Source organism: Reichenbachiella sp. MSK19-1, from assembly GCF_003590315.1.
GTDB lineage: Bacteria > Bacteroidota > Bacteroidia > Cytophagales > Cyclobacteriaceae > Reichenbachiella > Reichenbachiella agariperforans.
Genome location: NZ_MIER01000015.1, coordinates 576,716 through 634,386, shown reverse-complemented (window position 1 = coordinate 634,386; position 57,671 = coordinate 576,716). Strand labels below are relative to the sequence as shown.

Annotated in this window: 50 protein-coding genes, 1 tRNA gene and 1 pseudogene (2 of these 52 running past the window's edge); 44 read left to right on the top strand and 8 right to left on the bottom strand. The window is 42.7% G+C overall.

Annotated features, from left to right (window positions below; translation table 11 throughout):
- The 3 genes from BGP76_RS10725 to BGP76_RS10715 form a co-directional block, all read right to left on the bottom strand.
- On the bottom strand, positions 1–268 hold the 5' portion of the coding sequence (locus BGP76_RS10725) for a cell wall metabolism sensor histidine kinase WalK (protein WP_119844659.1). The gene continues 1,307 nt to the left of window position 1, outside the view; 268 of the gene's 1,575 nt are visible here — the first part of the coding sequence; its start codon is at positions 266–268; its stop codon lies off the left edge, out of view.
- A 16-nt stretch (positions 269–284) separates the two neighbouring features.
- On the bottom strand, positions 285–1,049 hold the full coding sequence (gene map / locus BGP76_RS10720; protein ID WP_119844658.1) for a type I methionyl aminopeptidase: 765 nt from the start codon (positions 1,047–1,049) through the stop codon (positions 285–287).
- A gap of 149 nt (positions 1,050–1,198) precedes the next feature.
- Positions 1,199–1,774, bottom strand: a complete 576-nt coding sequence (locus BGP76_RS10715) for an alkylphosphonate utilization protein (RefSeq protein WP_119844657.1) — start codon at positions 1,772–1,774, stop codon at positions 1,199–1,201.
- Positions 1,775–1,807: 33 nt separating this feature from the next.
- Here BGP76_RS10715 and BGP76_RS10710 point away from each other — a divergent pair, with 33 nt between their 5' ends.
- From BGP76_RS10710 to BGP76_RS10655, 10 genes and pseudogenes are all read left to right on the top strand, one after another.
- Positions 1,808–2,023, top strand: a complete 216-nt coding sequence (locus BGP76_RS10710) for a hypothetical protein (protein ID WP_119844656.1) — start codon at positions 1,808–1,810, stop codon at positions 2,021–2,023.
- 872 nt (positions 2,024–2,895) lie between these two features.
- Positions 2,896–3,531 carry a hypothetical protein gene (locus tag BGP76_RS10700; RefSeq protein ID WP_119844654.1) on the top strand — a complete coding sequence of 212 codons (636 nt, stop codon included), beginning with the start codon at positions 2,896–2,898 and terminating at the stop codon, positions 3,529–3,531.
- On the top strand, positions 3,518–4,618 hold the full coding sequence (locus BGP76_RS10695; protein WP_119844653.1) for a phosphoadenosine phosphosulfate reductase family protein: 1,101 nt from the start codon (positions 3,518–3,520) through the stop codon (positions 4,616–4,618). The genes BGP76_RS10700 and BGP76_RS10695 overlap by 14 nt, the downstream gene beginning before the upstream one ends.
- Positions 4,619–4,713: 95 nt before the next feature.
- Positions 4,714–5,007, top strand: coding sequence for a hypothetical protein (locus BGP76_RS10690; RefSeq protein WP_119844652.1), 294 nt, complete (start codon positions 4,714–4,716; stop codon positions 5,005–5,007).
- A gap of 372 nt (positions 5,008–5,379) precedes the next feature.
- Complete coding sequence (locus BGP76_RS10680) at positions 5,380–5,628, top strand: type II toxin-antitoxin system ParD family antitoxin (RefSeq protein WP_119844650.1); 249 nt, start codon at positions 5,380–5,382, stop codon at positions 5,626–5,628.
- Positions 5,621–5,916, top strand: a pseudogene (locus BGP76_RS20630) (type II toxin-antitoxin system RelE/ParE family toxin). The gene BGP76_RS10680 and the pseudogene BGP76_RS20630 overlap by 8 nt, the downstream one beginning before the upstream one ends.
- A gap of 267 nt (positions 5,917–6,183) precedes the next feature.
- Entirely contained in the window at positions 6,184–7,587 is a 1,404-nt protein-coding gene (locus BGP76_RS10670; RefSeq protein ID WP_119844649.1) for a serine hydrolase, read from the top strand.
- Positions 7,584–8,063: an RNA polymerase sigma factor gene (locus BGP76_RS10665; RefSeq protein ID WP_119844648.1), complete on the top strand. Its 480-nt coding sequence runs from the start codon at positions 7,584–7,586 to the stop codon at positions 8,061–8,063. The genes BGP76_RS10670 and BGP76_RS10665 overlap by 4 nt, the downstream gene beginning before the upstream one ends.
- Before the next feature lie 3 nt (positions 8,064–8,066).
- Complete coding sequence (locus BGP76_RS10660) at positions 8,067–8,621, top strand: hypothetical protein (RefSeq protein ID WP_119844647.1); 555 nt, start codon at positions 8,067–8,069, stop codon at positions 8,619–8,621.
- Positions 8,622–8,775: 154 nt separating this feature from the next.
- The gene (locus BGP76_RS10655) at positions 8,776–9,003 is read left to right on the top strand and encodes a hypothetical protein (RefSeq protein ID WP_119844646.1); all 228 of its coding nucleotides are present in this window, start codon (positions 8,776–8,778) and stop codon (positions 9,001–9,003) included.
- Positions 9,004–9,091: 88 nt separating this feature from the next.
- On the opposite strand, the gene BGP76_RS10650 is transcribed toward BGP76_RS10655, so the two are convergent.
- On the bottom strand, positions 9,092–9,658 hold the full coding sequence (locus tag BGP76_RS10650; RefSeq protein ID WP_073124692.1) for a helix-turn-helix domain-containing protein: 567 nt from the start codon (positions 9,656–9,658) through the stop codon (positions 9,092–9,094).
- Positions 9,659–9,906: 248 nt separating this feature from the next.
- On the opposite strand from BGP76_RS10650, the gene BGP76_RS10645 reads away from it, so the two are divergent.
- The 14 genes from BGP76_RS10645 to BGP76_RS10580 all read left to right on the top strand — a co-directional run bounded on the left by BGP76_RS10645 (position 9,907) and on the right by BGP76_RS10580 (position 28,826).
- Entirely contained in the window at positions 9,907–13,149 is a 3,243-nt protein-coding gene (locus BGP76_RS10645) for a SusC/RagA family TonB-linked outer membrane protein (RefSeq protein WP_119844645.1), read from the top strand.
- A gap of 38 nt (positions 13,150–13,187) precedes the next feature.
- Entirely contained in the window at positions 13,188–14,732 is a 1,545-nt protein-coding gene (locus BGP76_RS10640; protein ID WP_119844644.1) for a SusD/RagB family nutrient-binding outer membrane lipoprotein, read from the top strand.
- Positions 14,733–14,857: 125 nt separating this feature from the next.
- The gene (locus tag BGP76_RS10635; RefSeq protein WP_119844643.1) at positions 14,858–15,934 is read left to right on the top strand and encodes a sulfatase-like hydrolase/transferase; all 1,077 of its coding nucleotides are present in this window, start codon (positions 14,858–14,860) and stop codon (positions 15,932–15,934) included.
- A 9-nt stretch (positions 15,935–15,943) separates the two neighbouring features.
- Positions 15,944–17,611, top strand: coding sequence for a metallophosphoesterase (locus BGP76_RS10630; RefSeq protein WP_119844642.1), 1,668 nt, complete (start codon positions 15,944–15,946; stop codon positions 17,609–17,611).
- 44 nt (positions 17,612–17,655) lie between these two features.
- Complete coding sequence (locus tag BGP76_RS10625) at positions 17,656–18,750, top strand: phosphatidylinositol-specific phospholipase C1-like protein (RefSeq protein WP_119844641.1); 1,095 nt, start codon at positions 17,656–17,658, stop codon at positions 18,748–18,750.
- Positions 18,747–20,102 carry an alkaline phosphatase PhoX gene (locus BGP76_RS10620; RefSeq protein WP_119844640.1) on the top strand — a complete coding sequence of 452 codons (1,356 nt, stop codon included), beginning with the start codon at positions 18,747–18,749 and terminating at the stop codon, positions 20,100–20,102. The genes BGP76_RS10625 and BGP76_RS10620 overlap by 4 nt, the downstream gene beginning before the upstream one ends.
- Entirely contained in the window at positions 20,099–21,982 is a 1,884-nt protein-coding gene (locus BGP76_RS10615; RefSeq protein WP_158584235.1) for a metallophosphoesterase, read from the top strand. The genes BGP76_RS10620 and BGP76_RS10615 overlap by 4 nt, the downstream gene beginning before the upstream one ends.
- A complete protein-coding gene (locus tag BGP76_RS10610; RefSeq protein ID WP_221409879.1) occupies positions 21,975–23,342 on the top strand; it encodes an aspartate aminotransferase family protein in 1,368 nt (455 codons plus the stop codon). The genes BGP76_RS10615 and BGP76_RS10610 overlap by 8 nt, the downstream gene beginning before the upstream one ends.
- 31 nt (positions 23,343–23,373) lie before the next feature.
- The gene (locus BGP76_RS10605) at positions 23,374–24,063 is read left to right on the top strand and encodes an HAD-IA family hydrolase (RefSeq protein WP_119844638.1); all 690 of its coding nucleotides are present in this window, start codon (positions 23,374–23,376) and stop codon (positions 24,061–24,063) included.
- A gap of 3 nt (positions 24,064–24,066) precedes the next feature.
- Positions 24,067–25,350, top strand: a complete 1,284-nt coding sequence (locus BGP76_RS10600; RefSeq protein ID WP_084190633.1) for a DUF5690 family protein — start codon at positions 24,067–24,069, stop codon at positions 25,348–25,350.
- A gap of 1 nt (position 25,351) precedes the next feature.
- A complete protein-coding gene (locus BGP76_RS10595; RefSeq protein WP_119844637.1) occupies positions 25,352–26,512 on the top strand; it encodes a TIGR03364 family FAD-dependent oxidoreductase in 1,161 nt (386 codons plus the stop codon).
- A 439-nt stretch (positions 26,513–26,951) separates the two neighbouring features.
- Positions 26,952–27,218: a tyrosine-type recombinase/integrase gene (locus BGP76_RS10590; protein ID WP_119844636.1), complete on the top strand. Its 267-nt coding sequence runs from the start codon at positions 26,952–26,954 to the stop codon at positions 27,216–27,218.
- A gap of 64 nt (positions 27,219–27,282) precedes the next feature.
- A complete protein-coding gene (locus BGP76_RS10585; RefSeq protein ID WP_119844635.1) occupies positions 27,283–27,861 on the top strand; it encodes a hypothetical protein in 579 nt (192 codons plus the stop codon).
- A 206-nt stretch (positions 27,862–28,067) separates the two neighbouring features.
- Positions 28,068–28,826 carry a hypothetical protein gene (locus BGP76_RS10580; RefSeq protein WP_119844634.1) on the top strand — a complete coding sequence of 253 codons (759 nt, stop codon included), beginning with the start codon at positions 28,068–28,070 and terminating at the stop codon, positions 28,824–28,826.
- A gap of 535 nt (positions 28,827–29,361) precedes the next feature.
- On the opposite strand, the gene BGP76_RS10575 is transcribed toward BGP76_RS10580, so the two are convergent.
- Entirely contained in the window at positions 29,362–29,994 is a 633-nt protein-coding gene (locus BGP76_RS10575) for a hypothetical protein (protein WP_147407451.1), read from the bottom strand.
- Between the two features lie 612 nt (positions 29,995–30,606).
- Between BGP76_RS10575 and BGP76_RS10570 the strand changes: the two genes are divergently transcribed.
- The 5 genes from BGP76_RS10570 (at position 30,607) to BGP76_RS20625 (ending at position 32,949) form a co-directional block, all read left to right on the top strand.
- Positions 30,607–31,173 (top strand): Crp/Fnr family transcriptional regulator, encoded by a 567-nt coding sequence (locus tag BGP76_RS10570; protein WP_099597827.1) that lies wholly within the window; start codon positions 30,607–30,609, stop codon positions 31,171–31,173.
- Positions 31,174–31,265: 92 nt separating this feature from the next.
- Positions 31,266–32,006, top strand: a complete 741-nt coding sequence (locus BGP76_RS10565; RefSeq protein ID WP_255416117.1) for an aldo/keto reductase — start codon at positions 31,266–31,268, stop codon at positions 32,004–32,006.
- A 52-nt stretch (positions 32,007–32,058) separates the two neighbouring features.
- On the top strand, positions 32,059–32,265 hold the full coding sequence (locus BGP76_RS20545; RefSeq protein ID WP_255416116.1) for an aldo/keto reductase: 207 nt from the start codon (positions 32,059–32,061) through the stop codon (positions 32,263–32,265).
- A 178-nt stretch (positions 32,266–32,443) separates the two neighbouring features.
- Positions 32,444–32,671 (top strand): hypothetical protein, encoded by a 228-nt coding sequence (locus tag BGP76_RS10560; RefSeq protein WP_147407450.1) that lies wholly within the window; start codon positions 32,444–32,446, stop codon positions 32,669–32,671.
- Positions 32,656–32,949 carry a type II toxin-antitoxin system RelE/ParE family toxin gene (locus tag BGP76_RS20625; RefSeq protein WP_119844631.1) on the top strand — a complete coding sequence of 98 codons (294 nt, stop codon included), beginning with the start codon at positions 32,656–32,658 and terminating at the stop codon, positions 32,947–32,949. Before BGP76_RS10560 ends, BGP76_RS20625 begins: the two co-directional genes overlap by 16 nt.
- 678 nt (positions 32,950–33,627) lie before the next feature.
- Here the strand turns inward: BGP76_RS20625 and BGP76_RS10550 are convergent.
- Both BGP76_RS10550 and BGP76_RS10545 read right to left on the bottom strand, forming a co-directional pair.
- Positions 33,628–34,068 (bottom strand): hypothetical protein, encoded by a 441-nt coding sequence (locus BGP76_RS10550; protein ID WP_119844630.1) that lies wholly within the window; start codon positions 34,066–34,068, stop codon positions 33,628–33,630.
- Complete coding sequence (locus BGP76_RS10545) at positions 34,061–35,275, bottom strand: ATP/GTP-binding protein (RefSeq protein ID WP_119844629.1); 1,215 nt, start codon at positions 35,273–35,275, stop codon at positions 34,061–34,063. The genes BGP76_RS10550 and BGP76_RS10545 overlap by 8 nt, the downstream gene beginning before the upstream one ends.
- Before the next feature lie 667 nt (positions 35,276–35,942).
- Between BGP76_RS10545 and BGP76_RS10540 the strand changes: the two genes are divergently transcribed.
- The 3 genes from BGP76_RS10540 (at position 35,943) to BGP76_RS10530 (ending at position 39,022) form a co-directional block, all read left to right on the top strand.
- Positions 35,943–36,527, top strand: a complete 585-nt coding sequence (locus tag BGP76_RS10540; protein ID WP_119844628.1) for a toxin-antitoxin system YwqK family antitoxin — start codon at positions 35,943–35,945, stop codon at positions 36,525–36,527.
- A 335-nt stretch (positions 36,528–36,862) separates the two neighbouring features.
- Positions 36,863–38,821, top strand: coding sequence for a 30S ribosomal protein S1 (gene rpsA, locus BGP76_RS10535; protein ID WP_084190631.1), 1,959 nt, complete (start codon positions 36,863–36,865; stop codon positions 38,819–38,821).
- A gap of 127 nt (positions 38,822–38,948) precedes the next feature.
- Positions 38,949–39,022, top strand: a tRNA-Cys gene (locus tag BGP76_RS10530).
- A 321-nt stretch (positions 39,023–39,343) separates the two neighbouring features.
- On the opposite strand, the gene BGP76_RS10525 is transcribed toward BGP76_RS10530, so the two are convergent.
- Positions 39,344–40,642 (bottom strand): deoxyribodipyrimidine photo-lyase, encoded by a 1,299-nt coding sequence (locus tag BGP76_RS10525; RefSeq protein ID WP_119844627.1) that lies wholly within the window; start codon positions 40,640–40,642, stop codon positions 39,344–39,346.
- 274 nt (positions 40,643–40,916) lie between these two features.
- Between BGP76_RS10525 and BGP76_RS10520 the strand changes: the two genes are divergently transcribed.
- From BGP76_RS10520 to BGP76_RS10465, 12 genes are all read left to right on the top strand, one after another.
- Positions 40,917–41,918: a glycoside hydrolase family 11 protein gene (locus tag BGP76_RS10520; RefSeq protein ID WP_158584233.1), complete on the top strand. Its 1,002-nt coding sequence runs from the start codon at positions 40,917–40,919 to the stop codon at positions 41,916–41,918.
- A gap of 718 nt (positions 41,919–42,636) precedes the next feature.
- Positions 42,637–45,753, top strand: coding sequence for a TonB-dependent receptor (locus BGP76_RS10515; RefSeq protein WP_119844625.1), 3,117 nt, complete (start codon positions 42,637–42,639; stop codon positions 45,751–45,753).
- Positions 45,754–45,764: 11 nt separating this feature from the next.
- Positions 45,765–47,405 (top strand): RagB/SusD family nutrient uptake outer membrane protein, encoded by a 1,641-nt coding sequence (locus BGP76_RS10510; RefSeq protein ID WP_073124666.1) that lies wholly within the window; start codon positions 45,765–45,767, stop codon positions 47,403–47,405.
- A 25-nt stretch (positions 47,406–47,430) separates the two neighbouring features.
- A complete protein-coding gene (locus BGP76_RS10505) occupies positions 47,431–48,699 on the top strand; it encodes a hypothetical protein (RefSeq protein WP_119844624.1) in 1,269 nt (422 codons plus the stop codon).
- 77 nt (positions 48,700–48,776) lie between these two features.
- The gene (locus BGP76_RS10500) at positions 48,777–49,541 is read left to right on the top strand and encodes a rhamnogalacturonan acetylesterase (protein ID WP_073124663.1); all 765 of its coding nucleotides are present in this window, start codon (positions 48,777–48,779) and stop codon (positions 49,539–49,541) included.
- The gene (locus BGP76_RS10495; RefSeq protein WP_119844623.1) at positions 49,541–50,905 is read left to right on the top strand and encodes a polysaccharide lyase family 1 protein; all 1,365 of its coding nucleotides are present in this window, start codon (positions 49,541–49,543) and stop codon (positions 50,903–50,905) included. The genes BGP76_RS10500 and BGP76_RS10495 overlap by 1 nt, the downstream gene beginning before the upstream one ends.
- On the top strand, positions 50,902–52,116 hold the full coding sequence (locus BGP76_RS10490) for a glycoside hydrolase family 105 protein (RefSeq protein WP_119844622.1): 1,215 nt from the start codon (positions 50,902–50,904) through the stop codon (positions 52,114–52,116). Before BGP76_RS10495 ends, BGP76_RS10490 begins: the two co-directional genes overlap by 4 nt.
- Position 52,117: 1 nt before the next feature.
- Positions 52,118–53,098, top strand: a complete 981-nt coding sequence (locus tag BGP76_RS10485) for a pectinesterase family protein (RefSeq protein ID WP_119844621.1) — start codon at positions 52,118–52,120, stop codon at positions 53,096–53,098.
- Positions 53,099–53,133: 35 nt separating this feature from the next.
- Positions 53,134–54,822: a glycoside hydrolase family 28 protein gene (locus BGP76_RS10480; protein ID WP_119844978.1), complete on the top strand. Its 1,689-nt coding sequence runs from the start codon at positions 53,134–53,136 to the stop codon at positions 54,820–54,822.
- Positions 54,823–54,860: 38 nt separating this feature from the next.
- Positions 54,861–56,330 carry a right-handed parallel beta-helix repeat-containing protein gene (locus BGP76_RS10475; protein WP_147407449.1) on the top strand — a complete coding sequence of 490 codons (1,470 nt, stop codon included), beginning with the start codon at positions 54,861–54,863 and terminating at the stop codon, positions 56,328–56,330.
- A gap of 6 nt (positions 56,331–56,336) precedes the next feature.
- On the top strand, positions 56,337–57,305 hold the full coding sequence (locus BGP76_RS10470) for an alpha/beta hydrolase (RefSeq protein ID WP_255416114.1): 969 nt from the start codon (positions 56,337–56,339) through the stop codon (positions 57,303–57,305).
- Positions 57,306–57,425: 120 nt separating this feature from the next.
- A protein-coding gene (locus tag BGP76_RS10465) for a DUF4861 family protein (RefSeq protein WP_119844619.1) crosses the window boundary here: on the top strand, positions 57,426–57,671 show its 5' end (the start). It continues 1,014 nt past the right edge of the window; 246 of the gene's 1,260 nt are visible here — the first part of the coding sequence; its start codon is at positions 57,426–57,428; its stop codon lies off the right edge, out of view.

The window sequence follows — 57,671 nt, the reverse complement described above, 5'->3', positions numbered from 1 at the left end:
TTTGGATGGACTCGTTGGCGAGTAGCAGATCAGATGCATTTTTGGATAGGGGATGTTTTTCGTTGGTGAGTTTTCGTACCCAACTATCCATCATATCATCTGCATACTGGTTGAGCGAAAACATGATGGTCTCTAACTGCTTTTGGTAGATTTGGTTTGCAGTCTCTTCGTCTTCTTCGAGTGATTTGACCTGAAGTAGCGCATAGAGCAGGAGAGGGGTTAGGATCACCGCCGCGAGTAGTAAAACCGTCCGGATGTTTTTGGTCATCGTCGAGGGTCTAGGTTTACTTCCATATCTCGTTGGCTTCTGTCAAGATAATCGGCTGCTCATCAGTCACCACGATGGTGTGTTCGTGCTGTGCGACGAACCCTCCTCGGTTGCCTACCAAAGTCCATCCATCTTTCAGTTCTACAGCTTGGGTAGATTTGGTAGAGATGAAAGTTTCTATCGCCACGACAGAGTTTTTTTCGAACCTTTGGTGATCATGTTTGTCTCGGTAGTTGAGGATGTTTTCGGGTTTTTCGTGGAGGCTTCTGCCTACTCCGTGACCTGCTAGATTTTTGATTACTTTGAATCCACTTCGATTAGCCTCTGACTCGATGATGTGTCCTATGTCGGATATTTTGATGCCATCTTGGATTTTGTTGATCGCATTGAAGAGGGCTTTTTTGGATGCTTCGATGAGTGGTTGATGTACATGTATATCCTCGCCTAGCACGAATGATCCGCCATTGTCTGCCCAAAAACCGTTACGCTCTCCAGACACGTCTATGTTGATGAGGTCACCATTTTTGAGGATTTTTTGTTCTGAGGGAATACCATGCGCGATCTCTTTGTTGACACTGATGCATGTCCATCCAGGAAATCCGTAGGTTTCGAATGGGGCAGATTTTGCTCCATGCTTTTTGAGTATTTCATAGCCATACTCGTCGAGTTCTTTGGTGGGCATGCCTTCCTTGGCATATTCACGCATTTTTTTCAAGGTAAGCCCCACGATGGTGCTAATTTCTCGCATTCCTGCCATTTCAGCGTCAGTACTTATGGACATAGTTGTCGGGTTTATGTTTTTAAGTCTAAGGCACAATTTAACCTGAATTATTCAATTTGATAATCCCTCTGAATCAGATAATAGGTTTTGTCTCTTAGAAAAATAGCATTTGTGATTGGCTGGAGAATCTGTAGGAAGCTACATTTGAACTAGCTTTTCTTGACGAACTGGGTGAGGATGACGATGTGTTGTCCGTTGACCTTGCCTTCGATATGTTCGGCATTGTCATGGGTGAGGGTGATGTTGCGGACTGCCGTGCCACGTTTGGCAGTGAAGTTGGCACCTTTGACGTTGAGGTCTTTGATGAGAACAACCGAATCCCCCGCAGATAGCTGTACGCCGTTGCTATCGATATGCTTAATGGCCTTTTGCTCATCAGCGACCATTCCCTCTTTGGCCCATGCAAGGGTGTCATCGTCGAGGTAGAGCATTTCTAGGAGGTTTTGTGCCCAGCCTTCAGCGATCAAGTCGTTGAGCATTCTCCATGCGAGTACTTGTACGGCAGGTACTTCGCTCCACATGCTGTCGTTGAGGCAGTGCCAGTGGTTGGGGTTGATTTTATCTTTGTCGTCTATTTGTTCCAAACAAGAGCCACAGATCATTGCATTTTCGGAGAGGTCCTGCCCAGATTTTGGAGAGACGGTGTGCACGTTGAGTGTTTCTGTCGCGCCGCATAGTTCACATTTGGATTCACTTCTTTTAAGTAGTTCTTGTTCTATATTCATCTGTGATTTGATTTTCGATCCTGATTAAATGTCATGAGCATTGATTTCGCACAAAGATACTACAGTAGCTATGGAAACAAGAAATATGTGGCCAGTAGCTGTACATCTTCTTTGGTAAGCTTGTGGCAGTATGAGAGAGGGCAGGGACTAGAAATAGGCTTAGGAGCATCACAGAGCATCACTGGACTAGCGGCTATCATGAGACCCACGGGTCAAAGGGCACCGTCATGTAAGTTTGTTTTTGAATGATTATTACTTTTTGAATCACTTCCTGTCCAGTATTTTTTTCTCCTCTATTGGACAAAAACCATCTTCATAAGAGAAGTAGTATCGTCTGTCTTTGACAGGGTAGATCGAGCAAAATATTGAAATGAAAACTCTAAATCCTGTAGCACCTGCGACTGGGAACACTCCAAGCGCCGATCTGGCCTTGCGCAAGGTCGGCCTTCCCCTTGCGCAAGGGGGAGCCTGTACTTGGGCAAGCGCAACGGTCTGCTTGCCCAAGGTGCGCCTTCTGCTTGCGCAAGCAGAAACCCGAACCTTTATTACTCTCCTCAAAGCGATCTGAAAGGTGAAAGCTTTTGACCCGCTACCTAGATATGGGTATATATAGGCTGTACTTTGATCTTAAAGACCGGCTTGCTTGTCGCTACGCTGGGAAAAGGGTATTCTTGAGAAAATCAATGATTGACGAGGTGTCGGTAGCCGTGGTTTTTAAGTGTGTAAAATGAATAGTGTACAGCTTGGCTGTCTGTTGTTTTAGGCCTTCCGCAGAGTGACTTAAAACCGTTGAAACGAAAAGCAGTATCCCGACACGGTAGGCACTAGGGAGCTTTATACACATGTTGCTCATAACGCTATGAAAAAGATTAAAAACCCACTAGATTAGCTCGACACCAATAATATATATACGCAATTGCGTATAGCGAAATGTTGGGAGGCATTGGGGAGATTTGGAGCTGAAATTGAACTCGTAAAATTTCTCAATTTCGACTTTTCCAAATTGATTTCAGAAGCTAACGTCAAATTGAAAATGTTTGAATATGATGAAAATGAACTCGAAAAAGCACTTTTGTAACTATCTGATAATCAATAATTAATTTGGCGTTAGTCAGTATATCATGGAAAGAAAGACACTGAAATTTTTGAGACTATTGATTCCTGGATTGACTTTGATCTTGGCGTTTCTGCCACTTCTTCATCAAACAGGCTTTGAAATCAAAATGGGTGAAGGTTGGTTGGCTTATAGTCTTTTAATAATTCCTTCTCTTGTAATTGGAGCAATGTATCACATGTTGAACATTCGATTCTTTATTACTAATTACTCTCACCGTCAGATTGACCTTTATATTACTAGCTCATTACTTAAGGTTTACAATAAAGAAGTAAGTCAAGAACAACTTAATACTCTTAAGGATAAACACATTAAGCACATCTTCTACAATTTGGTAGATAATGACAATTCATTAACAGCAAAAGGACAATTAGTTTATTTTAATGGTCTACTGTGGACATCTACAGCTGACATTTTTTTAATGTCCATTTTCTCCAGTTTAATCTACATAGTGACAGGACTTTATTTGGACACAATGGCAATATGGTTGACAGGAATTCTTCTTGTGGGAGCCGGACTTTTATCATTTGCATTTCACATTTTAACTGTTTTTAGACACATCAACCTTTCAAATGATCAGATAGAATATATCGAAACCAATTGCAGACAAGACCTAATTGATAAAATAGATGGGGTTTTGTAGCAGCTGTCTTATACCAATCCCTGAAAAGGATAAAGTTGCAATTCAGATTATCCAAAACGAATATTTGAAGAATAATGACCCTTGGTTCCTTGGATATAGTGGTGGAAAAGATTCCTCTGCAATGCTTAAATTGACAATTATAGCACTGTCACAATTAGAAGACAGACATAAAAAGGTTAAGGTTGTTTATTGTGATACAGGTGTTGAAAATCCGATAATTACTCAATACGTATATGCCACGTTCGACAAACTGCGTGATGAATGTGAAGAGAATAATCTTCCTTTCAATTTTGAGATTGCTGAGCCGAAGTTGGAGGATAGATTTTTTGTTAAAGTAATTGGAAGAGGATATCCCACTCCAACAAATATCTTTCGATGGTGTACTGATAAACTTCGAATAGATCCAGTTAAACAGATAATTGATAACAACCCAAAAGCAGTTGTTTTGCTTGGTATTCGGAATGGAGAAAGTGAACAACGAGATCGGACAATGAAGAAACATTCTACTAGCTCAGATCATTACTTCAATCAATCTGGATCATCCAGTAAAAAAATATTCAGCCCTATTGTACACCATAACATTAAAGATGTTTGGGCAGCTCTGAAATTCAACAGTTTTCCAGAGAGTATTGATTCTCAGAAATTAGGTGAATTGTATAAAGACGCAGGTTCTGAATGTCCGGTATATAGAGAATTGCCTGGGAAATCCTGCGGAAGTAGTCGATTTGGCTGTTGGACTTGCACAGTTGTTCGGAAGGATAAATCAATTTCAAAAATGATCGAGAATGGCTATTCAGAACTTGAAGAGCTTCACAGCTTTCGGAATTGGATCAGTGTTTTTAGAGATAACAAAAATTACAGATGTGAAACTAGAAGGAACGGACAGATTGGATTAGGTCCTATTACCCTCGAAGGGCGCAAAATAATACTTGATCGTCTATTGGAAACTGAGAGGAAATCAAAGATGAACTTGATTTCAGATATTGAAATCCGAAGGATCAAAGAACTGTGGAATAAAGATTTAAATGACCCGAAATATCAAGAAAAACAGCTTACAACAAGCGCTAAAAATGAATATGCGAACTGAGCACTTGGAAAGGTATTTACTAAGAAGAAATTATAGAAGGTCTAGCAACTGGAGCGCATACTCATTTTAGCTAGACGTTATCCACAAGGAATTAAATGACAGAACTTTATACGTTTATCATGGAATTTAGAGGAGGAACATACACCTCACAAGTTAAAGCTAGCAGCATCGAAGATTCTCTCCAACAGTGGACGAAGAAACTCAAATTGGAAATGAGTCAAATAACATTTCTTGGTTCAACAACACTTAGTGAAATCGAGAAGCATATATTGGGAACTGATCCGGAAGAACAACCAATTGCTTTGATGGGTTTAACTAATATTTGGTTCCTAAGCGTGTACACCAACAATGGAAAAGCAGCTATTAATATCATAAAAACAGCTCAATAATTTTAACCAAACAAACTCGAAGCAGTTGTGGAGGCATTTGCAGATTAACACGAAACAAACCAAAAGTGGATAACATGGTGTAGGCATGATCAGTACGAATGCCCTTGCGAGCTTTTCGAATCAATGCCAGAATCAGCACTACCGCTCCACGCGGAATCTCTAGAATACCAATAACGCCTGTCAGCCGACAGGCTGGCATTCGTGGTTTCCTTGGCAGTCCAAATCTAGGCTAATGGCTAAACAGACTTTTGTAGTTTGTCGCGATTCGGCTACTTTAGTACTTTATCAAACCGTGTGGCACATCGCCATATGCGGACGTTATGTGGAATTGCTGTAGTTTGAATTGTTACCAATTTTTGGTATTTTTGATGTATGAGCAAGAACACATCAATTTCACTCGGACACTACTTTGACAGCTTTGTCAAACATAGTGTCTCGGAAGGTCGCTTTAAGAACGCAAGCGAAGTTGTACGCGCTGGATTAAGACTTCTCGAAGAAGAGGAGAACAAAGTTATTTCACTCAAGAGGGCCATACAAGAAGGGATTGACAGTGGAATTGCCGAAGATTTTAACCCATCAACACATTTAAAGCAGTTGAAAGCAACAAGATCGAATGGGTAAGTATAAACTTACCAATCTTGCTGTTCGGGATTTATCTAACATTTGGAACTACACCTTTGACAACTGGTCTGAAGAACAGGCAGACACCTATCATGAACAATTTTTAACGCTTTTGAATCAATTGCAGTGAACCAGCAGCTAGGACGAAATTACGAGGGGATACGGAGAGATTTATTTGGATTTAAGGTGAGCCGACATATCGTATTCTATCGCTTAATTTCGGACGAACAAGTTGAAATTACCAGAATACTGCATGATCGAATGGACTTGAAGAATCGACCGAAATAAATCCACATAACATGGCGTGATAGTGTATGTGCGAACTGAGCAGTTAGCCAGCCTCGGCGGAACGCCCGCCTGCCGGACGGGCAGGCAGCTCCCACCGATTCGCTAGAAGGTTCGGCAGATTTTCACTACTTTGGCTGTATTATCAAACGACACGCACCATACACAGGCCTTATATTCAATACACCCATCCTATAGCGTATTGCTTTTTTAACAGTTTAACTGTAAGGATTTCTTCTTTTTCTCAACACATGCCCCAAAAAAAGAAAAATGATGAAATCAAATCTGACAATCAACTATTTATTGATAGGGAGCTTAATTCTTCATTCATTCAATTCAATGGCTCAGTCCCCAGCTATTGACTTTGAGCAAAAACTGTCAAGCTATCTGGAAATTCAGAATCGACAAGTTGGATTCAATGGAATTGTGACTATTGTGGACGGAGAAGGGCATATGCTGGAAAAAGAAATTGGACTGGCCTCACGGGAGCTTGAAGTACCGATTCGATCAAACACAAAATTTAAGATTGCATCAATGACTAAATCCTTCACAGCACTGCTCGTCTCACTCGCAGAACAGGAAGGAAAGCTTACATTGGACGACAAAATCATCTCATACTTTCACAATCTTCCAAATGAAGAATGGAAACGGGTCACTATCCGACAACTGATGTCTCATACTTCCGGAATTCCTCACTGGAAAGGAATAGAGGGTTACTGGACTGAAAAATCACTAATACCTCTCAATCACGAACAAATACTGGCTGAATTTTTCAATATGGAACTGGAATTTGATCCGGGAAGCAAATTTGGCTACTCTAGTCCCGGTTACTACCTGTTGGCATCTATCCTTGAAGATGTTTATTCAGATAGTTTTGAAAACATCCTCCAAACCAAAATTTTGAGTAAGCTAAACATGGATGCCACAGGAATCTATAACGGACATTCCATTTTGTCTAATATGTCTTCTGGTTATCATCTGATTTCTGACAATGTGATCATGGCACCTCCACGAAATATGGCCTCTATGAAAGGAGGAGGGAACATGTATTCCACTTCGGCAGATATGACCAAGTGGTGCCGAAGTTTCCTAACAACAGCGTATTGGGGAGAAGATTTGATTACGCGTTCATTCCAACCGATGACTGACCATGAGAACCCTCAAAAAGAATCTAAATACGGACGTGGATGGTACCTGACAGATAATGGAGAAAACCAAATAAAGACCTTTCATTTGGGAGGTGGCACATATGGCTATTCCTGCAATGCAGCTATATACCCAGACGAAAGGTTTAGCATAGTGATTATGTCCAACATGTCCTTTTTACCCACTGACAACATTAGGAAGGATATCGAGAAAATTGTTTTTGGACTGCCGTTTGAAATGCCAAAAGATTTCGGTGAAGAAATTCAGCTATCAGTTGAACAACTGGAGCACCTTGCTGGTAGGTATCAGGCGGAAAATGGAATGGTATTACTGACGATTATTCACCAGAGAAGCTTATACGCTAAACTAGGCTCCAACCCTCCCTTAAAGCTTTTTGCAACCGATGAACTCAATTTCACAGCACAGAAGGTGAATATTCAATTCGTATTTCAGTCCGATGAATCGAATAAAATAACAGGACTGAAAACTGAAGGTAGAGGTAGGATTGATTATTTTCAAAAACAATGAAGGATAAGGAACACTTTCTCGAACAGGTATTTGTGCACCAAGCCATCATTCACAAAATCTGTAAGATGTATAGGGATAGCCAGGAAGATCGGGAAGACCTGTTTCAGGAAATTATTTATCAAATATGGAAATCGTTTGACCAATTTGAAGGTAAATCCAAACTCACCACGTGGATGTATCGGGTAGGGCTAAACACAGCAATGGCCACTTTCAGAAAGCCTAAAATAATGCATGCTGAACTGGAAGAATATCAAAATGATTACGGAACAATTGAACAGGAATCAGAAGATGAAAATAGTGAAAAGCTCTTTCGCACTATTCGTCAATTGAAGGAAGCCGAAAGGGCACTGTTATCTCTCTATTTTGAAGATCTCAGCTATCGTGAAATCGGGGAAGTTATGGGAATAAGCGAAAGCAATGTTGGCGCACGTCTGACAAGGGTTAAAGAAAAATTAAGAAAATTATTAAATACATAAACGATGGAACTAGAAAATTTGAAATCACAATTTAACTCCTTAGAGTCCTCTCAAATCAGTAAGGAAGCACTCTTGGGGATGGTCAATGTTAACGGACATCCGGTTTTGAGAGGAATAAGAATCCAGATGATTATCGAGAGTACAGCTTGGATATTGTTTCTTGGTTTTTATTACAACTTCTTCGATGGCCACTTGAAGCCTATATTTTGGAACCTAGCATTGATTATTTCTGTGGCATTAATGCTTGTCCATAACTCACTTAACTACCAAGTCACCAACAATCCAATCAGTGGTGAAAACCTTGTCAGTTCATTGGTGACTTACCTAAAAAGGTTGAAGAAATATGCCTACCTATCCATTGGCTCACGAACACTAGCGCTTACTGCTATTTTCGGGTTCTTTCTTTCAGGTATCGAAACTTTTGAACAACGACACTACGCAAGTACTTTTGTACTTGTGGCCTTTGTGGCAGCTCAAGCATTCATATTATGGAGAATATGGCATAAAAGAATTCAGACTATTCGCTCAAAATACGAACAACTTGCAGAGAAGAACTGAATATAGCAATCACTATCATCCATAAGCTAACTGAGCTACCTGTCTGGCACAGGCAGGTTTGCAAAGGCTCGTGCGATATGATATTTTAGTAGATATTTGAAAAGTCCAGCTTACAGATGATAGTTGGACGTTATCAGCAACTCTTGATAGTGAAATGAAAACCTTAATCTTATCTTTAATTCTCTTACTTTCTCTGGAAGGTGCTTGCCTCTGGAAAAGGGAGTTTTTGGCCAACGCAGAAGGTGTTTTTGAGAAAAAAGGTAAAAGCAAGAAGTCTCAAGTCGAAGATGAACGTGATCAGCTGCTTAAAGTGATTGGCCAACTTAAAGTTGAAAATGATTTTTTAAACGTATGGACGAAATCGCGTGTGCACTTCCTTTAATTGGGGCGCAGTGGTGTCACGTATGCAGGACCGAATTCAGTTTGTACTGGATAGAGGTTAGTTGATTTGTGATGCTTTCATCATCTATTTATGGAAATAAAAAATAGATGACTAGCAGCTGAACCCGTTCCTCGGCAGCTTTGGGATAGTGGGGGATACGGGCGTCAAAGAATATCGAGTCACCTTCTTGCAGCAGGGTGCTTTCTTCTCCTATGATGTATTCGATTTTTCCAGAGAGAACAATTTTGAACTCATAACCATCGGTGCTGGTGGGTTCATATTTGGCGTGTGGTTCTACTGTCAGGTGTACGATATCTACATTGAGGTTGAGGAGGCTTTGGTTGATGATGGAGTGATACTTGAATCCCACACGATCTTCCTTTTCTATTGTTTTTCGATCTTCTTTTTTTACGACTGTGAAATTGTGACCGTTTTTTAGGTACATGTCTTCAAAGAAATCTTTGGGCGCTACTTCGAGTGATTCTAGGATATTGATGAAAACAGGTAGAGAAGGGATCGTGCGTGAGTTTTCTATTTTTGAGAGTAGACTTTTACTGATTTTGGATTGGTTGCTTAGTTCGTTGAGTGAGAGGTTTTTTTGGTTGCGGAGGGACTTGATTTTGTTACCGATCCAGCTAACTACGATGTTGTTCATGGCTTTTCTTTGGTTTCTTATTTGTCAACTTACGTACAAGTATAGTTTCATATTAGTAAACTTAACATTTGTTTAATGACTTTATTTTGATTCAGTGTTGTCAATTGGGTTTCATATTAGTCAATTAATTTAATGTTAACAAATGGACTTTTTGCGCTACTGATCTTACAGATAGTGTAACATTTTCAACATACTCACTTCAAAGTAGAATTTGATATTGCGGGATCAAAACACAAAAATCAAATTCTATGAACTCAATTTTATTGAATCCAAAAAACATTAAGCTACTGCTACAAAGCTTGGTGCTCGTTTTTGTTCTCATGGGTAGTATTGTCGCTAGCGCACAGGATAGACGCATCGAAGGACAAGTATCTGATGCTACAGGGACTGCTGTCATCGGCGCGACTGTGATCGTCAAAGGGAATGAAACTGTAGGTAGTATTACAGATGTCAATGGTCGTTACTCTCTTACGATTCCATCTGGTGCAGAGAAGCTGATCATGACTAGCATAGGTTATGCGACTCAGGAAGTAACGATAGGTAGCCGCACAGTAGTGGACGCTACATTAGCAGAAAATGTAAAAGAACTCCACGAGGTAGTGGTCACTGCTCTTGGTGTGGAAAGAGAAACTAAGGCACTAGGCTATTCAGTGCAAGAAGTACAAGGTGATGACATGACCGAAGCGCGCGAGACCAATATGGTCAGTGGGTTGAGTGGTAAAGTCGCAGGTGTACAGGTGACTAACTCAGGATCTACCATAGGAGGATCGGCTAGAGTTACGATCAGAGGAGAGTCCTCATTGAACATCAATGGAAATCAGCCCTTGTTCATCGTGGATGGTATTCCAATTAGTAATCAAGTGCAGGGCGCATCGGGTAGTGGAAACCTAGAAGTGGATTACGGGAACGCCGCAGGAGAAATTAACCCAGATGATATTGCTACGGTGTCTGTTCTTAAAGGGCCTGCAGCAGCAGCCCTGTATGGCTCACGTGCTGCTAACGGGGCAATTTTAATCACAACCAAGACAGGGAAATCCTCCAAAGGAATCGGGATAACTATCAACTCTAATACGACTTTTGAGAATCCATTGCGTTTGCCAGAGTGGCAAAATACATACGGACAAGGAAACAATGGTCAGTTCGAGTTTGTAGATGGGTCGGGATCAGGGATCGCGGATGGTGTGGACGAAAGCTGGGGTCCTAAGTTGGACGGTCAGTTGATCTCGCAGTTTGACTCACCACGAAATATTGATGGGTTTAGGGGAGGTGATCTTAATGCACCTGCTGGGAGTACTATCACGCCTACTGCATGGTCTCCAAGTCCAGACAATATCAATGACTTTTTCGAAACAGGAGTGACACTGACGAATAGTATCTCGATTGCTTCGTCTAATGACAAAGGAAACATAAGGCTTTCATATACCAATTTGGATCAAAAGGGAATGGTACCAAATACTGATTTGAAAAGAAATACACTTGCTTTGAATACAGGGGTGAACTTGACGGATAAATTGAAAATCAATGCTTCTATCAACTACATCAATACTGAGAGTGGCAACCGCCCAGCGATTAGTTATGGTACGGAGAGTTTGATGTACTTATGGATATGGTATGGTCGTCAGGTCAATACCAACAACCTGAAGAATTATTGGATGCCAGGGATGGAAGGTGTACAACAGTTCAATTACAACTACAACTACCACGACAATCCTTATTTCACGACCTACGAAAATACTAATGGTCAATCCAAGGACAGAGTATTGGGTAATGTGTCTGCTACCTACAAGTTTACCAATGAGTTGAGCTTGATGGTTAGAACAGGTACTGATTTTTACAACGAACTCAGAGATAGAAAAAGAGCCTTTAGTACACAGAGATTCCCATTAGGTATGTATCGGGAGGATAAATTGTACTTCAACGAACGCAATTCTGACTTCCTTTTGACATACAATAAGCAATTGAATAAGGACTTTGGTTTCACGGTTTCAGCAGGAGGTAATCAAATGAAGCAAACCTTCAACTACAATCAAACCGTTGCTCCTCAGCTATTGATTCCAGGGATTTATAACTTCTCTAATTCGGCTGTCAATCTTCAGGTTTCTCAAAACGATACGGAGAAGAAAATTAACTCGCTATATGGTTACGCTCAGTTCGCATACAAGAACATGATCTTCTTGGATGTCACAGGACGAAATGACTGGTCCTCGACATTGCCAGTTGATAACAATAGCTATTTCTACCCATCAGCGACATTGAGTGCGGTGATTAGTGATATGGTAGCGCTTCCGTCACCGATTTCATTTGTTAAGTTGAGAGGCGCGTACGCACAGGTTGGTAACGATACAAATCCATACAGTCTGTCTAATGTCTATGTGTCAGAGACTGCATGGGGTTCTACTCAGGCTAAAAGTGAGTCTTCTGTTTTGGCTAATGCTGAGTTGAAGCCAGAGAAAACAGCTTCATTCGAGTTGGGTGCAGATGTGAGGCTCTTTAAAGGTAGATTGGGATTAGATTTTACATACTATGACAATCGTACAAGTGATCAGATCATCCCGATCGCATTGGATATAGCTACAGGCTATAATAGCCGTATCATCAACGCAGGAGAGATTCAAAACAACGGAATCGAACTTATGGTGAACGCTACGCCAGTTCAGTTGGCCAATGGATTGACTTGGGAGATGGGAGTCAACTTTACACGAAACAGATCAAAAGTAATCGAATTGACGGAAGGCTTAGATACATATACCATGACTGAAATAAATGGAGCTTATGTACAAGCACGAGTAGGTGAGCGAATGGGGGATATCTATGGTGTTGGTTTTGCGAGAGTTGAAGATGAGAACAGTCCGTATTACGGTCAGATTATTCACTCAGCTGAAGGTACACCTCTCCGTGGTTCTGAATTGGAAAAACAAGGCAACTATAACCCAGACTGGATGATGGGTATCCAAAATACGCTTTCATTCAAAGGCCTATCATTGGGGGTTTTGTTTGATATCCGTCAAGGAGGTATAGTTGTGTCTCGAACCAAGACGATTGGCAGTACTTCTGGTCAGTTGAAAGAGACATTATATGGAAGAGAGAATGGCTATGACCTAGCCTTAGATGGAAACGGTATCATTTCTGAAGGTGTAATTCAAAATGCCGATGGTTCTTTTATACCAAATAATGTGAAAGTTGCTTCTAGAAATTGGCACAACAGATACTACGAGCGAAACAACGTAGAGGCTGCAAAGTATGATGCGTCGTATGTCAAGTTGAGAGAGGTTAAGTTGAGCTACACGATGCCTAGCAAGTGGTTTGTTAGTACGCCAGTCAGATCGATCAAAGTATCTGTAGTAGGTAGAAATCTAGCTCTTTGGACGGAGAATCCACATTTTGACCCAGATGTCATGGCGATGAGTGGAGGGACACTACAGCCAGGGATAGAAAACATGGCCTACCCATCTGCGAGAAGTTACGGTTTCAATATCAACATCAACCTATAATTCAGGGACATATTTCTAAATAGTATAAATACAGAAAGATGAAAAAAATTAATATAAAAGCAATTCTCGTAGCGCTAGCATTAGCTGTGTCAGCCTGTGACCAAGGGTTCGAAGAAACCAACGTCAACCCCAATAGCCCTGAGGCTGTGCCTGCTTCTCTCTTGCTTCCGACTGTCATCAGAAAAGGAGTGTCTGAGACCGCTGGTTTAGCATGGGGATATGGTAATGTCGTGATGCAATATTCTGCAAAAATTCAGTTTACTAACGAGGATCGTTATAACTGGGGACCCGCTAGTGATCCGTATGATCCATTCTTCAATTCGATGCGTGATGTGCAGAATATCATCAATATCTCTGAAGAGTCAGGTGAGGACAATTACAAAGGAGTCGCACTCGTGATGAAATCTTGGATGTACTCTGTGATGACAGATACTTATGGCGATTTGCCATATAGTCAAGCTGTAGCGGCCAAGTCTGGTGTGAATTCACCGGTTTTTGATACGCAGTCCGATATATACGCAGGGATTATTGCTGATCTAGAATCAGCTAATACACTTTTAGATCCATTAGGAACGAGTATCGAAGGAGATATTTTGTTCGCTGGAGACATCATGTTGTGGAAGAAGTTTGCAAACTCCCTATTGTTGAGAATTCACATGAGACTGTCTGATAGAATAGATCCTAGTGCTGCGATGCAAGCGATCATGAGCGATGCGAGTACTTACCCAATCATGACAGGCAATGAAGACAATGCCGCATTGCAGTATTTGCAAGATAACCCGAATCAGCAGCCACTTTATACGACGCGTTCAGGTTCATTTGATGAGTACCGACTGAGCGAAAATATGGAAGACATTCTCAAGTCATTGAATGACAACAGAATCTACGCTTATGCTCAACCTACTACTAATTCTGGCGCAGGGCTTGTTGGGGCTTTGGATGACTATCAAGGAGTGCCTAATGGCCTAGCTGATGAAGAGGCATTGGCTTACTCTCCTAGTGGTGAAGCGGATAAGGGTGGATCTAACTACATCTCTAGAGTAGGCTTGATGTTCTCCTGTTCAGCATGTGATGATTTGGCTTCACCGATTGCAAGACAATCGATCTTGATGAGCTATTCTGAGTTGCAGTTTGTATTGGCAGAGGCAAGAGAGCGTGGGTTTATCTCGACGGGTGATGCCGAGATTTACTACACGAATGGCATTCAATCTTCATTTGACTACTACATATCGAGACTTGATGTGGGTGGTTATACTGATATCAGTGCAGCAGTAGCGCCAGACGCGACTTATTTCACACAAGCAGATGTGGCTTACACTGGGACGCAAGCAGAGCTTTTGGAGAAAATCGGGACACAAAAGTGGATCGCATTGTTTTTCAGCGGAATGGAGGCATGGTTCGACTGGAGAAGAACGGGTTACCCGACGATCACGCCTGGAGCAGGAGCAGTACAGCCGACAGTGCCAGTGAGGTTCATCTACCCAACTGATGTACAGGCTCTCAACAAGGATAATTACGATGCAGTGATCGCTCGTCAGGGACCTGACAATCTCAATACCCATGTTTGGTGGGATATAAATTAATACGATAAGGATATAAAAACCACCCCTTCACCTCTGAATAAGAGACGGGGTGGTTTGTCTTTTCGATTCAATGATGCCTAGCACACTAGCAATCAAATTTTGTCAAAAAACACAATACTTTAAGGATGAAAAAAATATCAATACTGTGCCTACTATGCGCAATGTCAATTATGAGCTTGGCACAAAAAACAGAAAATATCATACTCGTATCTCTTGATGGTCTGAGATGGCAAGAATTGTTCGGAGGAGCAGATTCCCTGCTTGTCGATGATTCTAAATATGTGGAAAATCCAGAAGAGCTCACTGAGGAGTTTTGGGTCAATGATCCACTACAAAGAAGAGAAATGCTGATGCCTTTCTTTTGGAACACCATCGCAGTAGAGGGGCAACTCTACGGCAATAGGAAGTATGGGAATAAGGTAGATTGCAGTAACCAGATGTGGTTTTCATATCCAGGGTACAACGAGATTTTGACAGGCTTTGCAGATGACGAAAACATCAGTAGCAACGATAAAATTAACAATCCCAATGTTACCATTCTAGAGCATCTCAACAATACCAAAAAATACAAGGGGCAAGTAGCAGCTTTCGGCTCTTGGGATGTGTTCCCCTACATCATCAACAGGGAGCGCAGTGGTCTCCCAATCAATGCCGGGTTTGAGAAAGCAACCGACAGCCCTAGCGAGACAGAGTCTTTCTTGAACAAGATTCAGGACGAGATCAGAGGCCCTTGGGGTGGCGTTCGCTTGGATGTGTTTACCCATCACTATGCCATGGAGTACATGAAGAAAAACAAGCCTAAGGTGCTCTATGTCGCCTACGGTGAGACGGATGATTTTGCTCATGATGGCGAGTATGACCAGTATTTGAAATCTGCGAAGCAAACCGATGCTTACATCAAAGAGCTATGGGATTATGCACAGTCTCAAGATCAGTACAAAGGCAAGACGACACTCATCATCACTACAGATCACGGCCGTGGCACACACCCAAAGAAAACTTGGCAGCACCATGGCAACCGCATCAAAGATGCTGGTGAAATCTGGATAGCAGTGATGGGACCAGATTCACCTGCGAAGGGCGAAATCAAAGAAGAAGGGCAGTTTTACCAAAACCAAGTGGCGCGTACTGTCATGGAGGCTCTGGGAGAAAAATACAAGCAACCTAAAGCTGGTGAGGCAGTGCAGGGAGCAATTCAGTAGTAGTGATTTATGAATAGACTAGTTGTTACGTTTGTAATTTTGTTTGTCTGGGGGTGTAGTAGCCCTCAGACTCATTTACCCATTCCTACTTATTCGGATGTGTTATTAGGAGACTTGACAACCAATGCAAGGTTGGATTCTCTGCTGCATCTGCCTATGATGGTTGGCGTGGATGTCAATCAAGACTGGCAGGTAATTGCCACTGATACGGTTGGAGGATTGAATCCCACCATACCGTCCTTTGATAGTAGCGAGTCTGTAACACTCCCACATCGAATCCTACTGCCCAATTCACCGATTTGGTACAGAACCTCTGTGCCACTCGATAACGGCGTACTGCACATTCGTGCCGATGATGGCGCACAGCTTTGGCTCAATGGCCAGCGTGTTCATCGATTGACAGGAGAGTATTTCCCTATTCACGCTACATCCAATCAACCTACAGAAATTACGATTCGAGTGCTCAACAATGCCATGGAGGGCGGACTCAGAAGTGTCCAATGGATTGCTCAAAAGGACTGGTCAGACTATCAGAGCACCCAACAAAAACATTACGATCAGTGGATCACAGAGCGAAAGCTCAGCTTGATTCATCCAGATTTGAAACAAGCAGATTTGTCAGCATATCCAGCCATGCTCACCGATCCCTACTGGCAATCAGCCAATGATAGTCTCTACCTAAGGTGGCAATCTGAGGGAATAGAGCAGGCAATCCTCCGATTCGGAAAAGACTCTTTAGATCTCAATCTGCACAAAACTGTCTCAGGTGTTTCAGGGAATTTTCTTACAGCTTTCCTATCCTTTGAGAACATAATCTATTACCAAATACAACAAGGAAAGACGCAATCGCAGATCTACAGTTTCCAAAAACAAATGGTAAAGGACACTTTCCAATTGGCACTCTGGGGAGATAGCCAAGGAGGATGGGCTACTTTTAGTAAGCTTATATCTCGTATGAATGAACATGAACCCGCCTTCGGTTTAGGAGCAGGGGATCTTGTCGATCAGGGCAGTGACCGCTTCGCATACTTGCAGTTTGTAGAGGCCTTGAGTCAGTCCACTTTTGTGCATTATCCAGTGCCGGGCAATCATGATTATGACGGTTATTACGACGACCTTAATCCAAAGAATTACTTTGAGTTCGCTGCTTTGCCTCATCAAAAGCAATACTTCTCTTGGACTGAGGGCAATTGTGCTTTCATTGCATTGGATCCTGATGAACGGTTTCCTGTTGGGATTCCAAAAGGGTCAGATCAGTATGATTGGTTTATTGAGCAGATTCATTCATCCGCTTGGGTGTCAGCGGAGTGGCGATGGATTGTATTGCATCATCCGCCTTACTCACAAGGTTGGCCAGGCTATCACGGTGAGGTATCTATATTGGAACTCCTAGAGCCGCTTTTTGAATCCACTCGCATCGATCTAGTGGTCGCTGGACACAGCCATGACTATGAGCGATTGATCCGTCAGTTTGGAGCGCAAAAGACAGCGTTTCTGGTTGTAGGTGGTGGTGGAGGAGGTCTTGAACCTTCGGGTTTGTCCGACTGGCCAGTCATGGATACCGTCATCAAAAAACACCACTATGGTATAGCTACAGTACAAGGCAAATCATTGACTTTCAGAGCCTATGATCTGGAAAATCAATTGATGGATAGTCTAACCTTAACGCACCAATGATTCACCCAACCCAAAAGAATTTAGCAATTAATCATTTTATATTCATGAAACATTTGACTCCCATATTCTTTCTCTTCCTGACAGCAATCGCCTGTCAACCCAAGCAAGAAACCCAAGAACCAATCAAGCTCAACCAAATGCAGGTCATCGGTAGCCACAACAGTTACAAGAGCGGCATAGAACCCGCCCTGATGCAATTGTTGATTCAAGAAGACTCTGGTGCGATGGGCTTGGACTACAAACACCTGCCACTCGATCAGCAGTTGGATTTGGGACTGAGGAATCTGGAAATAGATGTCGTGTATGACCCAGAAGGAGGGCGTTTTCAGCAGCCTTTGGCTTTGCAGTTGATGGATTCTCTGGGAATCCCAGCCTTACCATTCGATACGGCTCATGAGTTGTCAACTCGGGGCATCAAAACTTTTCATATCCCGGACATTGACTTTAGGAGTCACTGTTTGACTTTCAAGGGGTGTTTGTCGGATGTACGGACCTGGTCCATGGCGAATCCTACCCATTTCCCTATCATCATCACGATCAACCCTAAGAACTCCGGCATCAACAAGCCAGGATATACCGAAGTGACTGCTTTTGACGCTCAGGCTTTGGATAGTTTGGATGCGGAGATCGCAGCTGTATTTGCAGATGAAGAACTGATCACCCCTGGACTGGTACAGGGATCAGCAGCGAGTTTGAGGGAAGCGGTCTTGACTACTGGCTGGCCAGCATTGGACGCTTCGAGAGGGAAAGTCTTGTTTGTCTTCGATGCAGGTCGTGAACTGACTGAGCAGTATTTGCAAGGTGACGTAGTGAACAAACCGATGTTTGTGGATGTAGAAGAGACACACCCTATGGCTGCATTTTTCATCATGAATGATCCGATTGAGCAGGAGCAGGAAATCAGAGAGCGAGTCAAAAAGGGCTACATGGTCAGAACCCGCGCAGATGCCAATACAGATGAAGCGAGGAAGAACAACTACGAGCGATTCGAGGCTGCCAAACGCTCAGGCGCACAGGTGATCACCACAGATTACTATGTCAAAGAAATCAACCCATTTAGTACTTTCCAAGTCACATTTGATAGCTCGACCTACGAAAGAAACAATCCTGTATCCATCAACCCCAACCAAGCACAATGAATTCACGAAGAAAATTTATCAAACAGTCTGCAGTAGTTTCCATAGGATTTGCCGGACTAGCACAGTACCTGACTCATTGTTCGTTTGCCAAAAAAGAAACTATGACAGCTGCCAATCAATGGTTGGAATTGCCGAAAGGATTCGAGGCAAAGATCATCTCTCAGTGGGGAGAAAAAATGTCAGATGGATTCTTCGTGCCTAGTAGAGCGGATGGCATGGCGGCTTTTGATTTGGATGGGAAAGTCGTCCTCATCCGCAACCATGAGAACAGCCCTAATCCCATTGAATTTGGGCCATTTGGCAAAGATTTGGAGCTGTTTGATCTGTTACACAAAGAGCAGTTTTATGACCATGGATTTGGGAAAAATCCAAGTCTTGGGGGTACGACCACTGTGGTATTTGACGAAGAGAAGCAGGAAGTAGAGAAGCAGTTTTTAAGCCTGATCGGTACCAATCGCAACTGCGCAGGAGGACCGACTCCATGGAATACTTGGATCACTTGTGAGGAAGACACTACGCCACAAGGCGAAGAAAATGAGCAGTCTCATGGATACAATTTTGAGATTCCTGTCAGTGGCACAGGATTGATCGTGCCTAAGCCCATCAAGGCGATGGGTCGCTTCAACCACGAAGCGGTGGCTGTAGATCCCAGCACTGGTATAGTCTATCAGACCGAGGATCAGCACGACAGTTTGATCTATCGTTACCTGCCTCATGTGCCGGGAGAGCTCCATGAAGGAGGCGTGCTACAGGCCTTGGTTATCAAAGACCAGTCGAGTTTTGACACGCGAAATATTGAACAACAAGCGCTGGCAGTTGGCCAGTCACTTGCGGTGGAATGGATGACGCTTGATAATGTCGAAAGCCCAGCGGATGATTTGCGCCACAGAGGTTTCGAAGCGGGAGCGGCTGTTTTTGATAGAGGCGAAGGCATGTGGTATGGTAACGAGGAGGTCTATTTTGCCTGTACCAATGGCGGCAAGAACCGCTCAGGTCAGGTGTTCAAATACAAACCGAGTCCGTTTGAGGGGACAGATCGGGAAGCCGAACAGCCCGGTGTTTTGACATTGTTTGCAGAACCCAATGATACCGAGATACTGAAATTCTGCGACAACCTGACCGTTTCACCATGGGGTGATGTGATCTTGGTGGAGGATGTAGCGGATGCCTACATCCGAGGCATCAAGCCGAACGGAGAGATCTACAACATTGGTAGAAATGTAGGCTCCAAATCAGAGCTTACAGGCGTATGTTTTTCGCCATCAGGCAAAACACTATTCGTCAATGTACAAGAAGAAGGACTCACCATGGCCATCACAGGGCCTTGGGACCAATTGAGAGACAAAGCATGAAAAGATTATTAATTCTAGTTGTTTTAATAGGAACAGTACAATTTTCGCGAGCACAGGACGCCCTCAGCGAATGGTGGTTTTGGCCAGACTATACGCTGGATCGCCATGCTAATAACCCCATCGGGCCAAGATTAGAATCGCCTAAGTCACCCGTTGCTCCTTTGAAATACAAGACCTATCCGTTTGAGTTTTTCGGTCAAGATCCAACGGAGCGAGTCGAAGGTTTTTTCCCTTCTGAGCGAGTGCCAACGGAGGCTTTTTCGGTGGAATTCTGGTTGCTCTACCATGTTAATCAAGAGGTGGGCATCATGACCACCTATCGTTATCAGCATGAGGAGCAAGATCCGCTGTGGTTGCTGGGTGTCTATGGTCGTCAGGTAGTTTTTACGCTCAAAGATCAGGAGTCGGCGTTTTCTAGCGCACTGAATGTTGAAGTGGAGGGACGCGGATGGAAGAATTACTGGGCACATCTGGTAGCCACCTATGACGGGCAATCCATGAAACTCTACCTCAATGGCGAACTGAAAGCTCAGATGAAAGTCGGTAAAATCATGCAATACGACCCGAAAGTCATGCAGTTGGAGAATGCTGCCTACCTCTCTCATGAGCCCTACATGCAGATGGGAGATTTGTTGAAGTGTCAGCGACTGTATCGTCAGGCTTTGAGCAAAAAGGAGATTGAAAAGAACTTCGAAGACTTTCAAAACCTGACCATAGAAGGTAAGCTCTACCCAGACCTATTTCATTACAATGCTGGACCTTACCTACAGATGGGTACGCCTACCCAGATGGGGGTCGTCTGGGAAACCAGTGAACCCGCCAATACAGTGATTGAGTACGGGACTTCTGTGCCCTTGACGGAAAGTGTGAAGCTAGAGACCCTAAAAAGCAACCGCGAAACAGGTACAGTTGAAGGCAGCAACATCAATCAATACGTATTCAAAAACCTAGAACCGGGTCAAGCTTATTTCTACAACATCAAATCAACTTCCAAGGATGGGCAGGTGATAGAAAGCGGAATTTCGACCTTCAAAACTGGGGAGGTTGCGCCAGCATCTTTCACCTTCTCGGTGATAGGTGATACGGAGGCGCGTCCACATGTCAACAACCGTGTGTCCAAGTTGCTTTGGGACGAGCGACCTGAGTTTCTGCTCAATCTTGGAGACCTGACCGATGGCGGCCAAGAGGCCAACAAGTTCCAGTGGAACTATGAGTACTTCCATGCCATGAGTCAACTGACCTCACGCATTCCGGTGTATCCAGTTGCGGGCAATGGAGAGGGTGATCTGTATTGGTTCAATCAGTACCACATCTTGCCGTACAAGTACAAGGCCTACTACAAATTCACCTTTGGCAATGCGGAGTTCTTCATGCTCGATAGCAACCGAAAGGATCAGTTTGCAGAGGGAGCGGAGCAGTATGTTTGGCTAGAGGAACAGCTGCAGCACTCTACTGCTGAGTGGAAGTTTGTAGCGCATCATCATGCACCCTATTCCTCGGATGAGGACGACTATGGAGACAGTTGGAAGGAGTCTACCTCCATGGGCGACCCAGAGATCAAGCCCATCGTGCCACTCTACGAAAAGTATGGCGTGGACATGGTCTTCTTCGGTCACCTGCACACCTATCAGCGGACCCATCAGATATTGGACAACAAAGTCACCAACACCAAAGGCGTGACTTATGTCCAAGCCGGTGGTGCAGGGGGTAATTTGGAGGATTTTGCACCGACTCGTTCATGGTTCAGTGCCAAGACATTCAGAGGACATCACTACTTGACCATCGAGGTGTTCGGGGACGAGCTGGAGCTGCGCATGTACGATAGCGAAGGCCGAATGAAAGACATATTTAAACTCAATAAATCAACCAACCATGAGTAACATGACTGCCTCCTTCGTGCAGCAAGGAGATACGCACAAGTCTGGGGTGCAGAGCCGAAAGGCCGAATCCCTGAGTCAAGCGTCACGAACGATATTGAATCGTGATGCCAACGTTTTTTTGCACCAAGCATTGTCTTCGCCTGTGATGAATGTCATCGACAGGGCAGAGGGCGCTTACATCTTCGACCATGACGGCAAGCGCTACTTCGACCTGCATGGCAATGGCGTACACCACATCGGGTACAACAACCCTGCGGTCGTAGCAGCCATCAAACGCCAACTGGACGATCAGTTGAGTTTTGCACCGAGACGCTATACGGCACAGGTGACGGTGGATTTTGCGGAGAAGCTGGTGTCGATGGCACCTGAGGAACTGGATCGAGTGCTGTTTTGTCCGGGAGGATCGGAAGCCATAGAGATGGCCGTGATGCTCGCCAAGCGTGTGACGGGCAAGTGGAAGACAGTTTCCTTTTGGAATCAATTTCATGGCAGCACCTTTCAAGCAGCGACGCTCAGTGGCAATGCCCACTGGACGACTGGCGTGGGGCCCATGGTGCCGGGTGCATTTTTTGTGGAGTTCCCGAACTATTACCGCAATCCCTGGGGTATAGATCCTGCTGATACAGATGCCATCGATGATGCCTATCTTGATCAGCTGCGTGTCGTGTTTCAGAACAATCCAGATATCGCAGCGGTGGTCGGGACACCTGTGGCATCTACGCCTTTTATCCCGACAGCTAGATATTGGCAGACTGTGAGAACACTTTGCGATGAGTACGGCGCATTTTTGATCTTTGATGAAATCGTGTGTGGCATGGGACGAACGGGTAAAATGTTTGCCGCGGAGCACTATGTTACCCCCGACGTACTGGTAGTGGGCAAGTCTCTAGGCGGAGGAATACTGCCGTTTGCAGGTATCTTGACCAAGGGCAAATACAACGTCGTGGCAGATTATTCGATCGGGCATTTTACGCATGAGAAGAGTCCGATTAGTGCAGCAGCGGGGCATGCGACCATTGACTTCATTCAGCAAGAAGAATTGGTGTCACGTGCGGAATCATTGGGTAGCTACCTGCTCAAAGGATTGCAAGAGATGGCAGCTGCATATGATCAGATCGGTCATGTGGACGGGATCGGTTTGCTCCTGTCGATAGATCTGGTGACCTCAAAGAAGTCCAAAGAACGGAACCCAACTTTAGCGAATGCGGTATTGGAATATGGCCTGTCCAAAGGCTTGTCATTCAAAGTGATCGATACCAATGTGGTCACACTGCATCCTCCCTTGATCATCACGCAGGACGAAGCGGATTTTATCCTGGAGAGCTTCAGACAGATTTTCAAAAGCTTAATAAAAAATTAACCATTGTGCTTCGGCATTATAATATAGATATATGAATTTGAACGGAATAGAGCTGGTCGTATTTGACATGGCTGGCACCACAGTAGAAGAAGGAAAAACAGTGTATCAGTGTGTGAAAAAAGCATTGGAAAGAGTCGGCATCCATCTGGAGTTGGAAGAGGTGTTTAGAGCAGTGGGTGGGATGAACAAAACCGAAGGCATCAATCAGTTGATTGATGCGCATGCGCCTGAGACTAGTGATGAAGAGCGTGAGGCAGTCAATGCAGATTTTTTTAAGATTTTGATCGAAAAATACGAAGAGACAGACGAAATCAAAGCCTTTCCAGGAGCGGTAGAGTTATTTGCAGAACTACACAACCGTGGGATCAAAGTAGCCCTAGATACTGGCTATAGTCGGGAGATTGTGGACCTATTGCTCAAGCGTCTAGGCTGGACTGGAAGTGATTTGATCGATTTCACAGTGACCAGTGATGAAGTAGAATCGGGCAGACCCTCGCCAGAGATGATCCAAAAGATCATGGCGCATTTTGGAATCACAGACGCACAGCGAGTCGTCAAAGTAGGGGATACCCAATCCGATATGGAAGAGGGACTCAATGCCCAGTGCAAGTACATCGTAGGCGTAGCGTCCAACATGTACAGCCGCGAAGAATTGACAGCTTTGGGCGCGACACATGTCGTCTCCAATCTCATGGAAATCATGGATTACGCCAAAGTATAAGACATGGATGTGACCTTGCCTGCTGCTTTCTCCCAAAAATCCAAAAACGCTTGGTTCCTCGTGATCTCTATGGGATTGGTGGCATTTTCGACTTATTCATGCATGTATGCTTTTCGAAAGGCTTTTTCTGTGGGTGTATTTGCGGATGTTACCTATCTGGGGTTGGAGTTCAAGAGTCTGCTGATCATCGCTCAGGCACTGGGGTATATGTTCTCGAAGTTCATAGGGATCAAGTTCATTTCTGAACTAAAGAAGAGCCAGCGGGCTTGGTTGATCTTGGCGCTGATTGGTTTTGCAGAGTTGGCCTTGGTACTGTTTGCGTTCATCCCAGCTCCCTACAACTTCTGGTGTCTTTTCCTCAATGGTCTGCCTTTGGGTATGATCTGGGGTATCGTGTTTAGTTATCTCGAGGGTAGGTCTAGTACGGAGATATTGGGTGCGATCCTGTCGATCAGTTTCATCATGGCATCCAATCTCTGCAAGTCCGTCGCACAATGGCTCATCATCAACCTCAGTGTATCGGAGTACCACATGCCCTACATTGTTGGGCTGATATTCACCGTGCCGCTGTTGGTCTCGGTCTATTTGCTCAACAAAATGCCCGAACCGACAGAGGAGGACAAAGCGGAGCGGATGGCACGCGTGCCTATGGATGCTGCAAGTCGCCGTACAAGCCTCAAAAGTATCGGAGGATTGATGCTGGTCATGGTACTGAGCTACATGATGCTCACCATCTTTAGAGACCTGCGCAGCAATTACGCTTCCGATATTTGGCTGGCTTTGGGCTTTGCGGAGGAGCCGTCGATCTACTTGAGTACGTCGATACCTTCCACCATCATTGTACTGATCGTGATGAGTTCGATTTTCCTGATCAGGGACAACTTCAAGGCACTGTTGGCCATACAGTTGATCATATTGGTGGGCTATGTCACGATTGCGTTGAGCACTTTTGGGATGGAACAAAAAGTGGTGTCTGGTTCGCTGTGGGTGATTATGATCATGACAGGCGTGTATTTGGCCTACATTCCGTTCAACTGCTTTGTGTTTGAGCGGGTCATCCCGGTCTTCAAAATCTCTGGTGCCAACATAGGTTTTTTGATGTACATCGCGGATGCTTTTGGCTACCTAGGCAGTGTGGGAGTGTTGTTGTTTAAGAATTTTTATTCACCCAATGTGGATTGGTTGGACTTTATCGTCCAGTCCGCTTATGTGGTAGCCGTGATAGGGATCGTGATGACGGGTTTTACGGTAGTTTATTTGTTGCGAAAGATTAGAATAGCGAATTGAGATGAGTACAATGAAATATGATTTGATCGTAGTAGGTGGCGGTATCTTGGGTACCTTTCATGCCTACCATGCACTGATGGCAGGCAGGTCCGTCGCGATGATCGAGCGAGACCATGAACCGATGAGCGCCACCGTGCGAAACTTCGGACAGGTCGTCCCGTCGGGTATGGATGCCAAATGGCAAAAATATGGCCGCAGGAGTCTAGAGATATACAAAGACATACAGGCTAAGACAGATATATCGATTCGTCAAAACGGCTCGATCTACATTGCCTCAGACGAGGAAGAAATGACACTGATCCACGAACTGCAGCAGATCAATCAGGTCAATGGATATGCTTCACAGTTGAAATCCCCTGCCGAATGTCTAGAGACTTATCAGGGTTTGAAAGCGGACTATGTGAAGGGAGGCTTGTTTTTTCCAGATGAGGTGACTGTAGAGCCAAGAGTGGCAGTTCATCAGATCAGAGCCTACTTGATCGAGCAGTACGGTTTGCAGTATCTCTCGAACCGCTGTGTGACAGAGATTGAGTCTGCCAGTGACAACCAGTGGGTATTTTGCAATTCAGGCGAAGTATTCATGTCCGAAAAGGTCGTCGTATGCACGGGCAGTGATTTCAAAAATCTGTATCCAAAACTCTACCAAGAGAGCGATCTCGAAGTGACCAAGCTGCAGATGATGCAGACAGTACCGCAAAGGAATCAATTCATACCTGGCTCTGTGCTGACTGGACTGAGCATCCGACGTTATGAGAGTTTTAGCGAATGCAACTCCTACGCAGCAATCAAGGCCAAAGAAGACCCACAGTCCAAACACAAAGAGTGGGGGATTCACATCCTATTCAAGCAAGCGATGGATGGCAGTGTCATCATCGGCGACTCCCACGAATATGCAGATGCCGCCCAAGCAGATATGCTAGGGTTTGATATCAATCAGGAGATGAATGAGTACATGATCCGGTTAGCCAAGGAAATCTTCGACCTAGAATCTTGGGAGCTGCAGCGCACCTGGTTTGGTATCTATAGCCAGTGCAAAAACAAGGATGTTTTCGAGCATACCATTGACCAGCACATCCACATTGTCACCGGGATAGGAGGCAAGGGCATGACAGGTAGCGCAGGATTCGCTGAGGAAAGTATTCGGAAGATTTTTGGAGAGTAGGGGAATAGATTCTTGGGGATTCAAGTGGGGATATTGTCTGGTTTGAGTGCTGTTTTGCTTCTATGAATCTTGTACCAAAGGAAAGTCAATAAACTACCCCTCAGGTCTTCTAGAGGCATAAAATGTACTTGTTCAAAAAGCCTGCGCAGACTTTGTCTCAAACCTGCTGTGGTTTTACTAAAAACCTAGTGTTACTTTGCCACAAACCTGCGCAGACTTTAGATCAAACCCGCGCAGACTTTGAGTGAAATCCGCGCAGACTTTGGATCGAATCTGCGCAGACTTTGAGACAAACCTGCACGGGTTTGTAAAGAGACAAAAACAGGCATTTTTTGGTGCCTCATAATCGATAGATATTGGAAGGGAATCTGGGTGTATTATGGGTACTTCCTAAGAAAATATTAATGCACTATTTGCGTGGATTAGAATCTGAAATCAGGTGTTTTTGAGATTGTTGTCTATTCAATACAGCGCTACTAGCCTGGCTAAAATTATAAAAGTCGCTGCAAGAAATGCAAAAATATTAAAGGTCGTTACACCACATATGCTGCGTCACAGTTTTGCAACACATCTGTTAGAAGCAGGCACAGATTTTCGCACTATTCAAACATTATTGGGACACAACTCTCTAGAAACCAGTCAAATGCATACCTATGTAGCTACCTCAAGTTTGCGAGATATCAAAAATCCATTAGATTCGCTCTGATACAACCGAAGTAAACACCACAAAGGTGTGTTTATTGAATTGTTAGATTGCATTCACTGCGAAGATGAAGATAACCTTGAACAAAGAAGCTGAACAGGAGATTGCAAAACTCGCATTCACTTCAACCCTAACTCTTAACCAACTAGCCAAGAAATACGGCTTAACCGCTGGCCGACTCTCAACCTTAAAGAAGAACTTGGCAACTGAGCGAATTACAACTTCTGATTGGATTCTTGGAAGTCTTACATCTCAACCCAAATCAACGGTTCAACAAATTCAAGAGTACATTGATTTTAAAAATCGTGATCTAATCTCAACTGACGAACTGAGGGAAACGCTCGAACTTCTCCATTCAAAAGGATTCGTTTATGAAGACTCAGGTAACTGGAATTTGAGCGAACGAACTATTGAACTTTTCAACCACTCCGATGAGAGATTGGCTGGTGAATTAACACTGGCACATTTCAACCTGGAGAACATGAAAGCTGTATTCAACCCACCAACTGACGATCCCTTAATGTACAATGGATACGAACTGAATTCGAACAACTTCAAACATCTTAACGGAGCTGCTGAACTGGAATTCAACTTTGAAAAATACAGCTACTTTCTAGCCTGTAGACAAGGCGAAAACGCAATCTAATATCAGATATGAGATGCATGGCGGTTTCGCTGTAAAGGAAGCACTAGAGCTTTTGGAAGCCCCGCCGATTCTGCGATGCGCCTCATGAGAAATAAAAAATGTATTAGCCGAATCACAGATTCGGCTATATTAGCAACTGAAACAAAGAAAATATAAATCGCCACGACACCATATCTTGGCGTTAGCAGCAATTACCACCATAGTCAATGATCCAACAAGTTTCTGTCTTTATAACGGTATTTATTTTTCTTGAAATCTTGATAAAGTTCAAACCACCTGCTATTCAACAAGAGGATCGCGAACTGCTAACCAAAAAATATAAGGCATTCGATATTCTACTTCTAGTAGGTTTTTTATTTTCACTTCCTTTCAATGCAGTAATTGTAACACTCCTGCTCGAACGGCTTTCGGATTTAGAACTGGCAGTTGAACCAAAACCTGCATTTCTTATCAAGCAAAACTCAGGGACATGGTTTGTTATTGGCATATTTTCAGCCCTTGGTATTTCAACATCAATTTACATTTTGATCGTTAGACTTGCCAAGAAGAAATTAGCATCGGAATATTGGAGATACTATAATCTAAAATATGGTTTTAACGCCAGCAAGTTATTGAAGTATCTAGCGATCGGAATATTGCTTGTCGTAACAATATTTACTAGTCTAACTCTCAATTCGAATGTCAAGGTTTTCGATGAATCCATTTCGATTAATGGAATATTTGACATCACTCCAACAAAGTATGATCTTAACGAAGTGGTTGAAATTACTGAATTCGAAAAAGCCATCGCGCCAAATGGAAAGGTCGTAGAGAAGAAACACCATTCACTCAAATTTACTGACGGTCGAACTTGGAGAACAACTGATGATATGCGATCCTTCACAAAGAAGGACAGTACCATTATCAAATACCTTTTAGATCGGACAAACTTAGTACTGAAACGAGCGGAAATAGATGAAAAATAGGCATAACATCGCGTCATAGTGCATGTGCGAACTGAGAATTTAGCCAGCCTCGGCGGAACGAACCCGTGCATCTGCCGCGGTAAATTACCTCTCTGCTTATAGTAACGTCAGTTCGCCGCACCGGAAGATCGGCGGAACGCAGCTCTTACCGATTCGCTAGTAGGTTCGGTAGATTTTCACTACTTTGGCTGTATTATCAAACGACACGCACACGTACCATACGCAGGCGTTGTGCTCAATGAGTGGCATCACTTTATTTTTTAAACTTATGATGCCTTGGAATAAGAAGATCTTCTAGCCTTTTCACAGTAGCATAACTTATGGACAACTAGAATGCCTCTTTCCTCACATGTATAAGTCAACTCATATTTACCATATAAACACGTAACAGAACCAGTTGACAATTCAATAACAGCAAGTGTAGAATCATGGGTGCATGAATTATTTTTAATGCTTCTCAACATCTCCCTTAACTCTTTCCTTTGCCACCCCTTTAAGTCGGATTTCCAATTCTTGTGAACAGGCCCAACACTAACTAATCTGGTCTTTCCCATAATCGATCAATAATATTTCTATTTATTTTGAAACTTTTTACAATATCATCTGTCAGTTTCTCAACCGTAATTGTCGAAGATTCAAACCATTTTTTATTCCGTAATAGCAACTCATGAATTCTTTCAAACTCGTTTAACCTATCATCTTCAAACATTGAAATGGTCATTTGTCCTAATCCAACACTTCGTTTCTTGTAATTTAATAAAATAGAATTTAACTCCTGCGAAGACTTTTTACAATGCTCAAGATCTTCGAAAAGATTTTCAATTTTCAACATTATTTCAGGTGATAGTCCGAAACCCAAAGTCCAAGCCTCCCAAAGTGCTTGGGGAATTTCTGAGAAACTTAGATCTCTTTCTTCGGGTACACGTACCTTCTGTTTTAATTCATCTAAATCATGACCCAAAACATCAACTATATCTTCTAATTCTTCCTGAACAACCTTTAGTTTAATAAAAACAGAAATGGCAAAATTTTGCTTCTTTTCACTATATTCTTTGTCTTTTCGCCTCTCAGCTCTCATTGCAGCATAATACGCCAACAAACCTGCAACCAGAGCTAATACACCTCCAATCAAGGATTGGTAGTGATAAATAAAATTATCAGGTATCATTTCATAAAGATATCTAAAACAAACACTGAGCACAACAGACACTATCATCCATAAGATAAAGAAGTTATTTGTAAAGGTTAGTGCAATCCGATACTTTTAAAGAACTTTGAAAAGATCAGCTTACGGATGATAGCTGGTCGTTAGAGTTCATATGAAAATCGGCGAGGACATTTCGGTGCTTTTAGAGAGGATTGAAGTCGAATGATATTGGCTGAAAGTGTGGTTTATCCGAAGGATTAAGTTTTGCTCGTCAGGACTCGTTGAAAGCAGTCTTTCAAAACGTGGACACGTTGACAAAACTTGAGATTGAAGTTAGGCGAAAATCACCACAATTTCAAGGGTTAAGCAGTTGAAAAGGCACCTCTCTTCTTCAAAAAGACGATTCATAGCCCTGTCTATAACTCATATTTTTTCAGAACAAAACAGCGAAAAGCAGCGGTAGATTCCAATTTTCAAACGAACAATAACACTGCGTATATTTCATTGATTAACTTGTAAGCTGTTTTAATTAGATGACTAAATGGTCAGCTTACAAATAATCAACGACGCTAAAGCTAAACATACAGTCGACGTTGTGTGTAATCTACGACTAAAAATTCACCCTTAGTTCAAATGAAAATAAAGCTTAGACAGCAGATAGAAGAAATTGTTTCTCTTACTGATGAAGAGTTTGAATGTGTATTATGTCACTTCGAGCAAAAAGCATTTAAAAAACATCACCTCATTATCCAACAGGGCGATTATGTACAACATGACTATTTTGTTGCAAAAGGATTGATGAAAGCTGCTAGTATAAGTTCTGAAGGGAAAGAGCATATAATTCACTTTGCCATGGAAAATTGGTGGATAACCGACCCGGAGGCATTTCATTATGGCACCAAAGCAAGCTTATCTGTAGACTGCCTTGAAGACACAGTCGTTTTTTCCTTAACTCTGGAGAATAAGGAGAAACTGTGTCGTGACTTGCAAAAAATGGAATATTTTTTTCGCAAGAAAACAACCGCGGGATATATTGCATTGCAAAAAAGAATTATGTGTTTTATCAGTAGTAGCGCAAGCGATCGCTATCATAATTTGCTAGAGCAATACCCTGACTTGATTCAGCGCATCCCAAAAACAATGATTGCTTCATATTTAGGCGTTTCCAGAGAAACACTTAGCCGCCTAATTCCTGCTTAGTGTGACAATCCGCACATCATCTCTGTGACAATACTCCTGTGATTTGATTACTGCATATCTGAATTTTGCTGAAAACAAGCTCAGTAAAAATTATGGAATACAGAAATTTAGGCAAGTCAGGATTAAAAGTACCAGTACTCAGTTACGGAACAGGGACATTCGGTGGTACCAACGAGTTTTTTGGTCGATGGGGTAAAACTGATGTGAAAGAAGCCTCCAAACTCATAGACATATGTTTGGAGCGCGGTGTGAATTTCTTTGATACGGCAAATGTGTACTCTCAGGGAGATTCTGAATCCATTCTCGGTGCAGCTTTATCAGGTAAAAGACAAAACAGTATTATTTCAACAAAGGCAACATTTCAAATGGGAGGAGGGCCAAATGATCAAGGGGCATCACGCTTTCATCTAACAAATGCTTTGGAAGACAGCTTAAGGCGTTTGCAAACAGATTATATTGATTTATACATTATGCATGGGTTTGATACTAATACACCCATTGAGGAGACTTTGCGAACACTGGAAAAAATGGTTAATAGTGGAAAAGTGCGCTACATTGGATGTTCTAATTTTGCAGCATGGCAGCTCATGAAATCTCTGTCAGTTTCTGATAGGTTGAATCTGGAGAAATACATAGTCTACCAAGGTTATTATTCAGTTATTGGTAGGGATTACGAACAAGAATTGATGCCTTTAGTCAAAGACCAAGAATTGGGATTAATGGTATGGAGTCCTTTAGGATGGGGAAGATTAACTGGGAAAATCAAGCGAAATCAGCCTGTTGGTGAAGGAAGAATAAAATCAGGAGGAGCTGTTGGTTCCCCCCCCTGTTAATGATGAGCTAGTATATGATGTTGTTGATTCACTAGAACGTATTGCCATAGAAATGGATAAAAGCATTCCTCAAGTTGCCATCAATTGGCTGTTACAAAATGATACGGTTTCAAGTATAGTTATAGGTGCTAGAAATGAAAGACAACTTATTGATAATTTGGATTCGGTTGGTTGGTCATTACTGCCACAACATATTGAGGAGTTAAATACCTTAACACAGCCTAACCTACTTTATCCGCATTGGGTAGGTAAAAGGTAGAAAAGACTCCACACAACAAACACTATCATCCATAAGCTTGCTGAGCTATTTGCAAAGACAAATGCTATCCGATACTTTAGTAGAAATTTGAAAAGTCCAGCTTACGGATGATAGTTGGGCGTTAGATTTCATTCGGACTCATTAGCAACTCTCATCACAACTTTCTAACTTTATGGGTATGAACGTCAAAGAAAGAATATTGGAACGTGTCAATGATATTAACGACCCAAGATTGTTGGATGAACTTCTTAAAGCTGTCGAACTCGAATATGAAATCGAGCATATTGACGAACTGACCGACATTGAGAAGAAAGCCATAGATGAAGGGATTTCTGATGCGGAATCAGGCAAACTTCATTCTAATTCCGAAGCAAGCCAACTGGTTAAGGAATGGCTAAAAAAGTAAGATGGACAACCCGTTCCATCATTGATCGAACTAATATTTACAAGTATTGGTTCGAACGGAATCAATCAGAAATTTATGCTGAGAAGCTAGAGCACCTGTTTGAACAATCTGCTGAACTTATTTCCCAATTTCCCAACATTGGAACCAGAACGAGCTACAGGAACGTTCACTCAAAAGTCGTTAGAGATTACAAAATTTTCTACCGAATCCAAACCAATGAAATTCAGATATTAAGAGTTTGGGATACCCGGCAACACCCAGACTCAATTGGATTGTAAAAGGAAATCTAACAGACGCTGATCGAGCATATGTCAAGGTGCTTTCTGGCTGGTTTCGGTGCAACTCGACCGTGATATCTGCCGCTGAGATATGGAAGTGCTTTCTACCGACTTTTGTTCGCAGGGTTTTAGACTTTCAGGACGCAGTGCCAAGTTAGAACCGTTGTGAGCTTCGGCAGATTTCACTACTTTAGTAGCTATTCACTAGCTGCGGACATACGCCCGATAGCTGGCCGTTAGAGTTCATATGAAAATCGGCGAGGACATTTCGGTGCTTTTAGAGAGGATTGAAGTCGAATGATATTGGCTGAAAGTGTGGTTTATCCGAAGGATTAAGTTTTGCTCGTCAGGACTCGTTGAAAGCAGTCTTTCAAAACGTGGACACGTTGACAAAACTTGAGATTGAAGTTAGGCGAAAATCACCACAATTTCAAGGGTTAAGCAGTTAAAAAGGCACCTCTCTTCTTCAAAAAGACGATTCATAGCCCTGTCTATAACTCATATTTTTTCAGAACAAAACAGCGAAATGCAGCGGTAGATTCCAATTTTCAAACGAACAATAACACTGCGTATATTTCATTGATTAACTTGTAAGCTGTTTTAATTAGATGACTAAATGGTCAGCTTACAAATAACCAACGACGCTAAAGCTAAACATACAGTCGACGTTATGCACAACTAGGTGTTATTCGGCTCTGTAGGATAGAATTGATGATCTTTATCAAGAAATACGATATAGAATACATCTTTCTCCAAATAGCCAATTACTCTCCTTGTGCTCCCTAACCGTATTTTGCACCATTTGACATTTTTATCAGTTAAAGTCAGCGGGTATTTCCATTTAGAGCTTTTCGGCATATTATTAGTGGAAAATTTACTTGAATCATGAATGTCATATTCTTCGATAATTCCATCTGTAATTGCTCTACTGTAGGTGGTTTTATTCAAGGTTGCATTTATCTCGGTTAACTTTAAAAGCAAATCACCTTCATTATTCCATTCCCTTAAACTCTGCCCTTGAGTAATATCTAATTTTTCAAAAGACATCAGTACTTTCGACTGATCCTTTCCTCCCTTTCCCTGCCAGTTACCTTGTGACCTTGAATAATTCTTATTCATGTTGCAAAAGGTTAATTAAGTCATCATTGATTCTGATAGCTTCTGCCGCCCCAAAATGGCAGTTCAAATATAGTTTTCTAAAATCTGAAGTTTTTCTTAGACCATCTGTCGCTTTGAAGTTTGACATAGGATATAACTCTGATGCACCAAATTGATTCTTGTCCATAAACCAAATTTGATCACGTCTATATATATCATTATCCAACAAAGTTGGGTCATGCACAGTCACAATGAGTTGAGCGCCATTTGAGTTGTATTTATGAAATAACTCTACCAGTTTACGAGTAAGATTTGGGTGTAATTTTGAATCAAACTCATCAATTGCAAATGTTTTGCCGTTTGTAAGAGTGTCATAAAGCCCCCCAAGAAGATAAACCAGTTTGCTTGTCCCATGGCTCTCCTCAGAATCCACCTTAAATCTTACCTGATCAGAAACAAAATTGTTTTCATCGAATTTATTATGAACAGCAACCAACTCACCATCTTCTATTTCAATTCCACTTATTTCCAGAAACCTTAATGCAACATTTGCCCATTCCTTAAAATTTGTATTGCGCTCCAACAAACTCTTAGTGTATCCTTGAACATAATTATTATCTAACCCATCCATTATATTTAATGTTCTGAACCAACTGTACACTATTGATGATTCAAGAGCATTATGTTGAGCTAAATAACTCAACAGCAAAACATTTCTGTTTACATTTTTATGTTCTGCTCCTTCAGGAAAACTCGAATTATTGAAATTGAAGTCCATTCCATTTCTTTCAAATAGCCTAGTTTCTCTCTTATCAGTCTTGAAAAGCCATTCGCCAATAATATCCCAATTAAGAATCGAAAAACCATATCTATATATCACCCCATTTAACACAACTGACACTTCGAATTTCGATGGCTGGTTTACTGTCTGAGTTGATAGTCTGTAAAAATGATTCCAAATTGGCCTTTCTGCCTCTGGTTCCAATGAATCTCTGAAAGATCGTGCTACAGATAATTTCATGAATGTCAAAGCCTTCATGAAATTTGACTTACCTCCGCCATTGCTACCAAAAATTGCGACCGATTTGAGAAGCTGTAATCCTTCTCTATTTGTTGATTTTATGACATTTGAGTCATTATGTTCTTCGTATGTGTCCACGGTTGTCATATTCAAAACCGCTTCATCTTTAAACGATAAAAAATTCTCGCACTTAAATTCAATAAACATATACACGCTTTTAGGGTTGCAAAAATAGCAATCTTATTTGGTAAACGTGCAAATAGTTTACATGTTTTTAATTTAATAATAAAATTATGGAGCGAAAATATGTGCATAACAAACACTATCATCCATAAGCTAACTGAGCTTTTTGCAAAGGCTGGTGCTATGAGATAATTCTATAGATATTTGAAAAGTCCAGCTTACGGATGATAGTTGGACGTTAGAGTTCATAAGAAAATTGGCGAGGACATTTCGGTGCTTTTAGAGAGGATTGAAGTCGAATGATATTGGCTGAAAGTGTGGTTTATCCGAAGGATTAAGTTTTGCTCGTCAGGACTCGTTGAAAGCAGTCTTTCAAAACGTGGACACGTTGACAAAACTTGAGATTGAAGTTAGGCGAAAATCACCACAATTTCAAGGGATAAGCAGTTAAAAAGGCACCTCTCTTCTTCAAAAAGACGATTCATAGCCCTGTCTATAACTCATATTTTTTCAGAACAAAACAGCGAAATGCAGCGGTAGATTCCAATTTTCAAACGAACAATAACACTGCGTATATTTCATTGATTAACTTGTAAGCTGTTTTAATTAGATGACTAAATGGTCAGCTTACAAATAATCAACGACGCTAAAGCTAAACATACAGTCGACGTTAGCGAGAACTCCAATCAACATGTATAAATACCTATTCCTTCTAGTAGTACTCATTTCTTGTCAAGACAATATCGAACGAACCTATCATCCTAATGGAGAACTTTTAACTATAGGAAAACGAGTTGATGGGAAACGACAAGGTGATTGGATACAGTTTGAAGAAAATGGCGATACCGCATTTGTAACGCCTTATATCAATGGTTTGAGACATGGTAAGGAACGACATTACGATAGTAACAAAGTAACTTCTATTTGGAGCTATGAACTAGATACTGGTCATGGCGAGTACTTAAGCTTTTACCTAAGTGGAGCTCTTTTGAATAGGGGATTCAAGGAAAAGGGGTATCATGTTGGTGAGTGGGTCAATTATTACGAAACGGGAGAAGTAGAAAGTAAATCAATAATGAAAGATGAAAGGCCTATCTCTCAAACAGGATACTATAGGAATGGTCAAATTCAATTTCAAGTCGATAACTATCTCGATGGAACTTACTTATACTTTGATTCTCTCGGAACTAAATTGATTGAGGCTACAATGCTAGAAGGTAAGTTGAAGGATACGCTATTTCTAAGTCCAATTATGTCGAACCTATTAAGTAAGTAAAATCTAGCTAACATGACCTATCTCTCCATGGTGATTACTGCTAGAGTTGAGGACGGCGCTTTCTATCAGTGATCATACCCCCAAAAATGGGACAGTAAATTTAGTTGTCATTTCTGAACTAAACCCACTGTCCCATTTTTGGGGGTATGATCAGTTAAAAAACACAGTTGAAAGCGGCTGATTTCAACAACTTAGTGTATTAGTTCGGGTTTAACGATTAAATACTTAACTTTGCGCTCCATTCAAGTGGGTGGGTTCTGATCTAATCAGAATATGTAACAAATAATGATGCGCTCATGCCCGTGATTGCATTGTATAACTAGGGCACAGTAATAATGGCACAAGAAGAAAAAGAGGTTGCTAAAGAAGAAGTAACTGAAAAAGCAACAGAGGCAACTCCAGTAGCTGAGACAGCGACAGAAGAAGTAGCAGCTGAAAAGCCTGCAAAGAAAGTAGTCGTAGAAGAAGAATTTGATTGGGATAATATCCAACCAAAAGGTTTCGGTGACGGTTACTCTAAAGCACAAAAAGAAGATCTAGAAGCACTATACGGTGATTCACTGAATACTATCGAAGAAAAAGAGGTAGTCAAAGGTGTGATCGTTAGCATGACTGCTAGAGACGTGATTATCAACATCGGGTTTAAATCTGATGGTTTGGTATCTGCTTCAGAATTCAGAGATCAGCCGGATTTGAAGGCAGGTGATGAAGTAGAAGTATTCATTGAAGAGCAAGAAGATAACAACGGTCAGCTCGTTCTTTCTAGAAGAAAAGCGAAGATCGTAAGTGCTTGGGAAAATATACAAAAATCTTTCGACCAAGATCTCGTGATCGACGGTATGGTCAAGAGAAGAACCAAAGGTGGTTTGATCGTCGATATCTTCGGAGTGGAAGCGTTCCTACCTGGTTCACAAATTGATGTGAAGCCAATTAGAGATTTCGATATCTTCGTTGACAAGAAGATGGAAGTGAAGGTTGTGAAAATTAACTACACGAACGATAACGTAGTAGTATCTCACAAAATCCTGATCGAGAAAGATCTAGAGAAGCAAAAAGCACAAATCCTAGAGAACCTAGAGAAAGGTCAAGTACTAGAAGGAGTAATCAAAAACATGACCAACTTCGGTGTATTCATCGATTTGGGTGGTGTAGATGGTCTACTTCACATTACAGATATCTCATGGGGTAGAGTTAATCACCCAGAGGAAGTATTGGATCTAGATGCTAAAGTGAATGTTGTTGTTCTTGATTTTGATGATGACAAGAAGAGAATTTCTCTCGGTATGAAGCAGTTGTCAGAGCATCCATGGGATTCTCTAGACGCTACTGTTGAGATCGGTACTAAGGTGAAAGGTAAGATTGTAAACGTTGCTGATTACGGTGCGTTCCTAGAAATTCAGCCAGGTGTTGAAGGTCTAATTCACGTATCTGAGATGTCTTGGTCACAGCATTTGAGAAATCCTCAGGATTTCATCAATATCGGTGACGAGCTAGAAGCAGTTGTATTGACTATCGATAGAGATGATAGAAAAATGTCTCTAGGGATCAAGCAACTCACTGAAGATCCATGGACTAAGCAAGACGTATTGACGAAGTATGCTGTAGGTACTGATCACAAAGGAGTGGTTAGAAACTTGACTAACTTCGGATTATTCATCGAGCTAGAAGAAGGAATCGACGGTTTGGTTCACGTATCTGATTTGTCATGGACAAAAAAGATCAAGCACCCATCAGAGTTTGTCAGTGTAAACGAAGAGCTAGAAGTGAGAGTACTGGAGCTAGACGTAGACAACAGAAGATTGGCACTAGGACACAAGCAACTAGAAGAAAATCCATGGGATACTTTCGAAACTGTATTCTCAAAAGGAACAACTCACAAGTGTACGGTCAATACGATCATAGACAAAGGAGCTATCCTAGAGCTACCATACGGATTGGAAGGATTCTCATCGACTAGAAACTTGAAGAAAGAAGATGGATCTACTCCAGCAGTAGGTGATAGTCTAGATTTCGTCGTGATTGATTTCTCTAAGGATGAAAGAAGAATCGCTTTGTCTCACGTAGGGACATATAGCGATCACATCGTAGAGAAAGCTCCAGCTAAGCCAGCTAAAAAAGGTGGTAAAGGTGGACAAGGCGGACAGGCGATCAGCAAGCTGAACTCAGAGTCTGAGAAATCTACTTTAGGTGATCTAGCTGCTTTGACTGCTCTAAAAGAGCAAATGGAAGGTGGTGCTAAAAAGCCAGCTGCTAAGAAAGAAGAAGGCGATTCAAAAGACGAATCAGCTAAATAATAATACATAAAAAGGGTGTGTGATATGCGCACCCTTTTTATTCTTATCTCGTAAGAGATATTAGTTGTATTAGATCAAGAATTGTTTGCGCATCGCCTAAATAATTCTATTTTTGCAACATCAAAATGGTCCTGTGGCCGAGTGGCTAGGCAGTGCTCTGCAAAAGCATCCACAGCGGTTCGAATCCGCTCGGGACCTCCAGATTGATAAGGACTACTCAAGAATGAGTAGTCCTTTTTTTGTTTGTGCACAAAGGTTTTTGACGTGTAGTAAGGGATCAATCTGTATTTATGGAGGAGAGGTAGTAGATCATTTCGTTATTCAAGATTCATTGTTCAGGACTCATCATTGTTTTTTATAAAACAATCACCTACTATGAGTCTTTGAGGTAGTATTTAAATGATTGGAATAATGAATATCGAACACTCAATGTCGAGCATTAATTTTATTCCCAATTTACCGACTGATCCGAAAGTAGCCTAGTGTTAGGGCTACTGTCAGTATGATCAGAATAGGCTGCCACTATTGATTAGTGAGTGCGAGTCCTTTCTTGTAGGTTGATATGGCTCTTTCTCGGGCTTGTTTGTGGTCTACTATTGGCATGGGGTAGTGGAGTTGGTTTAGCTCAGGGATCCACTTTTTGATGTAAGTCATTTTGGAATCAAACTTTTTGACCTGCTCGTATGGGTTGAATATGCGGAAGTAGGGTGCAGCGTCACAGCCTGTTCCTGCAGCCCATTGCCAATTTCCGTTGTTGGAAGAGAGTTCGTAATCTAGCAGTTTGCTGGCAAAATAAGCTTCTCCCCACTGCCAGTCAATTAGGAGGTGTTTGCACAAAAATCCTGCAACGATCATCCTGACCCTATTGTGCATATAACCTGTAGCATTTAGCTCACGCATACCTGCGTCTACTATTGGGTATCCTGTTTCTCCTTTTGTCCACTTTTCAAATTCTTCTGGGTTGTTTCTCCATTGAATATGGTCGTATTTGTTCTTGAAATTGGAATTGACCACCTTGGGGAAATGATATAGAATCTGCATGAAGAACTCTCTCCAAATGAGCTCGCTGAGAAAGATCACATTGCCATCCATCTGTGATATGATCTGGCGGATGCTAACAGTACCAAAACGTAGATGAGGAGATAGATGAGAGGTCTGATTTAGGCTAGGGTAGTTTCTGGTTTCTTCGTAGGTGTCTAATTCATCTAGTGTGTAATCTAAAACTTCAATAGTGGATCTTTCGAATCCTAGTTCAGTAATGCTGGGGAATTGATTGTTGAGATTGAGGAAGTTTGTACCTACTTCGGAGGGGTACTTATTGAAACCTTTCAGTTCAAATTGGCTCAGCCATTTATTTTTGTAGGGAGTGAAGACAGTGTAGGGTGATCCATCAGCTTTAAGAATATCGTCCTTTGCGTAGACCACTTGATCTTTGTGCAGGTTAAATTGTATGTTACTTTGGGCTAGGAGCTGTGCTATGTTTTTGTCCCGCTGAATGGCATAGGGTTCGTAATCTTCATTAGCGTATACCGTATCGATATTGAACTCTTCGATGATACTTTTCCATATTTCCAGCGGATCTCCTTGTTTGCAATACAGTTGACTACTCTTACCTACTAGTGTTTTGGATATGTGTGTTAGTTGATCGTAGATGAAAGTGATTCTAGGATCTGCTTTGTCTAGTTCAGCGGTAATATTATCATCAAAGATGAAAATAGGTAAGACGGGGGAGTTGCTACTAAGCGCACGCCATAGTCCATGGTTGTCTTCTAACCTGAGGTCTCTTCGAAACCAAAATATAGATATTTTTTCTTCTTTCATTGTTCGCTATAGGAGAGTTCGGGGCTGACCAAAGTTGCTAGGATTGATTCTAATCACTAAAGTATCATGTTTTTTACTCTTTAGTGTAACGCCTCACGTTACATTGAACATCCTTTAGTAGACGGTTGGGCTAAAAGGCATCTTGATTTGGGCATTCTATGATTTAGTCTTATTCCCTCGGTCGTGTTTGTTTGTACCTACATAGAAAGGGGTACGCATGGGTATTGTGTTCAATATCTTCAACCCAAATTCGGCAACTGAATTTCGTTTCATTATGGAAAAGGCTAGTTTTTACGGGATAGAAAAAGTAATATGTTTATCATTGATCGGTGTGCTTCTGAGTATTCAGAATTTGCATTCTCAGACGTTTTGTATTGAAAGTGGATCTGATCAGGTTGCAGGTGTGCAAGATGATTATCGATATGAACTATGGAATCAAAACTCAGAAGGAACCGCATGTATGACGCTCGGGAGTGGAGCTTTGTTTAGTGGTGAATGGGATGATATACTAAACTATTTGGCCCGTCGTGGTTTGGATTATGACCAGACACAAGAACATGAGGAAATCGGTAGGTTCTATGCGACCTATGATTGTGACTATAATCCTGAAAGTGCTACGGGGAATTCGTATTTATCCATCTATGGATGGACGGTAGATCCATTGATTGAGTTTTATATAGTCGAGGACTGGCGAAACTGGATCCCCTCTATGGCTAGTGGAGTTTCTTCAAAAGGTTCGATTTTTGTCAATGGAGCAACCTACGATATATATGAGAATACGAGAGTGAATCAACCATCAATCTTAGGCAATACTACTTTTCAACAGTATTTCAGCATTAGGAGAGATGAACGAAATGCAGGGACGATTAATATTTCTGAGCATTTTGATCGGTGGGAGTCACTAGGGATGGATTTGGGCAAGTTGTACGAAGTTTCATTTGTGGTGGAAGGCTATAAAAGTACTGGAAGTTTTGAGTTCACAGCGCTGGATGTATTTGTGAACACGGATGAACCTATATTAGGGAGTGACACCAATGCCGTCACCTCATGGCTAGATGTATATCCAAACCCTAGCTCAGGAAAGGTCTCGATCAACATCGACCCATCTGTGTCTAATCCGGCCATTAATATTTATGATAATACAGGTAAACTTGTTTTGTCTCAGAAGAATATACGAGACCATCAAGTTCAGCTTTCCAAGCTCGTTAGCGGTATTTATATTATCAATATACGCAGTAGCGGAAGGAGCTACACTACTAAGTTATTGGTTAATTGAAGGAAGGAGGTGTCTCTCGAAAGTGTGAGGATGGAGAGTAGCCAAGAGACTCTTTAAAAGAACCTTAACCATGCCCGCTTGGGACGGGGGGATTAGTTAAGACTGGCCTTTCTGCTAGGTGATTTATAGTTATAAAACTTCCTTTAGATACCTATCTAAACAATTGTTTATAAGCAAACAATAATCTAGGACTAGGCAAGGTATGTTGCTTTTCGTTCTGGTTAAGGACATTTTCTGAACGGGTAGGGTTAGCATAGCGCTTGATTTTTCGTTGCGTGATGGTTAATCAGTATACATTCTATTACCGTATCGGAGACAAATGTTATGTATGGGAGGCACATTTCTACCGTTATTTTGTAGTTAATAGACCAAAAGTGCTGTTTAGCAAATATTTATTGAGGGGGGAGGATTTATATGTATGCTTTCCTATTCAGTCTATTTTAATAGTTAATTTATTTGCTTGTCGCATAGGTGCATGAATTCACTTTTATTCTTCATGTTGTGATTAAAACGGGTAATGCGTTGATTTATGAGGGTTTTTGAAGAAGCGAGGATGGGAAAGTGTCAAAAGATTATTGCTGATTAAGTGTTAATTTTTGAATAGCCGAATAAATCTTGAATAGTCACTTTTGGGATATCGCTCATTTGCACAAAAGACTAATTACAATGAAGTGAGTGATGGTTTGTTCAATCATTTCTAATATTTAAAAGACTAAGTATGATTAAAGAATTACTATTTGGATCATTCCTGAGACAATTGGGAAGAGTTCAGCTGGGATTAATAGGTTTACTCTTCATGAGTTTCGCCTCGTTTGCCCAGACACAGATAAGTGGTAAGGTGGTAGGTGATTTAGGAGAAGGACTTCCTGGCGCAACCATTTTATCAGAAGGCACATCTGCCGGTACAGTGACTGACTTTGATGGGAACTACAAACTGTCAGTGCCAGAGGGTACGACTAATCTTGTCGTTAGCTACATCGGCTATACTACGAAGACTGTAGGTATCAACGGACGATCTACTATTGACGTTGGACTAGAAGTTGACGCAGAGACGTTGACCGAAGTGGTTATTGTAGGTTATGGTACACAAAAGAAGAAAGATTTAACTGGATCCATCACTGGAGTGGATGCAGAAGAGATCACGGGTAGAGGGGTGACAAATCCTATTCAAGCACTGCAAGGAGCTGTACCTGGTATTCAGGTCACCAATTCTACAGGTAGAGTAGGGGATAGCTTCAGTGTAGTAGTAAGAGGGCAAGGCTCTTTCAATAATGATGATACCTCACCACTTTATGTGGTAGACGGTGTGATCGTAGAAGATATTGATTTCTTGAACCCGCAGGATATCGCAAAACTAGACATCTTAAAAGACGCTTCTTCTGCAGCTATTTATGGTTCTAGAGGAGCTAATGGAGTTGTGATGATCAAAACCAAAGGTGGATCTAGTGTACCGAGCGGCACGACAGTAAGCTATGATGCATTTTATGGATTTAAAAATCCAGCGCGTTTGCCAGAGATGATGAGCTATAGTGATTGGAATGATTATCACTTGTCTGCTTACATGGCCACTACGAGTGGGTATGACGATCTAACACCTGATGAGTATTATGACAAAGTATATCCGACGAGCTCTAACTCAGTATTGAGAGAGCGAGTACAGAATTTGGATGGATTTGATTGGTACGATGCAGTATTGCAGCCTGGTATGCAGTCTAATAACTACGTGTCTATCGCACACAGAAACGGTGGGTCATCTTATACGATCGGTGCAGGTTACCAAAAAGAAACAGGTAACATTGAGAACGAAGGATTAGAGAAGTTTACATTGAGATCCAACATCGATCAAGAGATCAATGACAAGTTTAAAGTAGGAGCAGCCTTTACGGTAGCCAAAACAGAAACACAAAGAGGTAGCCGATATGCGATGCAGGAGGCCTTCCGTTTGAATCCTTTCTTGCATCCGTATGCCATAGATGAGAATGGTGCTGAAACAAGTGAGTTGTTTCCTCTACCAGGTAAGTTGACGGATGTGGATGGCAACTATGTAATCAACAAAACAAGTACATACAATCCACTGTTGGAGATTGCTAACTCTAGTGATCTACAGAGCCAGTGGAACACCATTGGTAACATGTACCTACAGTACAAGCCAGTAGAGTGGCTGATGTTGAAGTCTAGTTTTTCTGGAGGATTGAAATCTTTTAGTAGAGGTAAATATTCTGGGGTTTTGACCAATGATGGTTCAAAAAGCAATGATTTGGCCTCTTCTGAATTAGAGAGCTACCAAAACTTTAATTACACCTGGGACAATCAAGTGAACTTTACTAAAGAGTACGGTAAGCACAATATCAACCTGATGGGATTACAGAGCGTTTATGTGACTCAAACAGATAAATCAAATATGTCTTCGAACAATCAGCCGTTTGAGACAGGGTTTTATAATGTAGGGTCTGGTTTGCAATCAAGCTACAACTTGGGCAACAGCTTTAGCAAGAGTCAATTGCTTTCTTATGCGTTGCGTTTGAACTATGCTTACAATGATAAGTACCTTTTGACTGTGACCAATAGATGGGATGGGGCATCTGTTCTTGCCGAAGGCCATCAGTGGACATCTTTTCCATCTGTAGCTGTAGCTTGGAGATTGAGTAACGAAGCATTTTTGAGTGGTATCTCTGAGATCGATGATTTGAAATTGAGAGTAGGGTATGGTACTGCTGGTAATAACAATGTAGATACTTATTCTTCTGTTAATACTTTGACACAGCAGACATACTATGACTACAATGGTTCTACTGCGAATGGCTGGGTAGCGAATAACATCGCAAACAAAGCCTTGACATGGGAGACTATGACAGAGTTAAATATAGGATTAGATTTTGCGTTGCTACAACGAAGATTAAGAGGTTCTGTTGATGTTTATGATAGACTACATGACGGTATGTTGATGGAGCAAACTTTGCCTTTGGAGACCGGGTACGAAAAAATATGGGCCAATGCAGGTTCCATGCGCAACAAAGGGGTCGAGTTGATGTTGACTACTACCAATGTACAAACAGATTTGATTACTTGGGAAACGACATTTACGTTTACTAAAAACGTGAACACGGTAGAGTCTATCTATGGTCAAAGCAAAAATGATGATGTTGGGAATGAACTTTACATTGGTGAATCTATCAATGCATATTATAACTACAAGTTTGATGGTGTATGGCAAGCAGACGAAGCAGAGTTAGCGGAGCTATATGACCAAGTAGAAGGACAAGCAAAAGTTGTCGATGTAAACAACGATGGTCAAATCGATCCTGATGATGATAGAATGATCCTCGGATCATCTAACCCGGACTGGACGGGTGGATTGACCTCTAGATTAACTGTAGGAGGGTTTGATTTCAACTTCACACTATCTACAGTACAAGGCGTGCTGGCATATAGTAGGTTCCACGAGAACTTTGAAAATGTAGGAGATAGAGGTCGTCAGAAATTGGATATCGATTTTTATGTCCCTGCCAACAATGTAGGCTTGACACCAAGACCTTCTAACACTTACCCACAAGCGCGTAACGAAGGTACTTACTGGAACCAATCAGGTGCAGGCGTAGGCTACTACAAAGACGCCTCGTATGTTAAAGTGAACAACATTTCTTTGGGTTATTCTTTGCCGAGCAGCGTACTGGAAAAACTGAGAGTTCAGCAGTTGAGAGTATATGTCAACGTATTGAATCCATTTACTTTCACAGACTACACTGGGTTTGATCCTGAGTGGGCTACGGCTTCATTTAGCACTGGTGGGGTGAGTAATGTGATCACACAGTTGGGACTTAATTTGAAATTTTAAAATAAGGAAAGATGAAAAATATATTTTCAATAATAACATTGGCATTGATCTTTCTAGTGGGTTGCGAGAGTTTCCTAGAAGAAGAAAACAAGTCTAATGTCACTGCAGAGGAGTTTTACCTCACAGAGGAGGGGTATGAATCATTGATCAATGCGAGTTATTCTTCGATGAGATCACTGTATGGTCAAGATCCATGGATGTTTGCTTCTGGTACGGATTTGTACACAGATGGTAGAAACCAGTCACCAGTAGGGTTGGCAGGCTATACGCAGCTAAATGGTGCTGCTGAAGGAGTAGACTTTATTTACTTGAAAGCTTATGTGGCTGTGCAACGTGCAAACACTGCTCTGCACTATGCTACATTGACTGCACCTACTGATAACTTAGATCAGTATGTCGGTGAAATGAAGTTTATCAGAGCCAATGCTTACTTTTTGTTGGTTCAATCTTATGGAGGTGTAGCTTTGATCACTGAGTTAGTGGACGAAGCTGTCACTGAATTTGATAGAGCAGAGGCTTCTGCGGTGTATGATTTGATCATTCAGGATTTAGAAGAGGCATTGATTACAGTATCTAAAGATGGTTTTGCAGGTCGAGTGACTGAAAGAGCGGTTCAGGATATGTTAGCAAAGGTTCACTTGACTAGAGCCTATGAGGATTTTGCAGCCAGTGATGATTTCTCTAAAGCGGCTTCTTATGCGGATGCAGCGATAGGATCACAAACGTTAAACCTATCGTTCGAAGAACTATGGACACCAGGTAACGAGATGAACGAGGAAGTAATCTTCTCTGTTCAGTTTGACGCAGCGAGTATCAGTACAGCACCTACAGAGTTAGGTAACCAACAGCAAAATTTCTTTGGTTCGTACACAGGAGGAACAGAGGTAGCAGGAGATGCACCTTACAAGTCATACAACTTGTGTCCAACGAGATTCGCCTTGGATCTTTTCGAGCAAGGAGATGAGCGTTGGGAGGCAACTTTCATGACAGAAGTGTACGCGAGATACTTTGATTACTTTGATGTAGCAGATCACTCGACTTTAGATGTAGTTCATTTCTACGCTCCAGCATGGTACACGACTGTGGATAGTACAGCATACGTAAGTGCTTTGTCTACAGATGAGTTGGCGAACTTTAGATATCATAAATATGGAACTTATGATCCAGAAGGTGGAGATATCTCTGGTAACTATGCTACCATCATCGTAAAGAAATTCGATGATCCTACTTCACGATTTGCGTCTGCTGGAAACGATGCTTACACGAGTACAAGAGACGTAGTGGTTTCTAGATTGGCTGAGACTTACTTGGTGGCTGCTGAAGCTTACCTAGGAGCTAACAATGAGCCTACTGCACTAGACAGAATCAACGAAGTGCGCTCAAGAGCAAATGTGGCTGATATGACAGCCCTTGACCTTGACGATATTCTTGACGAGAGAGGTAGAGAGTTGATGGGAGAGTACAAGAGATGGTTTGATCTCAAGAGAACAGGTAAACTCGTAGAGAGAGCATCTGCTCACAACCCTCAGGTAGAGACGACTAACTTTACAGGAAATAATAGTACTCAGAAGATTTTGAGACCTATTCCTCAGTCAGCGTTGGATTTGAACCAAAATCCAGATTATAAGCAAAACCCTGCTTATTCTAAGTAATCTGTATCATCAAAATAGAAGAATTATGTTTAGAAAGATAAATTATTTGTTTGCGATACTATTGACTTTGGTAGTATTCGCATGTAACGAAGACGATGCAGGTAGTGATGCGTCTATCACGATCAGTATCGATCAAAATCCAGTGGATTACGCACCAGTAGATTTGGATGTAGAAGCACAAGCGGGTTTCTCAGGTCATATATCATCTGAGTCGAATCTAGTGAAAGTGACGATTAGTGTTGATTCTGATCAGGGCCGTATCATGATAGACGAAGCGACGAGCTTCGACGGAAATGCACGTTCGTATGATTTCGACGTACAGCCTGATTATGCCTTGGGCATGACTACATTGATCGCTACTGCTGAAAACGAGAGTGGTGATATCGTAGAGGAGTCTCGTAAGATCAATGTCAAAGGTGGCCCTGTTTTGTCTTTGGATGTGACCGAGTTCATCATTGATTTGTCTGTAGAGGCTACAGGTACGTTGACAGGAAACGTAACCTCAGCAAAAGACATCTTATCTCAAGTGGATTACACACTTATTTCAGGTGACGTACGAGGTGATACCAAAACGGTGACTTTGTCAGGAGCAGATAAGTCTTCTTATGACATCTCAGAAGTTTTTACTTTCGAAATGGGAATGACTGCTCTAGAAGTAGCCGTGACGGACGATAGAGGAAATGTAACGACGAACACACTAACGGTATCAGTAGTAGCTTCTCCAGTATTCTTGTACTATGAGTATATTGGTAAAGAGCTACATGGTACAGACAAGAGAAAAACTGCTGGAAATGGAATAGGCATTGCATTAACTGACGGAAAGGTCTATGACATGGCGACTATCACTGCAGATCCTGACGGTATGGGCATTGACTTCATGATCACCAATGCAGACAATACTACGCCAAAAGTTAGATTCTACTCACCATCAAGTCAGAATGGAGATAAATTCAAACTAAGCGAGATTAATGGTGAATTGAACCTGAATACTACCACTTTCTCTGTGTTGGATAGAGGAGACGAAGCATTCTTTGATGCAGCTACCAAAGATGATATCATGGCTATGACCTTGACAGACGAAGGTGCGAGTACAAGAGATACTGATATCAGAGGTTTAGCAGATGGTTCTTCCAATGTCGATATCGTAGGAGGAAGAGTTATTTACTTCGAAACTCAATGGGGAGCACAGTGCCTAGTGAGATTGAGAGAAGTGAAGGAAAACCCAGAAAGTAGCACAATGAAAGGTGACTACTATGTCATGGACTTCAAAGTGGTTTACCAAGACCTCAACTAAAATTTAGAATACATACAACCAGGGTGCTTGTCACCTTGGTTGTATTCTTCTCTCAATTTCATTTTTTGACAACATCAATGTTGAAATATTTTCTGATTTTTCTTCTCACGATATGGATGAGTGGATGTCATCAGCAGGAATCCTACACGCTTCATTTGGTGGGAGACTCGACGATGGCAGACAAAAAGGATCCAGAACTCAATCCAGAACACGGATGGGGGCAAGTGCTGCCGAGTTATTTTGACTCAGCAGTGACAGTGGTCAACCATGCGGTGAATGGTCGTAGTACCAAGAGCTTCATCGAAGAAGGAAAGTGGGACCGTGTGAAAGCACAAATCAAATCCGGAGACTATGTCTTCATTCAATTCGGTCACAACGACCAAAAAAGCAAAGATGCCGAACGCTATACGAACCCGTATACCGGCTACCGCAACAACCTCAAGACCTATGTGACTGAAGCACACGCTTTGGGAGCAAAACCAGTATTATTTAGTTCGATCGTCAGACGAAAATTCAATGAAGAAGGTGTTCTCATCGACACACACGGCGTGTATCCTTATGTGATGAGGCAGCTGGCCATCGAGCTAGACGTGCCATTCGTGGACATGCAGTGGTATTCCGAGCAACTCGTCGCGAGTATGGGAGACCCAAAATCAAAAGAACTATATCTCTGGCTAGAGCCGGGGGAGTCTTCTTACAAGCCAGAGGGCAAACAGGACGATACACATTTCTCCAAATATGGGGCACAACAGATGGCTCAACTGGCCATCAAAGAAATGAAAAATCAGGGCTTTCCCTTTGTGAAATATTTGAAGGCTGAGAACCTAAAAACAAATAATTAATGCTAGACCAAAAGTCTATATTGTCTATTTCATTCAAGCACATTCAAATTTGCCTTGCGGTAGTTTGTACCTTCTTTTCAATAGGATTGCAAGCGCAGACTTTGGCATTCCCGAGTGCGGAGGGCTATGGTCAGTACACGACAGGGGGCAGAGGTGGACAAGTGCTCATTGTGACCAGTTTGGCAGACAGTGGAGCAGGTACTTTGCGTGAGGCCATCGAGACCAAAGGGCCAAGAACGATTGTATTTGCCGTCAGTGGCAACATCGTCTTAGAGTCAGAATTGAAAATCAACAGTGGCAATGTCACCATCGCTGGGCAGACCGCACCAGGAGAAGGCATCTGCTTGCAAAACTATGCTCTCAAGGTCAGCGCATCGAATGTCATCATACGCTACATCCGCGTGCGTATGGGGGATTTGGCTGCTGAGCAGGATGACGCCATCAGTATCACCCGAAAGAAGGACATCATACTCGATCACTGTACATTCAGCTGGGGAACGGATGAGACGGCCACCTTCTATGACAATGAGAACTTTACGTTGCAGTGGTGCATCATCAGCGAGAGTCTCAACAACTCGGTGCATAAAAAAGGTGAGCATGGCTATGGCGGAATCTGGGGAGGGAAAAAAGCTTCCTTTCATCACAACCTATTGGCACATCACAAGAGCCGAAATCCAAGATTCTGTGGGGCGCGCTATCACAAGGTACCCGAAGAAGAAATAGTGGACTTTCGCAACAACGTCATCTACAACTGGAAGGCCAACAGTGCTTATGGTGGCGAAGAGGGTAACCACAACATGATCGGCAACTACTACAAACCTGGTCCAGCTACGCAAGGCAAAAAAGCAAGGATTATCGTAGAACCTTTCGCTCCTTACGGAACATTTTACTTGTCAGGCAACAGGATCTTGGGGCAAGATGATATTACCGCTGACAACAGTTTGGGTGTCAAGGGGGATTTTCCTGTCGAGGGCCTACTCACTGAACCTATCGATGTAGCGGGAGTCACTACGCAGTCTGCGGACGAAGCGTTGGCACTTGTGCTGGCACAGGCAGGGGCGAGCCATAGACGAGATGTCTTGGATCAACGCATCGTGACAGAGGTCTCCGAGGGTACTGCTACGTATGGACAGGAGTCCAATGGGATCATCGATACACAGAGCGATGTAGGCAACTGGCCCGTATTGGTCGGAGGCAAAGCACCAAAAGACAAAGATCAAGACGGTATGAGTGATCGATGGGAAAAGGAGAATGGGCTAGATCCTAAAGATCCAAAGGATCATCAAGCGTACGACTTGGGTAGTGATTATACCAACATCGAGTATTATTTCGAATTTCTATTGGCTAAAAAGACGAACAAATGAGGGTAACCAAAACATACATCTATATTCTATCCGTACTACTGGCGGCTTGTACGACGACTGGTAAAGAGAAGCAGGAAACCGTGACCGAAAGCAATGAGGCTCCCATGTCTGTACGTATGGCGGACTCGGAGATGCAGCGCAATCCTGACCCTCGGTTGTTGGATTTTCGGGAGAAACCCAAATGGGAGTATACCAACGGTTTGGTATGCTCTGCGATGGTACAAGTCTACGAGTCAACAGGCAAGGAGAAATATCTAGACTATGCCAAGTACTTTTTGGACTCGATGATCAACGAAGACGGGAGTATCAAGACCTACAAAAAAAGAGATTTCAATATCGACCGAATCAATCCCGGTAAAGTATTGATGGAGGTGTACAAACTCGATCAAAAACCAAAGTACCTCAAGGCGATCGATACGCTAAGAGATCAAATGAACGGTCACCCGCGTACCTCGGAAGGTGGGTTTTGGCACAAGAAAAGATACCTCTATCAGATGTGGTTGGATGGATTGTACATGGGCTCACCTTTTTTGGCTCAGTACGGTGCGGAGTTTGACGAACCTGCTTTGTTTGACGAAGTGATCCATCAGATCACATTGGTAGACAAGTACACCTATGACCAAGACAAAAAACTCTACTACCACGGATGGGATGAGAGCAGAGAACAAAAATGGTCCAATCCTGAGACGGGCGTTTCTCCACACTTTTGGGGACGAGCGATGGGTTGGTATGCGATGGCTTTGGTAGATGTACTGGATTACATCCCGGCCAATCATCCGAGACGATACGAGGTGATAGACATTCTCAATAAACTCGTAGAGGGTTTGGTGACCTACCAAGATGCGTCAGGGCTGTGGTGGCAGGTGTTGGATCAGGGCGATCGTGAAGGCAACTACCTCGAAACATCATGCACGAGCATGTTTGCCTACGCACTACTAAAGGCTGTCAAATATGAATACATCGATCAAGCGTATTTGGCGAATGCCAAAAAGGCCTACGAAGGGATGCTCAACGGCTATGTGGTAGAAAACGCTGATGGGACAGTCAGTCTGACCAAAGTATGTGGTGTAGCAGGATTGGGTGGAGATCCTTATAGAGATGCCTCTTTCGAGTACTATGTGGGCGAAGAGATTCGAGACAACGACCCGAAAGGCATAGGGCCATTCATCATGGCAGCCTTGTTATACGAAAACCTCAATACAGAACTGTAACATGCGATTGCCTCTTATCATAGCGTTGTTTTGGATTGGTAGCACCTTGGGAGCGAGTGCGCAGGCGGATCAGTATGATTTCGTCGTGGCGCTGGATGGCTCGGGGGATTACACGACCGTACAAGCTGCACTGGATGCCGTGCCGGATATCCGAAAAGCAGAGACACGTATTTTGATTAAAAAAGGGGTGTACAAAGAGAAGTTGGTCTTGGCAGGTTCTAAGACCAACGTCACACTCATCGGTGAGTCTGTGAAAGAGACGGTGTTGACCTACGACGATTTTGCGGACAATCTCAACCGATTCGGAGAACGCATCGGTACGTCAGGGTCATCTAGTTTTTATGTTTATGGCGATGGTTTCAGAGCGGAGAATCTCACGTTTGAGAATTCGTCTGGACCCGTAGGGCAGGCAGTGGCAGTACGGGTCGATGGAGACCGAGTGGCATTTGTGGGCTGTAGGTTCTTGGGCTACCAAGATACGCTCTACCCACACGGAAAAAAATCGAGGCAGTACTACAAGAACTGCTACATCGAAGGGACAACAGATTACATATTCGGTTGGTCTACAGCAGTTTTCGAGCAATGTGAGATATACTCGAAGACGGGAGGGAGATACATTACAGCGGCGAGTACAGTAGAATCCTCTGCGTATGGTTTTGTCTTCCTCAACTGTAGATTATCAGGAGATGCACCCAAGGGATCGGTCTATTTGGGACGGCCTTGGAGGGATTATGCACAGACGGTATATATCGGATGTACGATGGACGAGCACATTGCACCAGAGGGATGGCACAATTGGGACAAGCCCAATGCGGAATCAACCGCATACTATGCCGAGTACGAGTCTAGAGGATCAGGAGCAGCGTCCGATGAGCGTGTCGCTTGGTCACATCAGCTGAGTCCGTCGGAGGTGCAGAAGTATGATGTAGTGACAGTCCTCGGTGGGTGGAATCCCAACGAACAAACAACAGTAGAGCCTTAAGAAAGAGATTTAATACAGTGAATATGAAAATAGACATGAAAAGAATTGTAGGGGTAGTATTGATAGCCGCACTCGGTATGCAGGCGTGCCAGCCCAATGCTACGGTAGCGGTAGAGACGGTCGACGAGACGGCGTTTTTGTATGACGGCCTAGAGTTTGATATGCCCAAAGTGGAAGAACCTTCGTTTCCAGACTACACGGTGAGTATAGAGGAGTATGGTGCGGTAGGAGACGGTCTGACCGAAAATTCGGAAGCTATCAACCAAGCGATCTTAGAGGTGTCTCAAAATGGCGGAGGAAAAGTAGTCATCCCTAAAGGAATTTGGCTCACCGGTCCGATCAAGTTACAGAGCAATGTGAACTTGAATACCGAAGACGGTGCTTTGGTACTTTTTAGTACTGATTTTGATCTATACCCGATCGTCGCGACGAGTTTCGAAGGGTTAGAGACGTTTAGATGTATATCCCCCATCAACGGTAAAAACTTGACCAATGTGGCGATCACAGGAGGGGGAGTGTTTGATGGATCAGGGGATTCATGGAGACCCGTGAAGCGTAGCAAACTTACCGAGGCGCAGTGGAGGAAATTTGTCAAATCTGGAGGTGTCACTAGTGATGACGAGCAAACATGGTATCCGAGTGAAAAATCTAAGAAAGGAGATACAGCGGGCAATTTTAACGTGCCTGATCTCAATTCATTAGCTGAGTTCGAAGAGGTGAAAGACTTCTTGCGCCCCGTGATGGTCAACATCATAAGTAGCAATATAGTACTGTTTGATGGGCCTACTTTCCAAAATTCTCCCGCATGGAACCTACACCCTATCATGTGTGAGAATGTGATTCTGCGTAACCTGACGATTCGCAATCCATGGTATTCACAAAATGGTGATGGTCTGGATCTGGAGTCTTGCAAAAACGTCCTGATTTACAACAATAGCTTTGATGTTGGAGACGATGCGATCTGTTTCAAGTCAGGCAAGGACGAAGATGGGCTGAAAAGAAATATTCCTACTGAGAATGTCATCGTGAGGGACAACATTGTCTACCACGGTCATGGTGGATTCGTCGTAGGGAGTGAGATGTCTGGTGGAGTCAAAAATGTTCACGTGTCGCATTGTACATTCATAGGTACGGACTGTGGGTTGCGCTTCAAGAGTACGAGAGGTAGAGGTGGAGTGGTAGAGCAGATTTACATCTCTGAGATCAATATGGTAGATATAGGAGCGGAGGCAATTCGTTTCAACTTGTTTTATGGAGGAGAATCTCCAGTGGCGTCTGATGGATCAGTGGGCAAAGACATGGCCAAGGCCGAAGAAGTAGCGGTGACGCGTACCACTCCGTCGTTTAGAGATATCTACATCAAGAACGTGACCTCTACAGGTTCTGGCGTAGCAGCGTTTTTTCAAGGGTTGCCTGAGATGAAACTCAAAAACATCCAGTTGGAAAATGTGATGCTGGAAGGAGAAAGAGGAATAACGATGATTGATGCGGATGATATCGTTTTCACGAATGTGACGATCAAACAGCAAAAGGGAGCTGGGTTGACGACTTTCAATACGTCTGGATTACAGATGACAGGCTTAGAAGTAAGAGAGCTGGAAGGTCCTTCGATCAATATCTATGGAGAGGAAACTAAGAATTTTGTCTTAGCGAACTCGCATATTGACAAAGCGGAAGTGAATATCGGTTCGGAAGTAGATTTAAAATCTGTCGAATTAAATTAATTAGTACATTGAGAGGAGAACGTAGCGTGAAGAAAAGGGTGTTATATATACTAGGAGTTTTTTTTGTATCCATGTTGTCATGTAGTGAAGACGAAGGTTCAGATACTGGTGATGGAGACGGGGTAGTAGAAGCGATCTATGTGGAGGAAGTGGTCTTGAGTGCGGAGGATTTGACTACTGATTTGGTTAGGGAGATTGCTGTGACGATCCTGCCAGAGGATGCGGATGACCAAAGTTTGACTTGGTCTGTCTCTGATACTCAGGTAGCGGAAGTCTCTTCACAAGGAGTCTTGACTGCCAAGCAGAATGGTCAAGTGATCGTAACCGCTGTGGCAGCAGATCAAGGTACAGTAGAAGGGAAGGTTACGCTTAATATCACGAGTGTCGCAGCAGAGATGGGCAATACCATCAATGTATCGACGCAGGCTGAGTTGGAAGCAGCATTTGATGCAGTGGAGCCAGGAGGTATGATTCTATTGGCTGGGGGGACTTATGATATGTCGTCTCGTATCAGAATCAAGGACTCTGGTACGGAAGAAAAAATGATCATTGTAAAGGCTGATCCAGAAGCTACTGAACGACCAGTATTGGACTACTCTCAGATGAGCGAAGGCTCGTCCAACCAAGGGATTTTGTTGGAAGGAGACTACTGGCACTTCAAGGGCTTTGATATCAAAGGGGCTGGAGACAACGGGATGCAAGTCAAAGGCAGCAAAAATATCATAGAGTTTTGTGCTTTCTATGAAAATTCTGACACGGGGTTACAGCTCGATGGTGGTGCGTCGGATAACTTGATTCTCAACTGTGATTCGTACTTCAATGCGGACTCTAGTTTGGAGAATGCAGATGGTTTTGCAGCCAAACTGACCGTAGGTTCTGGAAACAAGTTCGTAGGCTGTCGTGCGTGGCAAAATTTAGATGATGGCTGGGATGGTTACCTCAGAGACAATGACAATGTGAAGACGACTTACGAAAACTGCTGGGCTTTCAAAAACGGCTTTCTAAAAGATGGCACAGAAGGAGCAGGAGACGGCAATGGCTTCAAAACGGGTGGTAGTGATGGCAAAGACTTGAAGCACCATGCGGTCTATAGCAACTGTATCGCTGTAGGTAATACACACGATGGGTTTGATCATAATAGCAATCGCGGAGCAGTCATTATCTACAATGCAGGTGCTTATGACAATGGAACCAACTACAATTTTAGCTCAACCAATAGTCTTGCGAGTCTGACGATTAAGAACAGTGTAGTAGTCGGTAGCGTGGGGAGTATCAGTGCAGCTAGTAAGGATATCTCACACAACAGTTGGGATACCAGTGTAGCCAGTGCGGACGATTATGAGAGTCTAGACATAGATTGGTTGTCTAGTGAGAGGCAAGCAGATGGCAGTTTGCCTGATGTAGCTTTTATGAAATTGAAATCAACAAGTGCGCTGATCGATGCAGGTACAGATGTTAGTCTGCCATTTAATGGTACTGCACCAGATTTAGGGCCTTTCGAAAACTAGTAGATAGTGCAATTCATTAATTTTAGTAAATGTGTTAGTCCTGCTGTATTGATTACGGTGGGACTTTTACTTTTGGGGGTATTGACGACATGGGGTCAGGGTTATCCTAGAGATACATCTTACACTGTCAATAGTGCCTATACCAAGTACAAAAAGAAGTTCCCTCAGATCGAAATTGCCAAGACACTTTCTTCTGTTCGAATGGAGGAAGGAGTCGTCTATCGGTCGATTGGGGCACGTGATTTAGCACTAGATATTTTCTATCCCAAAGATACTGTTGCCAAGCACCCGTTGGTCGTGATGGTACATGGTGGAGGTTGGGTATCTGGTACACGCGATCACCTGCATCCTTTAGCTAGTCGTTTGGCTGGTGCGGGTTTTGTGGCAGCTACGGTTTCGTACCGTCTGTCTCCCGAGGCGGTTTATCCAGCAGCAGTTCATGATATTAAATTTGCGATTCGCTGGCTCAAAATGCAGTCCAACACGTATGCAATCGATAGTTCGCAGGTTGCGATTTTGGGATGTTCGGCTGGGGGGCAATTGGCAGCATTGGTAGGCTTGACTGCTATGGACAGTCTATATGAGTCTGTGAATGACTGTCCAGCGAGTGATAAGGTGCAGGCGATGATAGATATGGATGGTGTACTGGCGTTTCACCATCCAGAGTCAGCTGAGGGTCGAGTGGCAGGACTATGGCTAGGAGGTAGTTATGAAGAAGTTCCAGCGATTTGGGAAGAGGCATCTGCACTTAATCATGCCTCTGCAGAAGATCCACCTTGTTTGTTTATCAATAGTTCTAAGCCACGCTTTCATGCAGGACAAGACGACCTGATTGCACAGTTGTCTGCTTTCGATATTTATACCGAAGTACATCAGATTGCAGATACCCCACATACGTTTTGGTTGTTTGATCCATGGCTAGACCCTACCACGGATTGGATTGTAGATTTTTTGTATCAAATGTTCGAAAAGTAGACTGTACCACAGCAGCTGCAAGTCAAATGTTAATTATTGAATATCGATACGGCGTGTAGCAAGTTAGTTTTACAGGATGTAGAAACATAAGTCCCGCTAAGGGATGATAAGAATTAAAGCATGAATAGGAGAGAAAAATCAGTTTGGAGTCAGATGTTAGTGTTGGCTTGTGGAGTAGCTATCGTATATGGCTGTGCTTCTAAAGGAGCGACGAATGAGGAGGCAAATACCTTAGTATTGACTAACCCACTGGACGTATCTAGAGAAGAGGTGGTCACCTTGACACTATCAATAGATCAACAGGCTAAAATGGCAAAGATGAAACCAGGGATGTATCAGACGGCTGATACATGGGTAGAGGCTTTG

What these genes read in the sequence shown, in the direction of transcription:
- BGP76_RS10650 (WP_073124692.1), bottom strand. Translation starts at nt 9,658, where the DNA reads ATGAACAACATCGTAGTTAGCTGGATCGGTAACAAAATCAAGTCCCTC.
- BGP76_RS10545 (WP_119844629.1), bottom strand. Translation starts at nt 35,275, where the DNA reads ATGTTTATTGAATTTAAGTGCGAGAATTTTTTATCGTTTAAAGATGAA.
- BGP76_RS10645 (WP_119844645.1), top strand. Translation starts at nt 9,907, where the DNA reads ATGAACTCAATTTTATTGAATCCAAAAAACATTAAGCTACTGCTACAA.
- BGP76_RS10560 (WP_147407450.1), top strand. Translation starts at nt 32,444, where the DNA reads ATGAACGTCAAAGAAAGAATATTGGAACGTGTCAATGATATTAACGAC.
- BGP76_RS10710 (WP_119844656.1), top strand. Translation starts at nt 1,808, where the DNA reads ATGAGCATTGATTTCGCACAAAGATACTACAGTAGCTATGGAAACAAG.
- BGP76_RS10660 (WP_119844647.1), top strand. Translation starts at nt 8,067, where the DNA reads ATGGAACTAGAAAATTTGAAATCACAATTTAACTCCTTAGAGTCCTCT.
- BGP76_RS10480 (WP_119844978.1), top strand. Translation starts at nt 53,134, where the DNA reads ATGAAAAGAATTGTAGGGGTAGTATTGATAGCCGCACTCGGTATGCAG.
- BGP76_RS10510 (WP_073124666.1), top strand. Translation starts at nt 45,765, where the DNA reads ATGAAAAATATATTTTCAATAATAACATTGGCATTGATCTTTCTAGTG.
- BGP76_RS10670 (WP_119844649.1), top strand. Translation starts at nt 6,184, where the DNA reads ATGATGAAATCAAATCTGACAATCAACTATTTATTGATAGGGAGCTTA.
- BGP76_RS10625 (WP_119844641.1), top strand. Translation starts at nt 17,656, where the DNA reads ATGAAACATTTGACTCCCATATTCTTTCTCTTCCTGACAGCAATCGCC.
- BGP76_RS20625 (WP_119844631.1), top strand. Translation starts at nt 32,656, where the DNA reads ATGGCTAAAAAAGTAAGATGGACAACCCGTTCCATCATTGATCGAACT.
- BGP76_RS10610 (WP_221409879.1), top strand. Translation starts at nt 21,975, where the DNA reads ATGAGTAACATGACTGCCTCCTTCGTGCAGCAAGGAGATACGCACAAG.
- BGP76_RS20545 (WP_255416116.1), top strand. Translation starts at nt 32,059, where the DNA reads ATGGATAAAAGCATTCCTCAAGTTGCCATCAATTGGCTGTTACAAAAT.
- BGP76_RS10570 (WP_099597827.1), top strand. Translation starts at nt 30,607, where the DNA reads ATGAAAATAAAGCTTAGACAGCAGATAGAAGAAATTGTTTCTCTTACT.
- BGP76_RS10490 (WP_119844622.1), top strand. Translation starts at nt 50,902, where the DNA reads ATGAGGGTAACCAAAACATACATCTATATTCTATCCGTACTACTGGCG.
- BGP76_RS10655 (WP_119844646.1), top strand. Translation starts at nt 8,776, where the DNA reads ATGAAAACCTTAATCTTATCTTTAATTCTCTTACTTTCTCTGGAAGGT.
- BGP76_RS10495 (WP_119844623.1), top strand. Translation starts at nt 49,541, where the DNA reads ATGCTAGACCAAAAGTCTATATTGTCTATTTCATTCAAGCACATTCAA.
- BGP76_RS10525 (WP_119844627.1), bottom strand. Translation starts at nt 40,642, where the DNA reads ATGAAAGAAGAAAAAATATCTATATTTTGGTTTCGAAGAGACCTCAGG.
- BGP76_RS10505 (WP_119844624.1), top strand. Translation starts at nt 47,431, where the DNA reads ATGTTTAGAAAGATAAATTATTTGTTTGCGATACTATTGACTTTGGTA.
- BGP76_RS10500 (WP_073124663.1), top strand. Translation starts at nt 48,777, where the DNA reads ATGTTGAAATATTTTCTGATTTTTCTTCTCACGATATGGATGAGTGGA.
- BGP76_RS10485 (WP_119844621.1), top strand. Translation starts at nt 52,118, where the DNA reads ATGCGATTGCCTCTTATCATAGCGTTGTTTTGGATTGGTAGCACCTTG.
- BGP76_RS10695 (WP_119844653.1), top strand. Translation starts at nt 3,518, where the DNA reads ATGGGGTTTTGTAGCAGCTGTCTTATACCAATCCCTGAAAAGGATAAA.
- BGP76_RS10680 (WP_119844650.1), top strand. Translation starts at nt 5,380, where the DNA reads ATGAGCAAGAACACATCAATTTCACTCGGACACTACTTTGACAGCTTT.
- BGP76_RS10700 (WP_119844654.1), top strand. Translation starts at nt 2,896, where the DNA reads ATGGAAAGAAAGACACTGAAATTTTTGAGACTATTGATTCCTGGATTG.
- BGP76_RS10630 (WP_119844642.1), top strand. Translation starts at nt 15,944, where the DNA reads ATGAATAGACTAGTTGTTACGTTTGTAATTTTGTTTGTCTGGGGGTGT.
- BGP76_RS10615 (WP_158584235.1), top strand. Translation starts at nt 20,099, where the DNA reads ATGAAAAGATTATTAATTCTAGTTGTTTTAATAGGAACAGTACAATTT.
- BGP76_RS10515 (WP_119844625.1), top strand. Translation starts at nt 42,637, where the DNA reads ATGATTAAAGAATTACTATTTGGATCATTCCTGAGACAATTGGGAAGA.
- BGP76_RS10550 (WP_119844630.1), bottom strand. Translation starts at nt 34,068, where the DNA reads ATGAATAAGAATTATTCAAGGTCACAAGGTAACTGGCAGGGAAAGGGA.
- BGP76_RS10640 (WP_119844644.1), top strand. Translation starts at nt 13,188, where the DNA reads ATGAAAAAAATTAATATAAAAGCAATTCTCGTAGCGCTAGCATTAGCT.
- BGP76_RS10665 (WP_119844648.1), top strand. Translation starts at nt 7,584, where the DNA reads ATGAAGGATAAGGAACACTTTCTCGAACAGGTATTTGTGCACCAAGCC.
- map (WP_119844658.1), bottom strand. Translation starts at nt 1,049, where the DNA reads ATGTCCATAAGTACTGACGCTGAAATGGCAGGAATGCGAGAAATTAGC.
- BGP76_RS10620 (WP_119844640.1), top strand. Translation starts at nt 18,747, where the DNA reads ATGAATTCACGAAGAAAATTTATCAAACAGTCTGCAGTAGTTTCCATA.
- BGP76_RS10635 (WP_119844643.1), top strand. Translation starts at nt 14,858, where the DNA reads ATGAAAAAAATATCAATACTGTGCCTACTATGCGCAATGTCAATTATG.
- BGP76_RS10595 (WP_119844637.1), top strand. Translation starts at nt 25,352, where the DNA reads ATGAGTACAATGAAATATGATTTGATCGTAGTAGGTGGCGGTATCTTG.
- BGP76_RS10585 (WP_119844635.1), top strand. Translation starts at nt 27,283, where the DNA reads ATGAAGATAACCTTGAACAAAGAAGCTGAACAGGAGATTGCAAAACTC.
- BGP76_RS10520 (WP_158584233.1), top strand. Translation starts at nt 40,917, where the DNA reads ATGGAAAAGGCTAGTTTTTACGGGATAGAAAAAGTAATATGTTTATCA.
- BGP76_RS10565 (WP_255416117.1), top strand. Translation starts at nt 31,266, where the DNA reads ATGGAATACAGAAATTTAGGCAAGTCAGGATTAAAAGTACCAGTACTC.
- BGP76_RS10575 (WP_147407451.1), bottom strand. Translation starts at nt 29,994, where the DNA reads ATGATACCTGATAATTTTATTTATCACTACCAATCCTTGATTGGAGGT.
- BGP76_RS10540 (WP_119844628.1), top strand. Translation starts at nt 35,943, where the DNA reads ATGTATAAATACCTATTCCTTCTAGTAGTACTCATTTCTTGTCAAGAC.
- BGP76_RS10690 (WP_119844652.1), top strand. Translation starts at nt 4,714, where the DNA reads ATGACAGAACTTTATACGTTTATCATGGAATTTAGAGGAGGAACATAC.
- BGP76_RS10600 (WP_084190633.1), top strand. Translation starts at nt 24,067, where the DNA reads ATGGATGTGACCTTGCCTGCTGCTTTCTCCCAAAAATCCAAAAACGCT.
- BGP76_RS10605 (WP_119844638.1), top strand. Translation starts at nt 23,374, where the DNA reads ATGAATTTGAACGGAATAGAGCTGGTCGTATTTGACATGGCTGGCACC.
- rpsA (WP_084190631.1), top strand. Translation starts at nt 36,863, where the DNA reads ATGGCACAAGAAGAAAAAGAGGTTGCTAAAGAAGAAGTAACTGAAAAA.
- BGP76_RS10580 (WP_119844634.1), top strand. Translation starts at nt 28,068, where the DNA reads ATGATCCAACAAGTTTCTGTCTTTATAACGGTATTTATTTTTCTTGAA.
- BGP76_RS10715 (WP_119844657.1), bottom strand. Translation starts at nt 1,774, where the DNA reads ATGAATATAGAACAAGAACTACTTAAAAGAAGTGAATCCAAATGTGAA.